The 56,508-nt window shown below is 61.3% G+C and carries 53 protein-coding genes (1 of these 53 cut by a window edge); 15 read left to right on the top strand and 38 right to left on the bottom strand.

Translation table 11 applies throughout. The features are described from left to right. Nucleotides 1-63: 63 nt before the first annotated feature. Together ASD50_RS21680 and ASD50_RS21675 are read right to left on the bottom strand one after the other, a co-directional pair. Nucleotides 64-636: a UbiX family flavin prenyltransferase gene (locus ASD50_RS21680; RefSeq protein WP_056246296.1), complete on the bottom strand. Its 573-nt coding sequence runs from the start codon at nt 634-636 to the stop codon at nt 64-66. After that, nucleotides 621-2,138, bottom strand: coding sequence for a UbiD family decarboxylase (locus ASD50_RS21675; protein ID WP_056246293.1), 1,518 nt, complete (start codon nt 2,136-2,138; stop codon nt 621-623). The genes ASD50_RS21680 and ASD50_RS21675 overlap by 16 nt, the downstream gene beginning before the upstream one ends. A 207-nt stretch (nt 2,139-2,345) precedes the next feature. Between ASD50_RS21675 and ubiT the strand changes: the two genes are divergently transcribed. Genes ubiT through ubiV form a run of 3 tightly spaced genes read left to right on the top strand, consistent with a single transcriptional unit; the run spans nt 2,346 to nt 4,792 of the window. Continuing rightward, entirely contained in the window at nt 2,346-2,894 is a 549-nt protein-coding gene (ubiT, locus tag ASD50_RS21670) for a ubiquinone anaerobic biosynthesis accessory factor UbiT (protein WP_056246290.1), read from the top strand. Between the two features lie 7 nt (nt 2,895-2,901). Further along, nucleotides 2,902-3,885, top strand: coding sequence for a ubiquinone anaerobic biosynthesis protein UbiU (gene ubiU / locus ASD50_RS21665; protein WP_156465219.1), 984 nt, complete (start codon nt 2,902-2,904; stop codon nt 3,883-3,885). A 4-nt stretch (nt 3,886-3,889) separates the two neighbouring features. After that, a complete protein-coding gene (gene ubiV / locus ASD50_RS21660) occupies nt 3,890-4,792 on the top strand; it encodes a ubiquinone anaerobic biosynthesis protein UbiV (protein WP_056246284.1) in 903 nt (300 codons plus the stop codon). 21 nt (nt 4,793-4,813) lie between these two features. Here ubiV and ASD50_RS21655 read toward each other — a convergent pair whose 3' ends face one another. The 10 genes from ASD50_RS21655 to ASD50_RS23580 form a co-directional block, all read right to left on the bottom strand. After that, the gene (locus ASD50_RS21655) at nt 4,814-5,248 is read right to left on the bottom strand and encodes a hypothetical protein (protein WP_056246281.1); all 435 of its coding nucleotides are present in this window, start codon (nt 5,246-5,248) and stop codon (nt 4,814-4,816) included. Nucleotides 5,249-5,391: 143 nt separating this feature from the next. Then, nucleotides 5,392-6,555 (bottom strand): cytochrome P450, encoded by a 1,164-nt coding sequence (locus ASD50_RS21650; protein ID WP_056246278.1) that lies wholly within the window; start codon nt 6,553-6,555, stop codon nt 5,392-5,394. 127 nt (nt 6,556-6,682) lie between these two features. Then, entirely contained in the window at nt 6,683-7,087 is a 405-nt protein-coding gene (locus ASD50_RS21645; RefSeq protein WP_056246274.1) for a bacteriohemerythrin, read from the bottom strand. Nucleotides 7,088-7,109: 22 nt separating this feature from the next. Continuing rightward, nucleotides 7,110-7,610 carry a hypothetical protein gene (locus tag ASD50_RS21640; RefSeq protein WP_056246272.1) on the bottom strand — a complete coding sequence of 167 codons (501 nt, stop codon included), beginning with the start codon at nt 7,608-7,610 and terminating at the stop codon, nt 7,110-7,112. Continuing rightward, nucleotides 7,607-9,211, bottom strand: a complete 1,605-nt coding sequence (locus ASD50_RS21635; protein ID WP_244484612.1) for a cytochrome b N-terminal domain-containing protein — start codon at nt 9,209-9,211, stop codon at nt 7,607-7,609. Before ASD50_RS21635 ends, ASD50_RS21640 begins: the two co-directional genes overlap by 4 nt. A 2-nt stretch (nt 9,212-9,213) precedes the next feature. Beyond that, nucleotides 9,214-10,026 (bottom strand): SCO family protein, encoded by an 813-nt coding sequence (locus ASD50_RS21630; protein ID WP_162252047.1) that lies wholly within the window; start codon nt 10,024-10,026, stop codon nt 9,214-9,216. 5 nt (nt 10,027-10,031) lie between these two features. Further along, a complete protein-coding gene (cyoE, locus tag ASD50_RS21625; protein ID WP_056246262.1) occupies nt 10,032-10,895 on the bottom strand; it encodes a heme o synthase in 864 nt (287 codons plus the stop codon). Between the two features lie 23 nt (nt 10,896-10,918). Beyond that, nucleotides 10,919-12,646 (bottom strand): cbb3-type cytochrome c oxidase subunit I, encoded by a 1,728-nt coding sequence (locus tag ASD50_RS21620; RefSeq protein WP_056246259.1) that lies wholly within the window; start codon nt 12,644-12,646, stop codon nt 10,919-10,921. A gap of 17 nt (nt 12,647-12,663) precedes the next feature. After that, nucleotides 12,664-13,197 (bottom strand): cytochrome c oxidase subunit II, encoded by a 534-nt coding sequence (locus ASD50_RS21615; protein WP_056246256.1) that lies wholly within the window; start codon nt 13,195-13,197, stop codon nt 12,664-12,666. Between the two features lie 21 nt (nt 13,198-13,218). After that, nucleotides 13,219-13,383, bottom strand: a complete 165-nt coding sequence (locus ASD50_RS23580; protein ID WP_164480455.1) for a hypothetical protein — start codon at nt 13,381-13,383, stop codon at nt 13,219-13,221. A 170-nt stretch (nt 13,384-13,553) separates the two neighbouring features. Here ASD50_RS23580 and ASD50_RS21610 point away from each other — a divergent pair, with 170 nt between their 5' ends. After that, nucleotides 13,554-14,300, top strand: coding sequence for a Crp/Fnr family transcriptional regulator (locus ASD50_RS21610; protein ID WP_056246253.1), 747 nt, complete (start codon nt 13,554-13,556; stop codon nt 14,298-14,300). Nucleotides 14,301-14,375: 75 nt separating this feature from the next. Here ASD50_RS21610 and ASD50_RS21605 read toward each other — a convergent pair whose 3' ends face one another. Both ASD50_RS21605 and ASD50_RS21600 read right to left on the bottom strand, forming a co-directional pair. Next, entirely contained in the window at nt 14,376-15,233 is an 858-nt protein-coding gene (locus tag ASD50_RS21605) for a MurR/RpiR family transcriptional regulator (RefSeq protein ID WP_056246250.1), read from the bottom strand. A gap of 4 nt (nt 15,234-15,237) precedes the next feature. Continuing rightward, nucleotides 15,238-16,299 carry a spermidine/putrescine ABC transporter substrate-binding protein gene (locus tag ASD50_RS21600; RefSeq protein ID WP_056246249.1) on the bottom strand — a complete coding sequence of 354 codons (1,062 nt, stop codon included), beginning with the start codon at nt 16,297-16,299 and terminating at the stop codon, nt 15,238-15,240. Between the two features lie 155 nt (nt 16,300-16,454). On the opposite strand from ASD50_RS21600, the gene ASD50_RS21595 reads away from it, so the two are divergent. Genes ASD50_RS21595 through ASD50_RS21580 form a run of 4 tightly spaced genes read left to right on the top strand, consistent with a single transcriptional unit; the run spans nt 16,455 to nt 20,417 of the window. Continuing rightward, nucleotides 16,455-17,549, top strand: coding sequence for an ABC transporter ATP-binding protein (locus ASD50_RS21595; protein WP_056246247.1), 1,095 nt, complete (start codon nt 16,455-16,457; stop codon nt 17,547-17,549). Beyond that, complete coding sequence (locus tag ASD50_RS21590; protein ID WP_056246245.1) at nt 17,546-18,466, top strand: ABC transporter permease; 921 nt, start codon at nt 17,546-17,548, stop codon at nt 18,464-18,466. Before ASD50_RS21595 ends, ASD50_RS21590 begins: the two co-directional genes overlap by 4 nt. Continuing rightward, a complete protein-coding gene (locus ASD50_RS21585; RefSeq protein ID WP_056246242.1) occupies nt 18,463-19,290 on the top strand; it encodes an ABC transporter permease in 828 nt (275 codons plus the stop codon). The genes ASD50_RS21590 and ASD50_RS21585 overlap by 4 nt, the downstream gene beginning before the upstream one ends. 2 nt (nt 19,291-19,292) lie before the next feature. Beyond that, a complete protein-coding gene (locus ASD50_RS21580) occupies nt 19,293-20,417 on the top strand; it encodes a P1 family peptidase (RefSeq protein WP_056246430.1) in 1,125 nt (374 codons plus the stop codon). An 84-nt stretch (nt 20,418-20,501) separates the two neighbouring features. On the opposite strand, the gene ccmE is transcribed toward ASD50_RS21580, so the two are convergent. The 13 genes from ccmE to ASD50_RS21515 all read right to left on the bottom strand — a co-directional run bounded on the left by ccmE (nt 20,502) and on the right by ASD50_RS21515 (nt 34,631). After that, the gene (gene ccmE, locus ASD50_RS21575) at nt 20,502-20,999 is read right to left on the bottom strand and encodes a cytochrome c maturation protein CcmE (protein ID WP_056246239.1); all 498 of its coding nucleotides are present in this window, start codon (nt 20,997-20,999) and stop codon (nt 20,502-20,504) included. After that, nucleotides 20,953-22,242 (bottom strand): 5-aminolevulinate synthase, encoded by a 1,290-nt coding sequence (gene hemA / locus ASD50_RS21570; protein WP_274533343.1) that lies wholly within the window; start codon nt 22,240-22,242, stop codon nt 20,953-20,955. Before hemA ends, ccmE begins: the two co-directional genes overlap by 47 nt. A 10-nt stretch (nt 22,243-22,252) precedes the next feature. Continuing rightward, nucleotides 22,253-23,215 carry a hypothetical protein gene (locus tag ASD50_RS21565; RefSeq protein WP_056246234.1) on the bottom strand — a complete coding sequence of 321 codons (963 nt, stop codon included), beginning with the start codon at nt 23,213-23,215 and terminating at the stop codon, nt 22,253-22,255. Next, on the bottom strand, nt 23,212-23,670 hold the full coding sequence (locus ASD50_RS21560) for a cytochrome c-type biogenesis protein CcmH (RefSeq protein WP_082549785.1): 459 nt from the start codon (nt 23,668-23,670) through the stop codon (nt 23,212-23,214). Before ASD50_RS21560 ends, ASD50_RS21565 begins: the two co-directional genes overlap by 4 nt. Continuing rightward, nucleotides 23,667-24,227: a DsbE family thiol:disulfide interchange protein gene (locus ASD50_RS21555; protein ID WP_082549784.1), complete on the bottom strand. Its 561-nt coding sequence runs from the start codon at nt 24,225-24,227 to the stop codon at nt 23,667-23,669. The genes ASD50_RS21560 and ASD50_RS21555 overlap by 4 nt, the downstream gene beginning before the upstream one ends. Beyond that, the gene (locus ASD50_RS21550) at nt 24,224-26,233 is read right to left on the bottom strand and encodes a heme lyase CcmF/NrfE family subunit (RefSeq protein WP_056246228.1); all 2,010 of its coding nucleotides are present in this window, start codon (nt 26,231-26,233) and stop codon (nt 24,224-24,226) included. The genes ASD50_RS21555 and ASD50_RS21550 overlap by 4 nt, the downstream gene beginning before the upstream one ends. Then, on the bottom strand, nt 26,226-27,728 hold the full coding sequence (locus ASD50_RS21545; protein ID WP_056246224.1) for a PLP-dependent aminotransferase family protein: 1,503 nt from the start codon (nt 27,726-27,728) through the stop codon (nt 26,226-26,228). Before ASD50_RS21545 ends, ASD50_RS21550 begins: the two co-directional genes overlap by 8 nt. 112 nt (nt 27,729-27,840) lie before the next feature. After that, nucleotides 27,841-28,851, bottom strand: a complete 1,011-nt coding sequence (gene haoB / locus ASD50_RS21540; protein ID WP_082549783.1) for a hydroxylamine oxidation protein HaoB — start codon at nt 28,849-28,851, stop codon at nt 27,841-27,843. A gap of 21 nt (nt 28,852-28,872) precedes the next feature. Then, on the bottom strand, nt 28,873-30,576 hold the full coding sequence (locus tag ASD50_RS21535; RefSeq protein WP_056246422.1) for a multiheme c-type cytochrome: 1,704 nt from the start codon (nt 30,574-30,576) through the stop codon (nt 28,873-28,875). Nucleotides 30,577-30,833: 257 nt separating this feature from the next. Further along, the gene (locus tag ASD50_RS21530) at nt 30,834-32,036 is read right to left on the bottom strand and encodes an NnrS family protein (RefSeq protein WP_244484614.1); all 1,203 of its coding nucleotides are present in this window, start codon (nt 32,034-32,036) and stop codon (nt 30,834-30,836) included. Between the two features lie 5 nt (nt 32,037-32,041). After that, nucleotides 32,042-32,791, bottom strand: a complete 750-nt coding sequence (locus tag ASD50_RS21525) for an ABC transporter ATP-binding protein (protein ID WP_056246419.1) — start codon at nt 32,789-32,791, stop codon at nt 32,042-32,044. Beyond that, complete coding sequence (locus ASD50_RS21520) at nt 32,788-33,597, bottom strand: ABC transporter permease (RefSeq protein ID WP_056246215.1); 810 nt, start codon at nt 33,595-33,597, stop codon at nt 32,788-32,790. Before ASD50_RS21520 ends, ASD50_RS21525 begins: the two co-directional genes overlap by 4 nt. Before the next feature lie 11 nt (nt 33,598-33,608). Continuing rightward, nucleotides 33,609-34,631 carry an ABC transporter substrate-binding protein gene (locus tag ASD50_RS21515; protein WP_056246210.1) on the bottom strand — a complete coding sequence of 341 codons (1,023 nt, stop codon included), beginning with the start codon at nt 34,629-34,631 and terminating at the stop codon, nt 33,609-33,611. Nucleotides 34,632-34,887: 256 nt separating this feature from the next. On the opposite strand from ASD50_RS21515, the gene ASD50_RS21510 reads away from it, so the two are divergent. From ASD50_RS21510 to ASD50_RS21500, 3 genes are all read left to right on the top strand, one after another. Further along, nucleotides 34,888-37,152, top strand: coding sequence for a TonB-dependent receptor family protein (locus ASD50_RS21510; RefSeq protein WP_156465215.1), 2,265 nt, complete (start codon nt 34,888-34,890; stop codon nt 37,150-37,152). A 575-nt stretch (nt 37,153-37,727) separates the two neighbouring features. Next, entirely contained in the window at nt 37,728-38,501 is a 774-nt protein-coding gene (locus ASD50_RS21505; protein ID WP_056246207.1) for an NAD kinase, read from the top strand. 184 nt (nt 38,502-38,685) lie between these two features. After that, the gene (locus ASD50_RS21500) at nt 38,686-40,233 is read left to right on the top strand and encodes a DEAD/DEAH box helicase (RefSeq protein WP_056246205.1); all 1,548 of its coding nucleotides are present in this window, start codon (nt 38,686-38,688) and stop codon (nt 40,231-40,233) included. Between the two features lie 83 nt (nt 40,234-40,316). On the opposite strand, the gene ASD50_RS21495 is transcribed toward ASD50_RS21500, so the two are convergent. The 4 genes from ASD50_RS21495 to ASD50_RS21480 all read right to left on the bottom strand — a co-directional run bounded on the left by ASD50_RS21495 (nt 40,317) and on the right by ASD50_RS21480 (nt 44,409). Then, entirely contained in the window at nt 40,317-40,913 is a 597-nt protein-coding gene (locus ASD50_RS21495) for an ABC-type transport auxiliary lipoprotein family protein (protein WP_056246200.1), read from the bottom strand. 100 nt (nt 40,914-41,013) lie between these two features. After that, on the bottom strand, nt 41,014-42,387 hold the full coding sequence (locus ASD50_RS21490) for an MCE family protein (protein WP_056246197.1): 1,374 nt from the start codon (nt 42,385-42,387) through the stop codon (nt 41,014-41,016). A gap of 8 nt (nt 42,388-42,395) precedes the next feature. Further along, nucleotides 42,396-43,220 carry an ABC transporter ATP-binding protein gene (locus tag ASD50_RS21485; RefSeq protein WP_156465214.1) on the bottom strand — a complete coding sequence of 275 codons (825 nt, stop codon included), beginning with the start codon at nt 43,218-43,220 and terminating at the stop codon, nt 42,396-42,398. Nucleotide 43,221: 1 nt separating this feature from the next. Continuing rightward, a complete protein-coding gene (locus ASD50_RS21480; protein WP_056246192.1) occupies nt 43,222-44,409 on the bottom strand; it encodes an MlaE family ABC transporter permease in 1,188 nt (395 codons plus the stop codon). A gap of 77 nt (nt 44,410-44,486) precedes the next feature. On the opposite strand from ASD50_RS21480, the gene dgcA reads away from it, so the two are divergent. Then, nucleotides 44,487-45,467, top strand: coding sequence for an N-acetyl-D-Glu racemase DgcA (gene dgcA, locus ASD50_RS21475; protein WP_056246409.1), 981 nt, complete (start codon nt 44,487-44,489; stop codon nt 45,465-45,467). Here the strand turns inward: dgcA and ASD50_RS21470 are convergent. Further along, a complete protein-coding gene (locus ASD50_RS21470; protein WP_056246189.1) occupies nt 45,447-46,652 on the bottom strand; it encodes an MFS transporter in 1,206 nt (401 codons plus the stop codon). The genes dgcA and ASD50_RS21470 overlap by 21 nt on opposite strands. A gap of 111 nt (nt 46,653-46,763) precedes the next feature. Beyond that, complete coding sequence (locus ASD50_RS21465) at nt 46,764-47,585, bottom strand: UDP-2,3-diacylglucosamine diphosphatase (RefSeq protein ID WP_156465213.1); 822 nt, start codon at nt 47,583-47,585, stop codon at nt 46,764-46,766. 127 nt (nt 47,586-47,712) lie between these two features. Between ASD50_RS21465 and ASD50_RS21460 the strand changes: the two genes are divergently transcribed. The 3 genes from ASD50_RS21460 to ASD50_RS21450 all read left to right on the top strand — a co-directional run bounded on the left by ASD50_RS21460 (nt 47,713) and on the right by ASD50_RS21450 (nt 52,116). Continuing rightward, nucleotides 47,713-48,492 carry an SDR family oxidoreductase gene (locus ASD50_RS21460; RefSeq protein WP_056246186.1) on the top strand — a complete coding sequence of 260 codons (780 nt, stop codon included), beginning with the start codon at nt 47,713-47,715 and terminating at the stop codon, nt 48,490-48,492. Between the two features lie 146 nt (nt 48,493-48,638). Continuing rightward, the gene (locus tag ASD50_RS21455; protein WP_056246184.1) at nt 48,639-50,999 is read left to right on the top strand and encodes an NADP-dependent malic enzyme; all 2,361 of its coding nucleotides are present in this window, start codon (nt 48,639-48,641) and stop codon (nt 50,997-50,999) included. A 52-nt stretch (nt 51,000-51,051) separates the two neighbouring features. Continuing rightward, nucleotides 51,052-52,116: a DUF2865 domain-containing protein gene (locus tag ASD50_RS21450; protein ID WP_056246178.1), complete on the top strand. Its 1,065-nt coding sequence runs from the start codon at nt 51,052-51,054 to the stop codon at nt 52,114-52,116. Here the strand turns inward: ASD50_RS21450 and gltX are convergent. The 5 genes from gltX to ASD50_RS21425 form a co-directional block, all read right to left on the bottom strand. Beyond that, complete coding sequence (gene gltX, locus ASD50_RS21445; RefSeq protein WP_056246175.1) at nt 52,034-53,407, bottom strand: glutamate--tRNA ligase; 1,374 nt, start codon at nt 53,405-53,407, stop codon at nt 52,034-52,036. The genes ASD50_RS21450 and gltX overlap by 83 nt on opposite strands. A 51-nt stretch (nt 53,408-53,458) precedes the next feature. After that, on the bottom strand, nt 53,459-55,141 hold the full coding sequence (locus tag ASD50_RS21440) for an NAD+ synthase (protein ID WP_056246167.1): 1,683 nt from the start codon (nt 55,139-55,141) through the stop codon (nt 53,459-53,461). A gap of 45 nt (nt 55,142-55,186) precedes the next feature. Continuing rightward, nucleotides 55,187-55,900: a DNA-3-methyladenine glycosylase I gene (locus ASD50_RS21435; RefSeq protein WP_056246165.1), complete on the bottom strand. Its 714-nt coding sequence runs from the start codon at nt 55,898-55,900 to the stop codon at nt 55,187-55,189. Between the two features lie 69 nt (nt 55,901-55,969). Further along, complete coding sequence (locus ASD50_RS21430) at nt 55,970-56,329, bottom strand: diacylglycerol kinase (RefSeq protein WP_056246162.1); 360 nt, start codon at nt 56,327-56,329, stop codon at nt 55,970-55,972. 84 nt (nt 56,330-56,413) lie between these two features. Further along, nucleotides 56,414-56,508 carry the final stretch of a GFA family protein gene (locus ASD50_RS21425; RefSeq protein WP_056246402.1) on the bottom strand. It continues 325 nt past the right edge of the window, so the window shows 95 of its 420 coding nt (coding positions 326-420); its start codon lies off the right edge, out of view; the stop codon is at nt 56,414-56,416.

Here is a 56,508-nt window from a genome sequence, read left to right as displayed (position 1 = left end):
TCTCCAGGAGGGATATGGCTGCGGTTCCAAGTTGCAGAAGCCGACAGTCCCCCGCCGCCCTTGTCAGGACAAGCCTTCCCACCGCGTCATCTGCCCGCCGGGGTCGATGCCCGCCCAATTTATCAGCCGAGCTACAATTTCGCGCAACAGATCCTCGATGGAAGCTGGCCGCGTGTAGAAGGGCGGTACGGGCGGGGCGATAGTCGCACCCATTCTGGAAAGCTTCAGCATGGCCTCAAGATGGCCTTCATGCAAAGGCGCCTCGCGCGGCGCGACGACCAGCCGCCGCCGCTCCTTCAACACCACATCGGCTGCCCTTGTCAGGAGGCTGTCGCCCACGCCATAGGCCATCGTGGCGAGGCTCCGCATCGAGCAAGGCACCACGATCATGCCTTCCGTGCGGAACGAGCCGCTGGCAATCGGGGCCGCCAGGTTGCGACACGAATGCACGTGATCCGCTGCCGCCCTCATGCGGCCAACACCATCGCTTCCAAGCTCATGGTCTATGGTCAATTGCGCACTCTGCGAAATGACCAGATGCGTTTCCACTTTGGCGGCCGCAAGCTGCAAAAGCGTTTCCAACGCCAGGGCCGATCCCGAGGCCCCGGTTACGCCGACGATCAGGCGCTTGCGCATACCGCCTCCACCGAGCCGGCCGGAAAGAACTCCGCCCAGCGCTGCTCGACCTGCCGGGCGATAGCTGCATCCATATCCAGTTTCACGCCCCACTCGCGGCTGGTTTCGGCACCGATCTTGCCTGTTGCGTCGAAGCCGATCTTTCCACCAAGACCTTCAAGCGGCGAGGCAAAGTCGAGCTGGTCGATGGGCGTGCGATCAGCGAGAAGAACGTCGCGCGAAGGATCCATACGCGTGGCAAGCGCCCACATCACATCCTGCCACGAGCGGATGTCGATGTCGTCGTCCACCACGACGATCATCTTGGTCATGGAGAATTGCGGCAGCAGCGACCAGAAACCCATCATGACGCGCCGCGCCTGTCCCGCATATTTCTTGCTGATCGAGATCACGGCCATTCTGTAGGAACATGCTTCGGGCGGAAGCCAGAGATCGACGATTTCAGGTATCTGCTGGCGCACCAGCGGCTTGAATACGTCGAGAAGCGCGGCTCCCATGACAGACGGCTCGTCGGGCGCACGGCCCGTGAAGGTGGTCAGATAATTCGCGCTGTCACGCATGCGCACGCGCAAGAGCTTGAATACGGGGTATTGCTCAGGCGCGTTATAGTACCCGGTATGGTCGCCGAACGGCCCTTCGAGCGCAGTCTCGGTAGGGGAAACCAAGCCTTCAAGGACGATTTCCGCGCTAGTCGGCACGTTGAGCTCGATGCTGGCACAGGGAGCAAGTGCTACACGACGGTTGCCGATAATGCCCGAGAGAGCAAGCTCCGACACACCTTCGGGTGCCGGCATGACCGAGGCGAGCAAGGTCGCCGGATCCGCTCCGATGACTATTGCCAAGGGCATTTCCCTGCCGGCTGCCTTCCACATGCGATGATGGGCTGCGCCGCCGCGCATCGGCAGCCAGCGCACGATGGCGCGGTCGCGGCCTATAACCTGCATGCGGTAGACACCCAGATTGTAGGCGCTGGTGTCGTCCTCGCCCGGCGGACGGCTCACCACTATCGGCCAGGTGATGAGAGGGCCTGCATCTCCGGGCCAGCATGTCTGGATCGGCAGCAGCGAGAAGTCCGGATCGACAGCTCTCCACTCCTTCGGCGCGCCGACAATCTTGGGCCTCGCCTGAAGCGCGTTGAGCGCAGCGGGCAAAAGCAGGCGAGCCTGGCTGAAATTCCGTGGCGGCTGCGGCGAACGCATCCATGAAAGCAGCGCACCCAGATCTTCAAGCCCATCCGGCTCGGTGCCGAGCCCCCAGGCCACGCGCTCCTTGGTGCCAAACAGGTTCGCCACCACAGGCAGCGTTGAGAGGCGTGCATTGGAGTCAAGCGGTCGTGTTAGGCGAAGCGCCGGCCCATTGGCGGAAATCACCCTTCGATGCAGTTCGGTGAGTTCAAGCCGCGTCGAGACGGGCGCTGCAACCATACTCAACGCATGCCTGCCCTCCAGATAGGACAGGAATGAGCCGAGAGTGGGAAAATGGGGAAGTCTGCGCTGATACATGAACAATCCGGCGGCAGTTGATCCGCCGACGACGCCACCTTGTCACGACAGCGGCGAACCGACGTTGAGGGCGCGCAAAGAAACCAGCGCTCCACCACAGATTTCTTAGTCGGTTAATTAAAATACTGGTTTCTTTTTGCTGCGGCGCAAACTCAATTCCGCCCGCCCAATTTAACGTGCCTGCATCAGTGGCAGGAGGCATAGAGAGTGACGAAAGACGACGCGAGTTTGCCAGGGTTCATCCGGCGCTTCTTGCCGTCTTTTTCCGGCCAGCCCCTCGGCCCTTTGCTGACCATATCGCTGCGATCGCTGGCACGGCGAAGGCCGCAAGCATTCGAGCGGCTGGGCGAACATCGCAAAGCCCGTTTTCTCATCGACCCGACCGATCTGCCTTTCGCCTTCTCTGTCGTCCCGGATGGACCGGCTTCCATCGTACGAGCGACCGGCAAAACCGTAAGTGAACCCAACGACGTCATCATCCGCGGCCCGATACTGATGCTGCTTGGCATCCTGGACGGGACGCTGGACGGAGACGCGTTGTTTTTCCATCGCTCGATCTCCGTCAGTGGGCGCACCGAAGCCGTCGTTGCACTCCGAAATGCCATAGAAGATGCGGAGCTGCGCCCATCGGATATGCTCGGAATTGGTGGCCAGCTTGCGCACATTGCCGACACCGGCATCCTCGGCGGATTGGCCTTTGCCAGGCGAATTGCCGTCGGCGCGAGCGTTGAGCAGGGACACACTCATGACCGGTAACAAGCGCATGGAACTGGTCTGCCCCGCCGGTACTCCCGCAACCTTGCGCGCTGCAGTGCAGGCTGGCGCAGATGCAGTTTATTGCGGGTTTCGAGACGAGACGAACGCCCGCAACTTCCCGGGTCTCAACTTCTCGGCGGAAGAACTGGCAGCGGGGATACGCTTTGCCCACCACCACGGCAAAAAGGTACTGGTCGCCATCAACACCTTTGCGCGCGCTGGCAATACGGACGCCTGGCGAAGAGCGGCCGATACCGCTGTCCGATGCCGCGCCGACGCGGTGATTGCGGCCGATATCGCCGTGCTGGATCATATGGCCCAGAACCATCCAAAAACCCGCCTTCATTTGTCCGTGCAAGCTGCGGCGGCAACGCCGGAATCGATCCAGTTCTACGCGCAGGCATTTGGCGTTCGGCGCGTGGTGCTGCCGCGCGTACTTTCCGTGCAGGAGATCGGTGCGCTTAACAGGGCAATAAACGTCGAAACCGAAGCTTTCGTCTTTGGAGGCCTGTGCGTGATGATCGAGGGGCGGTGTTACCTGTCGTCTTATGGCGCAGGCAAATCTCCAAATCTCAATGGAGTGTGCTCGCCGCCCGAAATGGTGAGCTATGTCGAGGATAAGAATGGCACAGCCGCCAAGCTCGCCGACTTCACCATAGACCGCTACGAACCCGATGAACCGGCAGGTTACCCGACCTTGTGCAAGGGCAGGTTCAATGCCGGCGGCAAGACCGGTTACCTGTTCGAGGATCCAGTCAGCCTCAATGCCGGCAGCATGCTTGTATCGCTCAAGGCGGCGGGCGTCACAGCCCTCAAGATCGAGGGGCGCCAGCGCGGCAAAGGCTACGTGACGGAAGTGGTACGCGCTTTCAGGAAAGCGGTCGATGTCGCCGAGAGCGGCGGCGACGCGGTCGAGATCGACAGTATCCTCGCAAGCATGTCCGAAGGCGGTCGCCAGACAACCGGCGCCTATCGCAAGGCCTGGAGATAAATTCATGCAGCCAGTCGCTTTGACCTTGGGGCCTCTCTTTTTCCATTGGCCGGCCGAGAAGCTGAAAAGCTTCTACTTCCGCATCGCAGATGAAGCACCGGTGCAGCGCGTCCATGTCGGTGAGGTCGTCTGCGGCAAGCGAATGCCGTTCTCTGATCCGGCTTGGCCCGATATCATCGAAAGGCTGGAACGCGGCGGCAAGGAGGTCGTACTGTCCACTTTGGCAGCTCCCGCCACGACACGTGAACGACGTGCGGTTCAGGAACTTTGCACCGACGAGCGGCTGGTCGAGGTCAACGACATCACCGCAATTCCTGCCCGTTCCGGCAGAGCATTCGTGACCGGTCCGTTTCTCAACGTCTACAACGAGGCGACGGCGCGCTTTCTAATCCGGCATGGGGCGACCACGATCTGCCCTCCCGTCGAGCTATCGCTGGCGACCGTCAGCACGATCGCGGCGGCATGCCCCGAAGCCGATTTCGAGATGTTTGCTTTCGGGCGATTGCCGCTCGCACTTTCCGGCCGCTGTTATCATGCGCGCCTCCATGGGCTGCATAAGGATTCGTGCCAGTTCACCTGCGAGAAGGACCCCGATGGGCTGGTGGTCGATACGCTCGACGACCAGGCATTCCTGGCCATCAACGGTGTCCAGACATTGTCGGCTCAGGTGCATGCGGTGGTGGACAATGCGGATAGGCTCACCGGCCACGGCGTGCGCCGCCTGCGCCTTTCGCCCCACGACTGCGACATGGTGGAGGTAGCGAAAATCTACCAGCCCGTGGCCGAGGGAAAGTCGACCCCTGACGAAGCGCGCTTCCTCCTGAGCTGCATGAACCTGCCGGGCATTCTCGTGGACGGCTATTACCGAGGCGAAGCAGGTGCTAGCCGCGCGACTGCAGCGGAGTGACAAAGCCGGGACTGAACAGCCTTACGCCGCCAAGGAAGCGCCTTGGGGCGTTTTTCGGCTGTCGGTCAATATCTCCGCGAAATTGGCATGGTTTGCGCAGAAATTCCGGTAGTTGCTAGCGAAACCCGATGTCATGAGTTCATGCTGGCACCGGCTGCGGTGGGGGCATGTCACGCAGCTCCTTTGCATGTCCTGATACCACGCCGCGTGGCGGGAACTGAGCTGGCCCTGTTCGAGGTTGAGCGCGCGCATTGCTCCAGAGAGTAGATCCTGCGATGCGAATGCCTGCTGCATTGCGCTCCCGAATTCGAACGGCGTCAGGTTCCAGTCCCGCAAGGTGCGAGCCCTGTCTTCCGGGGCAATCTGTTCGAACTCACGAAGTGACGCAGCCCTTGCCATCCAGTCCTTGACGTAGACGACCGTAAATTTCGTTGCTGTCTGGATTGCGTTGATCATTGCCAACCTCCCTTTGAGCGGGTCTCGGGCGCTTCGCTGTCGCAAGCACACGAAGATGCTGTTTGGTCATGGATAGAACAAACGCTACCTAGGTTCGTTGAGCCGGAACAAAAAAGATGGGGCCGGGTTTCGAAGCAGAAACGTCAAGATATGCGTGCAATCAGCGACGAAAATCCACTCGCAGGATAGACCGCAATTTCCGGGGTTCGGCCCGGTGCAAGTGCGATTTGCCGGGTAGCCTTCAGCAACTCCTCCATGACTACACGCAGTTCCAGCCGCGCAAGCTGCGCACCGGGACAGACATGGATGCCTCGGCCATAGAGAAGGTTTTGTGAAGGATCGCGATCAAGGCGGAATTCATCGGGGTCGCCGAAAACCGCTTCATCGCGGTTCGCCGATGCCCACATGAGCGTTATGCGCTCCCCTGCCCCGATCTTGCGCCCGCCAATGTCCACCTCCGTGGTCGTGACGCGACGATTGGAGATCAATGGCGCGTGAATCCGCAGTATTTCATCTATGGCGGCAGGTAGGAGATACGGGCTCTCTCTGAGTTGCTGCTGAAGGTCGGACTTCTCTGCAAGATAATGGACCAGAATTCCCACGCACGCGGTTATGGTGCCCAATTCGCCAACGGTCCAGTTGCGCAGGATGCTGACGATCTCCTCATGATTGAGCAACCTGCCCTCGATCTTTTGCCGCAACAGCTCCGTCGTGATGTCGTCCGGCGCGTCTGGTCCAGCGTCGAGCCGCTCTTCCAGCAACTCGCTGATGTAGCCATCGAACTCAAGCGCTATCGCCGCCATAGCCTTGGTGTCCCTTGCCAAGGTGGCCCGATGGTTCTTGCGGACCCACAAAAGCAATGGCCCATGCAATCTCGCCGGCCAGCCGAGAAAAGCGCACTGGATCTGGATTGCAAAAAGCTGAGCAAGCTGCGTCACCAAATCGATCTCCGCTTCCCTTTTCAGGTTGGCCACGAGGTCGGCACTGATGGTCCTGCAGAGCGGCTCAAACGCCTCGACACGCGAAGGATCGAAATGCTGTTCGATCAATTGCCGGTACGCGGTATGCGCGGGTGGATCCATGCCACTGGGCACGGAAAGATGTGTAGAGACAACGCTCGAGAAGGTATGATGATCTTCCAGGGCGCGCACTACATCCTCGTGCCGAAACAGCGACCAGCCTAGATAGTCGCTGTATGCAACCGGGCAGCGGCGGCGCACCCTGTCATATGCCTCGATCTGGTCGGAAAGCACCTCGCCCGACCGAGGGTCCCATTCCGGGGGTGGCTTGTCCGACGTCCGGCGCATGGCGGTCCTTTTCTGAGATTCACGCGCCAGCCAGAGCCGTGACGCACTTGAACCTTCCCTATCCTGCAGCTGTGGAAAGGTCGTTGTGCAGGCTCAAACACATCCAAGCGCACGCCCCTTGGAAACTCTAGTGGTCGTGCGTGCCAAGACGATGATGAAGCCGCGCGTCATGTGTCCTGAAATGCCGGGTGAACCAGTCATCGAGGCGCTGTGAAAGCTGACGCGAGCCCGATTCGGGATCGGCTTCGTAGCCGTCCATGATGTCGCGAATGTCCTCCAGAAGCTGCTCATGCGCCTGCTTGTGCTCATCAAGCTGGTCATAACGGTGCTCGCGCATGAACTTCTCCTCAAGCGCGAAATGGGCGGAGATGCCGCGGAAAATCTCGCCGAGAAACGCCGCCACATCGGGCTTTTCCGCGTCGGCGACCAGTTGCTCGTGCAATTCGTTGATGAGGTCGATCAACTCGCGATGCTCGTGGTCAACCGCCTCGACGCCGACGCTGTAGTGGCTTTTCCATTCGATCAGGCCCATCGCATGCTCCTTGTTTCTAGTGTCAGTGGAACACGAAGCCACCGGCAGTGGCGCGGAAATCGATGACGCGGTTCGCGCCCGGATCGATCTGGATCGTCCGTTCGCCGGTCCACGCAAAATCACCTTCCGAGCGCTCGCTCATGCGGATCGCAACGTCATAACTCCCGGCAGGCAGAACGAAACGTTGGTGGACCCGCGACGGCCCGTCGCCTGCAATCCCGGAAGGCGGCACGTCTGCCTCGTACATGCGCTTGCCGTCGATATCGAATTTTACCCGGATCGATGGCCGGTCGCGCGGACAGATTTCCGGGCGACGCATGTTGGGCGGCATGTTGGCGAGTTCCTCGGGCGTTGCCTTGCGACAGGATGCGCGCCTGTCGGCACCGTGGCTGAAAGAGAGGGTAAGCACCCCAGTCCCTTCGGGCAGGCTATGATAGGCGGGCCAATTCGAGAGGGCCGCTACGCCCACGAAAACGAACGCCAGCACAGCCAGTCGGGCAAGCATTTTGACTGCGTTTATCATCCTTCCGCCTCCAGGCGAGGCTTGTCCTCTTCTGCCTGCATCAAGGTGGGCGCGGTTCTTTCCAGCGTTGCAAGGCGAGCGGTGAAGGCCTCCTTCTCGGTCTCATAGCGCCCGCTCTCGAAGGGAGATGCCCATATCGTGGCGAGCCGGTCACGCGGGACGCGCTTGCGCAAATAGGGGTCTCGCGCACCTGCAAAGCGCTGCTTTGTCCACTCGACGCCGAGACGGTTGTAGCAGGCGCTCTCGCTGCATCCGGCAACGACTATGCCGTCGGCTAGATTCTTGCTCAGCGCGAAGTCGATCAGCGACGGCGGCACCATGGCCACGCATGGGAAAGTGACGACGCCGCCAATATCCGCTCCACCGGCACCGTGTTCGCAGGCAAGCACCATCACGCGATGCTCGCCCTTCAACTCGGCGGCAGCGGCAATCACGCTCTCGCGCACCTCGCTGAGTGGTTGGCCGGGCAAGTCGATGCCGGTCTTGAGATCCTGCACGCGACGGAACGGCGTCGATGAAGGACAGGAGCCCATGCAGATACCGCAGGAGACGCAGAGGTCTGCACTGACCTCGGCTTGGTGCGGAAACGGCTCGCCGTCGGTGCGCGGCACCAGCCGGATCGCCTCGTAAGGGCAGTCCTCCACGCAACGGTTGCAGCCGTTGCAATTGGGCAGGTCTACTTCGGCTGCTGGTGCCCGCCGGAACGGCGGCAACCACGGCATGGCCGCAAGCATGACGGAAACGCCGACGAGCAATCCCCACAGGCCCCATTCGCCCCACGTCTCGGCCAGCGGATAGAGAGGCAGGAACAGCCAGTCCAGCCCGAGCTCGACCGGCACGCGCGTCAGATCGGCCGGCCCTTGGCTCAGCGCCGGCTTCCACAGCGAAACTGCCAGGAGCGCCGCAAGGATGAGCACCGCAAGCAGCCGTGGCGGATTCACCTTCGGCCGCGAGATACGCTGGATATGAATCCACATGCCGAGCAGGAGGATAAGCGGCACAGCGATATGCAGGAACACCAGCAGGGAGAAGAAGCGGCTGCTCAGATGCTCAGGGGTCAGGAAATTGCGGGCCAGCGGCTCGCCGAAAACCGGGAATATGTCGAGCAGCTTCGCCGACACCTGCGCCACATATTGCGCCAGCATGTCCCACACCAGCCAGTAGCCGGTGATGCCGGAAATGTAGAGGAACCAGATCAGCGGGATGCCGGTGAACCAGGAGAACCAGCGCGTGCCGCGATAGCGGTCGAGCGAAAATTCTCGCAGCAAATGCACCGCTACGCTCACAACCATCAGGTCGGAGGCGTAGCGGTGGAAGCTGCGCATCACGCCGGCATGATACCATTGCGGACCGCTGATCCATTCGACCGAGGAATAGGCATCGACAATGCCGGTATCGAAGAAGATGAAAAGATAGATGCCACTGACCGCGACGATCCAGAACAGGAAAAAGGAGATCGCGCCAATCTGCGCCAGCGGGTTGAGCGCCGGTGAAAATAGCCGCTCCGCCCCCCGCTCCAGAACATCGAAACCCCGGCGCAAGCCAATCTTGAGCAGGCGTAGCGGTAGCCAGTCGTTGGCGTTCTTCCGGCTCGCTGCCACGGTCAGGCCCTCGCCCGCTCTGCCCGACGGTTGCCACGCCACATGCGTATGATGATCCACGCCATCAAAACGAGCGACAGAGCGCCGGCAGTCATGCCCATGTAGATGCCGTAGTCGGTGCGGTAGCGGCCCGACTTGGGATCGTAGACAGTGCAGAGAAAGCGCAGCCGGTCGACCAGCGCCGTCGGCGTAAAAGAAGCGGCAGTGGTGCCGAAGACCAGCTCCTTCAACGGCTCGACCAGAACGGGAAGCGGAAAATCGTCACCGTAAACCTGGCGATAGACGCGGCCGTCGGCATCGAGAATCGTCGTCTGCGTAACATGGTCGAAGCCGCCGGCGGCCCCGGCGTAGCTGAAGCCAACCTGGTCGAGCAGAGCGGTGAGTACAGTCGGCGAAGCACTTGCCACCTGCCAGAGCGGATCGCCGTCGATGCTGTGATCCACGGCGAAGGCGTGCATGCGCTGGGGAGTATCGTTGCGCGCATCGAAACCAAGCGTCAGTACGGCGAAGGAGCCGTTGCCCAACGCCTTGCGCGCCTTTGCCACCGAGATCTTCAGCGTCTCTGTGCCGGTCGGGCAGACGGTGCTGCAACTCGTGTAGATCAGGCTCAGCACCAGCGGCTTTCCCCTGAGTTCCGACAGCATCAACTGGCGTCCGTCGGACCGGAGTAACCGGTGGTCACCTGTCACGGTGCCTATAGCTGCCTCGCTTCGTTCAAGCGCCTCAGCCGGATCGATGCGGGTGGCCGCTGAAATCGTACCGGTTGCCAGAAAGCCAAGCAGCAAAGCTGCCACGCCCACCGCACGCAAAGGCATGAAAATCATTCCACCAGTGCCGACAGGAAGATGCCGCTCACCAGCAGCAGAAGCTGCACCAGTGAAGCGAGGAAATTGGCTATTGCAGCCTTGCGCGACGGCGCACGGTGGAGTTGCCAGCTCTTCCACAGGAACCAACCTCCCCCGGCCGCGGCGAACACGCCGTAGATCCAGCCCATGCCGAACCAGAGCGGAACGAGCGACAGGACGGAAAGGGTGGCCGTGTAGCTCAGGATCGCGATTGTCCATTCCCGTTGCGGCGCGACGACCGGCAGCATCGGAACGCCTGCAGCGGCGTAGTCGTCGGCCTTTGCTGCGGCGAGGCTCCAGAAGTGTGGAGGCGTCCACAGGAACAGGACGACGGCGAGAATGCTTGGCACCCATTGCGGGGCGGGATCGATTGCGGCGGCACCGGCCAGGACGGCAAAAGAGCCCGCCAACCCACCGACGACAATGTTCCATGTCGTGCGACGCTTCAGCCAGACGGTATAGAAGAGCCCGTAGGTGATCGCGCCCAGAAAGACATAGAGTGCGGCCACGCCACCTGACGACGCCCAGGCAAGCATGATCGACGCGCCGAGCAACGCGGCGAACGTCACCGGCCAGACCAGCCCAGGCTTGAGTTGCCCGCTTGCGAACGGACGCCCGGCGGTGCGCACCATCATGCGGTCGCTGTCGCGCTCATAGTAGTGGTTGAACGCCCCGGCGGCACCCGCCGCCCCAAGCACCGCCAGCGTAAGCGCCGCGATCTGGGCAAGCGAGGCCGGCTCCCCGGAGGTGGCAGCGAGGCCGGCAAGCGCGCTTGCTGCGATGGCAACGCCTATCCTCAGTTTGAGGAGAGTGACAACAATCCTTGCGGCGGCAAGCATGCCTGATCCCTCCAGTTTTCGCGTCAGCGCAGAAGCCAGATTTCCGACAGGTACTTCCAGTTGACGAAGTAGTAGAGGACGAACGAGAGGAAGAAGATCGAGACCAGAATGATGGTGCCCGGCAACTTCACAGTGGTGTGGCTACCGTATTCGGCCACGGTCGCCGCCTGCTTGTGCAGCGGGAAGTTCAGCGGCGCGTCTCCCTTGTCGAGGCGCTTGCCCCACAGAACCGTGCCGACCGTGATGACGATATAGAGGATGCCGCCGGCGGCCGCGATCACGGCTGAGAGCCCGTTCAATCCCATCATCAGGAAGCCGCCCGAAGGCAGGTCGAACGGATGCATGGCGTCGGTCAGCGTGATATCCCAGTGGCGGCGCGGTATTCCCAGCGTCCCTGCCCCCATCATGAACAGGGAGATGCCGGCAGCCCCGATGCCGAACAGATAGGGCTGCCAGCGCGCAAGCTTCGGCCAGATGACGTCGCGCTGGAAGATCAGCGGCAGCACGTAATAGGTCATCGCCATGAAAGCCAGCGTCGTGCCAGCTACCACCGTCCCGTGGAAATGACCTGGGACGTAAATGGTGTTGTGCATCAAGAGGTTGAGCTGTTCCGTGCCGAGCACCACGCCAGAGATGCCGCCAATGAAGCCGAACATGACGAGTGACAGGAACATGCCGGCAAAGGCGGGGTTGCCCCACGGTGCCTTGCGCAGCCACTCGAAGGCGCCCTTGGTGTAGCCATTGCGGCGCTGGGCGGCCTCGAGCGCACCGGGCACTGTCAGGCCGTGGATCAACGAACCAAGCACGGCGAGATACATGAGGTAGCTGGTGTTGACGATTTTCCAGGTCGCGCTCATGCCCGGATCGGCCAGGAGATGGTGCGCCGAGGCAAGTTGCAGGAACAGGATGTAAAGCAGGAAGGCCGAGCGGCTCACCTTCTCGGACAGTGGCTTGGCGCCGATGGTGAGTGCGCCGATGGCGTACCACACCGACACATGCGCGGCGACATTGATCTGCTGCGAGGAGTGGCCCATTCCCCACCACACGACCTTGTACATCAGCGGGTCGATTTCGGTGATGAGACCAAGCGACCACAGGTAGGTCGGAATGAGGATGATTGCGCCAGAGGCCAGCGTGAACACGGCGATGATTGCCGCCGTCAGCGCGCCGAACGTGACAAGCGGGATAGAGCCCTCATAGGTGTGTTCGCCATGCGCAATCACCAGCGTGCCGAAGAAGATGCCTACGCCGATGAGTGCCCCGACAGCGAATATGATCAGGCCGAGATAAAAATGCGGCGATGCCTGCATGGGCGGATAGGACGTAAACATGACGCTTGAATCGCCCTGGAACACGGCGACATTGGTCATCACCGCGCCAACCAGCATCAGGACGAAAGCCGCCCATGCGATCTTCGGTGTTGCGATTCGAGAGCCGAGCAGCACCGCGGAAGCGAAGTAAAGGATCGCGATTTCGAAGAAGATGATCCAGAACAAAAGCACGTTGGCGCCGTGTCCGGTGAGCACGAGGTAGAACCATTCGGACGGCAACAGGTGAACCGCCGGCCATCGCGTGAGAGCGACCAACAGGCCCATCACGCCGCCGACGGCCAAGAACACTACTGCCGCAACCGCATTGGCCATGATCAACCGCTGAGCGGCGATATCGACCTTGAGGCCCGTGAAGCGACAGGTGCGAAAGATGGCAGCAGCCGCTGCCGATCCTGGATAGGGCGCGTCTATAGCTGCCATGATCCCTCTCCTATGAGCTATTCGACAACGCGGATGCGGCCGGTCATCATGTGGTGGCCGATGCCGCAATATTCGTTGCAGGCAATGCCGAACTCGCCCGCCTGGGTCGGCGTCAGCGTGATGATCTGCTCGTAACCGGGATGAACTGAGATGTTTATGTTGACGGGCTGCAGCGAGAAGCCGTGTTGCCAGTCGAGCGACGAGAGATGGATGCGATAGCTCTGCCCCTTCTTCAGCTCGAGCAGCGGCCACCACTCCCATAACCGGGCGAGCAGATAGACGTCCTCGCCTGCCGGCGGACGAACTACCGGCGTGCCGTCTTCCTCCGCGACCTGGTATTTTTCAGCGAAGGCCACGACCTTTTCTTCATAAGCTGGCGGCTTGATGCGGTAGGTTTCCGTCGAGAGATTTTGACCGCCAATGAAGTGCCAGGCGATCATGAAGAAGAACATGAACAGGCCCCACAGGAAGGCGACAACGATCCACCCGATCTCGACACGCTCGATCGGTTCGTTCCACCAAAGTCGGTTTCGGGGCGGTGAGATTGCCATGCCTGGATCCTCCGACAGCCGTCAGGGTGCAACCGGAATGGACGCGATCTCCATCACGCCCCAAACGATATAGAGAACCGTCGGAATCGTGATTCCGATGAAGAGCAGCAGAAACGGATTATCCAGAAGCTGCTGCATCGCGGGGACCCGCTGAGGTTGCACTTCCGGTTCCGGATGGTCGCTCATCGCATTTCTCCTCAAAGGTGACTTGCAGCGATGTAGCAGAGGCTTCCGCGGAGACCTCTTGACCGAAGTCAAGCGTCCCTTCGACGCCGGCGAACAACCGCCAGCCGATTGCGTTGCAGCAAAGTTCACCGTCCCGGACTGTGTTTATCTGCCGGCGAAGGATGGGGACGATGAGCGGACTGGACATCGATCCGCGTGATCGCGGGATAATCCAAGCAGCGCCGATGTTTTCCGGTCTGCCAGGGGCTGTGCTCGATACCCTTCTGGCGCAATCCGAGCTTCAGGTGCGACCAAAGCGGACAACGCTTTTCGAGCAGGACGAACCTGCCAGTACGTTCTACGTCGTCATGGAGGGATGGGTGAAACTTTTCCGCATGACGACAGGCGGCGACGAGGCCGTGGTCGGCGTCTTCACACGTGGAGATTCCATTGCAGAGGTACCCTGTCTCGCAGGCGGCAATTATCCCGTCAGCGGAGAAACGGTGACCGATGTGCGCCTGCTCGCGGTGCCGACACGCAAGATCATGGAACTCAACCGATCGAGCCCCGAAATCGGACTGGCCATGCTGGCATCCACATCAGCGCATTTGCGGAGGCTGGTCGATCAGATAGAGGAACTCAAGGCGCGTACCGGCCCGCAGCGGCTGGCGGCCTTCCTCGTGGACTTGGCGCCCACAGCGCGGGGTGCCTGCACGATTGCCCTGCCCTATGAGAAACTGTTGATCGCCGGACGGCTCGGCATGAAGCCGGAGAGCCTGTCACGCGCGTTCCAGCGGTTGCGGGCTCTGGGAGTGCGGATCAATCAGAATACAGTCGCCGTGGGAGACATCGCCCGCCTCGCCGAATTTGCCGGCCGCGAGCGGGTGATGGCGTTCAAATGCCCGGCCTTTCGCGCAGGCTGCAGCAGCTTCTTGTGATCTTTTGAAGCAGGAACTGGCTCTCCGGTGCCCCTCGTATCGCTTCCGTAGTTGCTCGCCGTCTACCAAGGCGACCTAATCGTCTTCGAAGTCGCCGAACAAATCCTGCAGGCGTGTCAGCATTTCAACGCGGCGGTGAACCTTTTCGCCAAGCACCACAATGAGGTTGGAAAGCAGAAGGTCGATCACGGCCATGATTGTCGCCGAACCGTCCCAGAGCGGACCGTGCGGGCCAGGTATGATCAAGGCGATGTCCGAGGCTTCCTTGGCCCAAGGGCAGAATTCGTCGGTCAACAGGATCACCTTGACGCCGGATTTGCGTGCTTCGAGCGCCAGTGGCAGCGCTTTTGCAGCAAAGCGGCGGGCCTCGATCAGGAAAAGTACGCGACCCTCGACTGAACCGTCTAGCACTTCCGCGTAGGTGCCGTTGAGACCATCGACATATTGCACGCGTGGTCGCGCATAGGAGAGCTGCGCGGCCATGTATTCGGCTGTACCGCGTATATTCTGGTAAGCCGCCACGTAGACCTCGGTCGCCTCGATCAATGTGTCGACGCATGCCTGCCACTCAGGCGCGGTCGTCACCTCGTAGACCTGGCGCAGATTGTCGATCTGCTGGGTAATCAGCTTGGCAAGCAGTTTTCCTTCGCGGATGTCTGCCTGCAGTCCGTCGACCTCGCCCTTGACCTGCCAGGCGGGGTTCGAGCGGGCATGGCGCAGTTCCTGCTTGAGCGGCTCCAGCCCATCGAAGCCGATCCGGCGCAGGAACCGGCCGACCGTCATCGGACTGACGCCTACCTTGGCGGCGATCGAACGGGCAGTCTCGAACGGAAGCTCGGCCAAGTGCCTTTCCAGATACTGGGCCAGAAGCTTGTCGGATTTCGATCGACGAAGGTCTTCGTCGCCAAGCCGTTCGAGGATCGCTTTCGACATGAACCTATTGCGCGGTTTTGATCTTGGTCCACAGACGATCGTACTGGCGGATATCCTTGCCGAGATCCTGGAATATCTGCAGACGCTTCATGGTTTCGGCTGGTGGGTTGATCTCTTCACTGTTCTTGATGTTGTCCGGCGTCAAGGCGCGCGCCTTCATGTTCGCCGTGCCGTTGGTCTGCTGGGCCATGTTGAGGGCAGGTATCTCAGGCTGCGTGTAGAACTGCATGAACTTTATGGCATTTTCCTTGTTAGGCGCAGTTTTCAGGACGCAGATATCTTCCTGATACATGGTCGCTCCTTCTTCAGGAATGACATAACCCAGGTCCTTCTGGTGCGCAAAGACGTCGATCATCGAGCCAATGAAATAATGTGCCGCAGCAACGTCTCCCGATACGACCATGGGCCTTGAATCATAGGTGAAGGCGGCGACATATGGCTTCATCGCGATGATGGTGTCGGCTGCCTGCTGCAACTCGGCCGAGTCTGCCGAGTTGACGCTATGACCGTTGAGCATCAGGCCAACGCCCATCACTTCGCGCACGTCATCGAGCAAAGTGAATTTCAGGTTCTTGGCCTTCACCGTCTCGATCAGGTCGCGCCAGCCGGTAATGTCTTTGCCGAGCTTGGTTCGATTGTACATGATGCCCACCGTTCCCCAGGCATAGGGAAGGCAGTATTCGCCCTTCGGGTCGCTTTTGGCCCGCAGGAACGCCGGATCGATGTTCTGGAACCCTTCATACTGGTTGATGTCGGTCTTTTCGAGCAGGTCGAGCTTGGCCATGATGTCCTGCATATGGACCGACGGGAACACGATATCGTATCCGGTCGCCCCACCCTGAATCTTGGCCAGCATCTCCTCGTTTGACGAATAGGTGGACAGGTTCACCTTGATGCTGGTGTCTTGTTCGAATTTCTTCAGCACCTCTGGATTGATGTATTCACCCCAGTTGTAGATGTTGAGTTCGCCGGCAGAAAATGCGCTTCCCGCCGATAGCAAAAACGTGACGCTGGCGCATAAGGTTGCGCAAAGGCCTCTGCGTAATCCCGATCCGAACTGACCCATGAAAGTTCTCCTCTTTGCGGCGGAGCCTGTGGCTCGCAACGTATCCCGTGTGTCGCAGCCCGGTTTCTTTAGCCCGTTGACTTCGATCAAAAAAAGATATCCAAATCCCAAAGTGACGCAAGCGTTACTTTAATAACATAAATGCAGAGAGCAAAATGCAGGATGCCATCGTCGAGCTTGCCGGTGCCAGAAAGGTGTTCGCCTCACCCGAGGGCGGCGAGGTCAAAGCGCTCGACAACATTTATCTCGATGTGCGCCGCAATGAGTTTCTCACGCTGCTCGGTCCCTCCGGATGCGGCAAGACCACGCTCCTGCAATCGATTGGCGGCTTCGTCCGGCTGGACGCCGGAACCATTTCCATTGATGGCGCAGACATGACGCGGGTTCCGCCGCATCTGCGACCGGTCAATACGGTTTTCCAGAACTACGCTCTGTTTCCGCATATGTCGGTCGAACAGAATGTCGGCTACGCCCTGGAAGTGAGGGGTATTCCGGCACGAGAGCGGCGCGAGAAGGTAGGCGCCGCGCTGGTCATGGTAGGGCTCGGCGGCATGGAGAAGCGGCGCCCGAACCAGCTTTCCGGTGGCCAGCAACAAAGGGTTGCCCTTGCCAGGGCAATCGTGGCCCGCCCCAAGCTGTTGCTGCTGGATGAACCGCTATCCGCCCTTGATCGTGGCCTGCGGCATTCCATGCAGATCGAATTGAAAAACCTCCAGAACGAGCTTGGCATCTCGTTCGTGTTCGTCACCCACGACAAGGAGGAAGCTTTGACTATGTCGGACCGCATTGCCGTCCTGAAGCATGGGCGTATCCAGCAAATCGCCGCGCCGCGCGAAATCTACGATCGGCCCGCGAACCCGTTCGTGGCCAGCTTCATCGGTGTCAGCAACATGTTTGAGGGCAGCATCGATAGCGGAAGCCTGGTCATGGATCGGGGCGAAACCCTGCAACTGGGTAGAACGCTGCAAGACTGCAAGGGACGCGCCACCGCCGTCATAAGGCCGGAGCAATTCTCGCTTTCCTTCGAGCAGGATACCCGCGCCGGCATCGACGTCACCATCGACCAGGTCATTTTCGTCGGCGCCGGTTTCGAACTCTATGCAAGGACCCGAGGCGGCCGGGAGCTTGTGGTATCGGCACCTGCTTCCGCGCGCGACGATGTTGCAAGAGCGGAGTCGGACAGGCGCGCGCGGCTGATCTACGTTCCGGCAAACATACATCTCATGCCCGGCGAAGGAGGCAGCCAATGATCGCTTCCACACGCGACCGTATGCAGTTGGGCCTGCTGCTTGGGCCTGCCACGGTCTTCCTCGCGGTATTCTTCCTCATTCCGCTCGCAATCATGGTCGTCACCAGCTTCCTTGCGCCCGGCCTGTATGGCGGGGTCGAATGGGAATTCTATCCGCATAATTTCGGCCGCATATTCGGTTTCGCCGACCCGGCTTTCGAAGAGTTCGATCCCGTTTATCTTGAGATTTTTCTGCGCTCGGTTCGGATCGCTGTCCTGACCGTCATCGCAACGCTGCTTGTCTGCTATCCAGCTGCGTTCTGCATCAGCATGATGCCCGGCAAATGGAAAAGCTTCTGCCTTTTCCTCATAGCGCTGCCCTTCTTCACGAGCTTGATCGTTCGCCTTTTCGTCTGGGTGCTGATCTTGCGGCAGAGCGGACCCGTCAACGGCGTCTTGTTGGCACTGGGGCTGATCGACCAGCCGCTGGATCTCATCTACACCGAAGGCGCGATCATCCTCGGCATGGTCTATATCTTCATCCCTTTCATGTTCATGCCCATCTACGCCAGCGTCGAAAAGCTGGACTGGTCGCTGATCCGGGCGTCGCAGGATCTTGGAGCCGGCCCCATACGCACCTTTGTGCGCGTAATCCTGCCGTTGACGGCCCCGGGCATCATTGGCGGCTCGCTCATCGTGTTCATCCCGGCACTGGGCAACTTTATCGTGCCCGCCATTCTGGGCGGCGCGAAGGTAATGATGCTCGGCAATCTCATCGAGCAGCAATTCCTTTCAGCACGCAACTGGCCGTTCGGATCGGCTCTGGCGATGATGGTGATGAGCGTCATGCTTGTCACGATGATGGGCTTTGTCTTTGTCTCGGGGCGCCGCAGAAGTTCCATGGCTTCCCTGAGCGGCGGGCAGAGGGGGGCGCAATGAGCTTGAACTGGCTTTTCCGGGGCGGCCTCGTTGCCTACACCGCTCTGTTTTTTGCCTTCATCTATCTGCCGCTGGCGTTGATTGCCGTTTACTCGTTCAACTCCAACCCGGTGAACATGATGACCTGGGAAGGGTTCACGACGGACTGGTATTGGCAGGTACTCGGCTTCAAGACGACCGTCTCGGAAGCCGCAATGTATATCGAATCCACCGGCCAGCTCTTGGCGGCGCTGCGCAACAGCATCGTGATCGCTTTCAGCACCACGCTGATCTCAACGGTGCTGGGGACGGCACTGGCACTGGCGCTTTACCGATATGATTTCCTTGGTGCTCGCACCTATAGGGTGCTGATGTTCATGCCGATGCTCGTGCCGGACATCGTGCTCGGCATCGCCCTGCTGATTTTCTTTGTGAATGCAGGCGTTCATCTGGGTATCGGCACGATCATCATCGGCCAATGCACCTTCCTTATTTCCTATGTGTTCATAGTTGTTTCCAGCCGGCTGGCCGGCATGGATCGCAGCCTTGAACACGCCTCCGCAGATCTCGGCGCGAACGAATGGGTGACTTTCCGCAAGGTAGTCCTGCCACAGCTCATGCCTGGCGTCATGGGAGGCGCGCTGCTTGCCTTCATCATCTCGATGGATGACCTGGTCATCACGTATTTTATCGCCGGCACTGATGTCACGACCCTGCCGATCTTCATCTTCGCCATGCTGAGGCGCGGCATAAAACCGGAAATCAATGCCATTGCAGTGATGATGCTGACATTCTCCTTTCTCGTCGCATCGCTCGGCCTTTACCTGCGCTCTCGCCAGAAATGACCATGAACACACAGCAAAGCCCCGACAGAAAGCTTCGAGCGCGCGAACTGGGCTTGCCCTTCACCGGCACGACCGGCCCCCACAATGCCATCACCGACGTACCGAACGTGGCAGTGGGGCTGCACAGCCTGTGTGAAGCTGCGCCTCGCCCCGGACGCATGCTGCCGGTGCGCACGGGCATCACCTCGATCGTGCCTCATCCAGATGCGGATACACCCATCCCTGTCTTTGCCGGAGTGCATCGCTTCAACGGCAACGGCGAGATGACGGGAACGCATTGGATCGAGGATGGCGGCTACTTTCTCGGACCCATCACCATCACCAACACCCATAGCGTTGGAATGGCTCACCATGCCACGGTCAAGTGGATGCTCGAACGTTACCGTACAACCTATTACGGCGAGCGTCCGCGCTGGATCATGCCTGTGGTCGCGGAAACCTTCGACGGCATCCTCAACGATATCAATACCCTGGCGCTATCCGAAGCCGATGTGCTGGCCGCTCTCGACACCGCCTCCGATGGACCGGTAGCTGAAGGCAATACCGGTGGTGGCACCGCCATGATCACCTATGGCTTCAAGGGTGGAACAGGTACGTCCTCAAGACGCGTGGAAATCGGTGGGCGCCCCTATACGGTCGGCGTGCTGGTACAGGCCAATCACGGCCAGCGGGATTGGCTTACGATTTGCGGCGTACCGGTTGGCCGGCATATGCACGATGCCGGTGCAGGCATGGCCGAACGCGGCTCGATCATCGTCGTGGTTGCCACCGATATCCCTATGGCCCCACACCAGCTCAAGCGTTTGGCGCGCCGCTGCACCATAGGCATCGGTCGCAACGGCACACCGGGCGGCAACAATTCCGGCGATATTTTCATCGCGTTTTCGACGGCCAATGCAGCACCGCTGACTGACGTCGCACCGCCTCTGCGTAGCATTGATATGCTGGACGACGACGCCTTCGACCCAATCTACATGGCAGTGGTCGATGCCGTGGAAGAATCCGTCGTCAATGCCATGCTGGCGGCCGAGGATATGGTTGGAACACGTATCAACCGTAGCAAAATCGAAGCTATCCCAATCGTTCCGCTTCTCGAAATCATCAAGCGGTACGACCGTCTCGAATAATGGGGATTTCACCGTCCCGTGAGCAGCCTCAACAGAAAGGCCAGCCTCATTCTTGACGCCGGCGCGGTTTCTCAAGGTCCGTCACTATGGTTTCATCGGGGAGGCCTGATAGCCACCTCGCTCCAGTGCCGCCTGCACTTCACGCGGCATGTAGTTCTCGTCATGCTTGGCAAGTATCGTAACAGCCTTGAAGGTGCCGTCGTGCATCTGCCCTTCGGCCACTACGCCTTGCCCCTCGCGGAACAGGTCCGGCAAGATGCCATGATAGGAAACGGGCAATGATTCCGTTCCGTCCGTGACGCGGAAAGCGACCTGCAAGCCGTCCGCCGAACGGCTGATCGAACCTTCCTCGACCATGCCACCAAGCCTGATTTGCGCGCCCGCCGCCACCGCGCCGCTCACTATCTCGGTGGGGGAACGGAAGAAGACAATGTCGTCGCGAAGAGCGCTCAGCACCAGCGTCGCCGAAACGGCAAGCACCAGACCCGCCGCGCCAAGGATCAATAGGCGTTTAGATTTCCTGCCCTGGGCCAAATCAAACCGTCCCTCTCGCGAACGGCAGTTGCAAATCCCGCCAGACATCCGCGAGCGCAGTCGCCAAATCATCGATCATCCGGTCGGTGTGAACCGGTGACGCCGTGATGCGCAGGCGCTCACTGCCATAAGGCACAGTCGGGTAGTTGATCGGCTGGACATAGATCGAGTGCCGCTCGAACAAAAGATCGCAAACTGCCTTGCACCGGGCGGCATCGCCCACCATCACCGGCACGATGTGGCTTGCCGCATCAAGGAACGGAATGCGCTCCTCGCGCAGGCGAGTACGTAGCTTGCGCACATTAGCGTGCATCTTCTCGCGCTCGGCATCGCTCGCACGCAAATGCCGGATACTTGCCAGAGCGCCTGCTGCTACGGCAGGGGGCAGCGCGGAGGTGAAGATGAAACCGTTCGCATGGCTGCGGATGGCGTCGATCATCACCGCCGAACCAGCAACATAACCGCCGACGACACCGAAGGCCTTGGCAAGAGTGCCCTGAACAAGATGGATGCGGTCGGCCAGCCCGTCGCGCTCAGCCACGCCGCCCCCGGTCGGGCCATACATGCCGACAGCATGGACCTCATCCAGATAGGTCATGGCCCCATACCGTTCGCACAGGTCCACGATTTCACGGATCGGCGCAATGTCGCCATCCATCGAATAGACGGACTCGAATGCAACCACCTTGCAGCGATGTTTGGGAATGGAGCGCAGGATTTCTTCCAGATGCAGAACATCGTTATGCTGGAACACGCGTTTCTCAGCGCGGCTGGCGCTGATACCCTGGATCATGGAAGCATGGTTGAGTTGGTCCGAGATAAGGATGCAATTGGGTAAGAGCCGGCCCAATGCCGCCAGCGTCGAGAGATTGGCGAGATAGCCGCAACCGAACACCAGCGCGGCCTCCTTGCCGTGCAACGCCGCAAGCTCGCTCTCCAGCGCAATTATGGGCGAATGATTGCCGGAAATATTGCGGGTTCCACCGGCCCCTGCCCCGTAGCCATCCACGGCATCGTGCATGGCGGCGCGCACAGCCGGGTGCTGGCCCATGCCGAGATAATCGTTCGAGCACCAGACGGTAACGACACGCTCGCCCTCGGCAGTCACGGCAACCGATAGAGGAAACTCGCCGACGATGCGCCGGTGCTCCTGGAAGACCCGGTAGCGGCCCTCCTGTTTCAATTCCAGCAGCGACATATGGAGCATGTCATCGTAGTCTGGACCAACGCCCCGCGAAGCGTATGCGGACCGGTCATCTCGTACGGGCGTCTCGCCAAGGCGACGTTCCATATCCTTGCTCCTAGTTCTGCGGCTGGCTCTGGTCGTGCTGGGGAATATCGATGCGTGCAAGAAGCGTACGAACCGCTTCCGCCGCCTGCGGGTTGTCGGCAACCATGGGTTCCAATGCGCGCAACTCCTTTCGGGCGACGTCGAGTTGGCCTTTTCGGATCAAAAACAGGCTGTGATACCAGCGCGCCTCGGCGAGGTTCGGTTGCGCGGCCAGAAGACCGGAGAGCATCTGTTCGGCACGGTCGAGGTGACCCTGGTCGGAACCAGCCAGAGCGGCATCGATGAATGCGAGCCTGACTTGCGCATCGTCGGGGAATTTGGCCACTGCCTTGTCGAGCAGCGCTTCGCTTTCGGCCTCGCGACCCAGAACGCGGTAGCTGCGCAACAGCATGGCGACATCGTCAGGCGAATAGTCACCGCTCCCGATGCGCCCTTCCAGCCGGGCCACCATTGCACCTATGTCAGGCGCCCCATCCGCACCCGTCGGCATTCCGGCAGGCACGCCGTTGGCATCGCCCGCGTCGGCCACCGGCGGCGTGTCGCCGTGCGGCGAACGCGTCATGTCGATATCGCCCATCGAGGCAAAGCTATGGACGCCGTAGGCGGCCGCGACGACGAACCCGGCGATCAGTGCAACCGTCCACCAGCGCTCGCTGCGCGGCGTCGACGGATAGGTCGGCGTCAATGCACCGCGGATCTCGCGCAAACGCGAAAGCGCATGTTCCGCCTCGCCTGCAAGCCGGGTTGCAATCGAAGAATGTTGCGCGGCATCGACGCGTCCTTCGGCGAGCGCCAGGTCGTTGTCGCGCAGCTGGCCCGTCAGCCGGTCCTTTTCCTCCTGCCAGCGTCGGACGGGACTGGCATCTTCCAGTCCTGTGCCAAGGGGCAGGCTGGCGCGTTTACGCAACAACGGACTGACGATGATGACCACGGCAGCAGCGCAAAGCAGGAATGCGATCAGCGATGTGGTCATAATTCCAGCCTCCGCAGGCGTTGCTCGTTCAGGGGCTCAAGGGTGTTGGCTTCCTCGTTCGTGCGCGAAGCCTTGTCGGCGCTTCGGCGCACGAGAAGCAGGCAGGCTCCGCCGGCCAGCAAAAGCAGCACGGCCGGCACGGTCCAGATGATGCCACCGAAACCGGCCACAGGCGGCGACAGCAGCACATAGTCTCCGTAGCGGCTGCGGAAATACTCGACGATCTCGGCTTCCGTTCGGCCCTGCGCAAGCTGCTCGCGCAGCATGACGATCATCTCGCGTGCAGTACCGGATTGGGAATCGAGAATGTTCTCGCTTTGGCAGACTGGACAGCGCAGCTTGGCGCCGATCTCGCGGACCTGCGTCTCCACCGGAGATTCTGTCTGGAACGGCGCGGTCGCCGCAGGCGTCGCCATGGCGAGGCTGAAAGCGAGAGCTGCTGCAAACCGCTTCATCGCACAGCTCCGATCAGCTTCAGGTTCTGCTCGATCGCCTGCGGCGTCAGCGGCCCGACCTGACGCGCCTGCACGACACCTTCTGCATCGACGAAAAAGGTCTCGGGCATGCCGTAGACACCGAAATCGATACCCAGCCGCCCGCGCTTGTCCTGCCCCGACGGATAAGGAAAATGGCCCTGGCGATCGAGGAATTGAGCTGCCGCGACCGGGCTGTCGCGATAGTTGATGCCAATGATATCGAACTCGTCGAACAGTTCCGCGCGATCGCCAAGCTGGACCAGCAGCGGATGCTCGTCACGGCAAGACACGCACCACGACGCCCAGAAATTGATGACAAGCGGCTTGCCGAGCAGCTTTTCCGACGCGACCTGTTCAGTGCCCGCCAACGGTTCCAGCGAAAAGGACGGCAGCGAGCGCCCGACAATCATCGACGGGATGAAGGACGGGTCCTTGGTGAGCCCGATGCCGAGCAGCAGCGGGATTGCAACCACGGCAGCGCCAAGCAGCCACTTCCAACGCGGTATCGGGCGCTTTTGTGCAGCAAGCATGGTCATTCGGCGGGCACTCCCCTTGCCGGCGGAGCAGCCACCGCCGCCGCGCGTTCGACCCTGCGCCTGCTCGTTCCGGACAGCGACAGTAGCGCACCACAGGCAACGACTACCCAGCCGGCCCAGATCCAGCTCACCAGCGGATTCCAGTAACCGCGTATGGTGACCCCGCCCTGTTGCGTCTCTTCGCCGATGATCATGTAGAGATCGCCGCTGAAAGAGGATCGGATCGCGATCTCGGTCGTGGCCATGGAACGCACGGTGTAGAAGCGCTTTTCCGGCTGCATCTCGTAGAGCGGCTTGCCGTCGCGCGAGACGCTTAGGATAGCCGCGCGGCCTTGGTAGTTGGAGCCGCTGGCGTCCGAAACCTCGCGCAGGGTGATGACGTTGCCGGCCAGTTCAAAGCTATCGCCCGGCTTGAGTGATACCGTCACCGCAGTCTGGAACAGGCCTGACGCGATCATGCCAGCCCCGATCAGTGCGATGCCGAGATGGACGATGAGCCCACCGAAACGCTGGCGTCCCAGCGAAAGCACATTGCGCGCAGCCCGTAGCCAGGATTCACCCGTGACGCGTCGGCGCGCGTAAATGCCGGTGCCGATATCGGCCAGCGTCGCCGAGAAGGCAAAGGCCACCGCCGCTATGGCGCTGAGCGTGAGCAGGTCGCGTACGCCGGCAATCAGCGCAACGCCAACCGCCAGCACGCCGCCGACGAGCGGCTTACGCAACATCGTGGACAGGCGCCGGGCCTCGACCTTGCGCCAAGGGATCGACGGGCCGATGCCGAGCAGGAAGACCACGGCCAGCATCAGCGGCACCACCACCTTGTTGAAGTAGGGCGCGCCGACGCTCAGCCGCTCGCCAGACACCGCCTCGACGAACAGCGGATAGAGCGTACCTAGAAAAACCGTCGCTGCCGCGACCAGCAGCAGTACGTTGTTGGCGAGGATCGCGCTTTCACGCGAATACGGGCTCTCGACCAGCGCATCCGACAGCAGCCGGTCGGAGCGGAACAGGATGAGCCCGTAGCCGAACACCATCGTTACCGTGAGGAAGCCCAGCATGTAGGCCCCTCGCCCCGGGTCGACCGCAAAGGCATGGACGGAAGTCAGCACGCCGGAACGGACGAGGAAAGTGCCGATCAGGGTGAGCAGGAATGTCGTCACCACCAGGAACACGTTCCAAGTGCGGAACAGGCCGCGCTTGTTCTGCGCCATCATCGAATGCAGCAGCGCCGTGCCCGTCAGCCACGGCATCAGCGAGGCATTCTCCACCGGGTCCCAAGCCCAGTACCCACCCCAGCCCAGTTCGTAATAGGCCCAGAAGCCGCCCATCAGGATGCCGCTGGTCAGCATCGTCCAGGCAAACAGCGTCCAGCGCCGCACGGCGCGCACCCATTCGGCACCCGAATGGGTCCGGATCAGCGAAGCAATCGCAAAGGCGAATGGAACGGCGAAGCCGACATAGCCGAGATAAAGCACCGGCGGATGGAAAACGAGGCCGGGATCCTGCAGCAACGGGTTGAGATCCTGCCCGTCGGGAAGCGCCGGTGTCATGGTCAGGAACGGATTGGACAGGAACACGATGAAAGCGAGGAAGCCGAACTGGATCGCTGCCAGCGTAGCGATGATCCACGGCATCGACAGCGGATGGTCCTTCCAGTGCACCTTCACCGCAATCGCCGACAGCAGCACCAGGTAGAACAGCCACAGCATGAGCGAGCCTTCATGCGCGCCCCACATGGCTGTCAGCCGGTAGATCATCGGCAGTTGCGAGTTGCTGTTTTGCGCCACATAAGCGACCGAGAAGTCGAGCGTGGCGAACGACCAGACAAGCGTCGCACACCCGAAGGCGACGAGCGCCAGATTGGCGAACAGCGCATTGCGCGCCGTGCGCAGCCAGGCCGGGGAGGAACGCAAGGACGCGAGTGTCGCCCCTGCTACCGCCACCACGCTGAGCACGAGCGCAAGCGATGTTGCAAGCTGGCCAAGCTTGATCAGGGACTCAACCATCCGCCGCTCCCCTGCTGCTACCTGTCACGACATCCGCGATGCGGGCAGTCGCGATCCTGATGCTTTTTTCCGAAAGGGCTGCGTAGCCGAACAGCAGCGTATCCTTCGCACGCGGATTGTCCGGGGTGATGAACGCACCGCCGGAACCCGGCACATAGATGCCAACGCCGCGCTCTGCGGCACGCCGTTCTATGTCGCGCGCGTCCCCGAAACGCGACGGCAAGCGAAGCGACAGGTGCATGCCGCCGCGCATGCCTTTGAATTCCGCGTCCGTGAACGTCGGCTTCAGCGTTTGGACCAGTACGTCGCGGCGCGCCTTGTAGATCGCGCGGATGCGCCTCAGATGGCGCATGAAGCCGCCGCTGTTCATGAACTCGGCCATCGCCGATTGCTCGAGCCAGGGATTGCCGTTGCTGGTCAGCGATTTCCATTCACGCAGTGCGCGCGCCAGCGCCGGTGGCGCAACGATGAAGCCCAGCCTTAAGCCTGCCGCCAGCGACTTCGAGAACGTGCCGAGGTAGAGCACCCGCCCACGACAATCGAGCCCGCGCAAGGCCGTCAGCGGCGCGCCCTCGTAGCGGAAGTCGCCGTCGTAGTCGTCTTCGATCACATAGCTATCGGTGCGCGCCGCCCATTCGAGCAAGGCCAAACGCCTTTCCAGCGATAGCGTCACGCCAAGCGGATACTGGTGCGACGGGGTCACATAGAGCAGGTTGCGCCTGGTTTCAGGCAATCGCGAAACGTCGATGCCATCCTGGTCGACAGGAACGGGAACCGGTTTGAAGCCACAGCTTTCGAACAGGAAGCGCGAGCCTTGGTAGCAAGGGTCCTCGTGGACAAAGTATTTCGCGTAGCCGCTCAACGTGCGGGCGATGAGATCCAACCCATCCTGCGAACCGTTGACCACGACGATATCATCGGGCTTGGCCGAAACGCCGCGCGCCGGGCCGATGTGATCGGCGATGCCTTGCCTAAGCTCGGGCAGGCCCTGCGGGTCCTGGTACTCGGCGAACCGCGCCCCGCCATAGCGCACCTTGGCGTCGAGTATCCTGCGCCATTCGTTGACGGGAAAGGTCGAGGCGTCGACGCGCCCGATCCAGAAGTCGTGCTCAAACCTGCCACGATTCGGACTGATGACCGTCTGAGCCCTCACCCGGCTCGACAACGGGTGGATATCGCCATTGTTGTCGTTGGCCTGGAAATCTTCGCCGCCGGTGGCACGCAGAGTGATCGACATGCCATTTTCGGGCAGGCTCGAACTGACGAAGGTACCGACATTGGGACGGCTTTCGATGTAGCCTTCGCTCAGCAATTGCTCATAGGCGAGCATGACAGTGTTGCGCGACACGCCGAGCTGTTCGCTCAACGCGCGTGACGCCGGTACAGGATCCCCGCTTCGCAGCTTGTTTTCAAGGATCAGTCCCCTGATCTGATCAAACAATTGACGCTGCAACGTGCGGGAATCACTCGGATTGATCGTCAACACGACCTGCATCGCGAGCCCTCCCTGGCCCCATAGACTAGCTGAAATGCCAGCAATGCATGGTACCACAGGAGCAAAAAACGCTGATGCCGGCTAGGTCCGGTTGGTCTTGCTGACCAGGGCGTCAGCCAGCGCGGACCGCGGAAATCCGATAAACCCAATAGCCGCCGTTCTGGTAGACGAGCGTGGCGTCCGGCACTTGCCCTATCTGGGCCGAGTTGAACGGCAGCAACTGGCCGAGCAGCGAGGACTTGCCGGCGCTATCTGCAAGGTAGTAGGCGCGCACGGCGTTTTCGTCGCGCGGGATCACTGCATAGGCGGCAAAGCCCTCATCCTTCACCCAGGTCTTCACCAGCTTGGTGACGTCGTGGACGTCGCTGGCGCCGGGAAAATCGCGCAGGCCGACGGAAAACCGATCCGGCGCGGCCACGCCGATGTCGAAGGCATCGCGCACATGCAAGACAATGTAGCTTTCCTGTGTATCGGCCATGACCTGCAAGCGGGCGATACCGTATTTGTCTTCGGCCCCAAGTGCGTCGAGGAACGCCGCGAAACGTTCGTCGACCTTCGCGTCGACCGAAGGCCGCCACTGCTTCTCCGTCTCGGCAATCGCTTCCTTGGAACCCAGCCAGACGTCGGGCGCGCGTAGCGTGGCGCTGTCGTCGGCTCCGGCTAGTGGGAAACGGGCCGGAACCAGTGCCGCCAGCCTTTGGGACAGGCTGGGCATGGCAAAAACGAGGCTGTCCGCCGGCAAGTGCGCCTGCAAAGCTTGCGCGAGTTTCCGGTCTTCCTCGACAGAAATATCCGAACGAAGAACCGGTTCGCCTATTTCGCTCTTCCAGCCAATGATGAGGCCCGGTTTTCCCTCTCGCTCGAGAACCTCTCCACTTACAAGCAACTTGCCGGTATCAGCCGTCCTGAGGCTGACGGATTTCAGCTTCGCGTCGGGCAACATCTGCGCCAGGGCAAGGCTGGCCTCGCCCGGTTTTTCGACATCCTTCAATTCGTAGACATAAGGTGTCGGGCGCTTTTCGACCTGAAACGCATAGGCGGTCAGCAGGCCGCCTGCCACCAGCATCACAGCACCAATCCCGGCAACGAGGCCGGGAGTGGTTCCTATCTTGGAGAGGTTCATGATCGTCTCCCCTTTTCGTGACTAGTCGCGACGGCGGCGGCGGAAGGCCGGCAGGAGCATGAGGCCAAGCCCCAGCCCGGCGAGCGTGACGCCTGCGCCCCCTGCTGCCGCACGCTTCATCGGTGTATCGAGGTCCAGCCAGCCCTGCTTGCCACCCGCAGCCTCAAGAGCTTCCACCCGCTGCATCAGCGCAGCCTTCTCACGCAGTTGCGTGTCAGTGTCCTTGATGCGGGCCAGGCTGCGGATCAGGCGCGACCAGCCTTCCGAGTAGGTGAAGCCACCGGGATGCACGTGGGCGAGACCCTTGAAGTGCTTCATTATGTGCTGCTCCCACATTTCCGCGAATTCGTAGTCGATCGCGGTCGGGAAGTTGCCGGCGGAGAAGAACAGCCCGGCGAAGGCGCCCGCGCTGTCGGCGTCAGGTTTGGGAGGAGCCGGACGGTTGGTTGTCTGGCCAACGAGGAGCTTGTCTTCGTACAGCTTGTTCATGACGCCGCGCGCTTCCTTGACCAGTTCGATGCCCTGCTTGGTGCCGTTGTCCATCATATCAAGATAGGAGCGGGCAAAGGCCGGCGAGTGGCAGTTCGAACAGGTCTGTATCCAGGATTCCTTGCGGTCGGAGAACCATTCATGGTCAAGATTGTCGGCAATCTCAGGTTTTGGCTCGAAGCCCCAGCGCACCTTGCGCACGAGGTTGTGACCATACTCTCCGTTGAATTCCATGTGGCAGGTCTGACATGTCGGGCCGGTCTGGCCACCTTCGCCAAGCGCTGCGGCCAGTGGCTTTTCCCAATCCCACGAAGCGCCTTGGGTCTTGTAGATGACGCCATGCTTGGACAGGCTGAACGCCTCGAACTCGTTGTGATCGACGCCGTTGTGGCAGGTCGAGCAGGCCTCGGGCTTGCGCGCCTCGGCAGCGGAAAACTCGTGGCGGGTATGGCAGGAATTGCAGGTATTCTGCATGGTGTGGCAGAGCGAGCAGCCGTCGGCCACTTCGCGTTGCGCCATTCCGGCCCAGATCGCGGTTTCCACGTTGGCTTGCCATGACAGGGCGTGCGACGGCCGGCCAGCCGGCCACTGATCCTGCGGCCAGGTGATGGTGTCGCGCTCGGATTCGCGTTCGGCAAACTGCTGCACATGGCACTGGCCGCAATTGGCCGCATCGGGCATGTGGAGGTCGGCTTTGTGATTTCCGGCCTGCTTGCCGACGCCCATATGGCAATCGATACAGCCGACATCGCCAAGCTTCTGGCCTTCGGGCAGCACGCCCATCGAATGAAGGTTCGCCTCGACCTGGTCGATCAGCTCCTTCTTGTAGGCGCGGGAATCTTCAGCCGGCAGGTTGCGGATTTCGTCGAGGTCGCCATGAACGCTCTTCTGCCATGAATGGACCCAGCCCGGCGTCACACTGGTGTGGCATTCAACGCATTCTTCCCGCTTGGCCTCGAAATCCATGTCAGGCGCGACGTAGAGCGTCTTCGGATCGAGATAGCGCGTGAACGGGGTCGGCTCCCAAAGTTCGCCGAACGCGCCCTTGCCATGCCCCTGCTTGGGATCGTGGTAGCGCTTGACCAGCGCATCATAGAGTTCCTTGGGGGAAGCTTCCTTGGTCAGGCCGAGCGCCGTGTAGGTCTCGTCCGGAATGTCTGCCCGCACGGGCAGGGAAACAAGGAGCAGGACCGAGCAAATCAACCCGAACAACAGGTGAAACAGATGGCGTGGCATGTCGATCCCCCGATCCGGCTTTCCGATCACACCCCAAATTTGCACAACCTCCAAACAAGCGTAGGTCCATCACAGGCAAAAGCCATGGGACCGCAGCAGCATTGCCGTTGCGGTTCTTGTGCAGCGAAAGCGCCCTTGAGGCAGATCGGGCTGATGCCAGACAGATGCCGGCAATGGCAAAGATCGACGGGTAATGTTAGCGGGTGTGCGCGCGCGTCGGCGGCCCCTCGTTCTGGACAGACCGCTCCAATGGACGATCACTCGCAGGATTTGAACGAATTGCGCAGACGGGGCCAGTAGTCTTTCAACCACAACAGGAACGCTGCGGCCCAGAAGCATGCCGTCAACGCATAAGGTGGCCCCGGTGGTTGCGGCATCAGATCGAGGTCCGGCAAGACCCTGAGCCCAACCGCCACGACCAGGCAAACCATTGCCAGCTTGGCGCTTCGGCTGAAGCTCAGTGAATGGCCGGTGTGTAGCAGGCCGGCGATGCAGAATACGGCCAGTACGCCAAGACCAAGGCCACCCATAAGAGCGACATGCAATCCTGCTATACCGGAAATTGGCGCGCCAAGCTGCGCAGCACCCAGGAGCAACAGGCCAATTCCGGCGAAGGCGCTGGAGCCGGCAAGGGACGCGACTTCGGCGCGCAAAGCCGAACGCCCGATGAAGAGCTCGCCGACGCGATCCATGAAAGCGGCGCCTGCCGCTATCAGCGTATAACCGCATACGGCATCCGAAAACGCTGCCAGATCCACGGCCACCGCGACGGCGACCAGTCCCGGCGCGAGGTTGAGGCGACCGGGATGTGGGCGAAATGGAGATGTCTTCTCCGTCGGATCGAGAACCAGATTCGTTACCGGCACAGTGATCCGCGCCAGCGCCACACCAAGCAATCCAACAAACACCAATCCTGAAATCCGCAGCAGGCGACTGGCCAATTCGATCGCTTCGAAGCTAAAGCAGAGCCGCACGGCGGTCTCGCATATGGCCAAAGCAGCGATCCAGCCGATGAAGGCAAGCAGCTTGTCCGTGCGCTTGAGAATTGAAACATGCGCCATGTAAGCGACGAGAAGGGCCAGCCAAGCCAGATCGCACATGGCGCCGAGCGTGCCAGCGAAATCAGCGCCCGCAAAGCCGACGAGCCGGCCACCTCCCCATAATGCAGCCAGCATGAAAAGCCGCCTGCCTTTGAGACGAGGCGTATCCGTCCACTCGGGAACTGCGGTGGTGATGAACCCGATCAGCGCCGCGCCGAACGCTCCGAAAATCATTTCGTGCACGTGCCACAGTGCTGGCGGCGTTGTCCGGGCAAACGGCAGGTCTAACGAAAAGACCAGCACCCACTGGAATGGCCAGAGCGCGCAATAAAGCGCGGAAAGAGGAAAAAACAACCGCAGGCCTTCGTCGCCAACCGCGCGAAGCAGCGGCAATGCGTTGGGCAATCGTTGTTCTGCCACGGCGGTCAAGGCAGCCTCCGCTCATCGACATCGTCGATATGACGGAAGATCGGATCGTCGCGCAGAAACGATTGCACGGTCTTGAAGATCATCTCATCCGATCGGTGACCCGGTGCGTTCAGCAAGCGGCGCTCACCGGCAATGCCGTTTCCCGTGCTGTCCAGCACGACGATGCGATGCGCAACTCTCGCCGCCTCCATCAGGTCATGGGTGACGAAAACGGCGGCAAAGCGGGCCTGCCGCGACGTCTCGATAACGATGTCCTGCATGCGGCGCTTCAACGCCACGTCGAGCGCGGTAAACGGCTCGTCGCAAAACAGGAAGTCCGGCTCGATGACCAGCGCCCGGGCGATCGCGATGCGCTGGCGCATGCCGCCCGAAAGTTCGGACGGGTATTTGTCGAGATCGTCCGGATCGAAGGCCACTGTCAGCGCAGCCTGCATCGCGCGCTCCTTGCGCTCGGATCGCGGAACTCCCGCAATCCGCAGCGGATAGGAAATATTGTGCCTTGCCGTAGCCCAAGGCAGAAGGCGCGGCTCCTGGAAGATCATGCCGTGGCGGCGATAACCGCGTTCGACGCGCCCGCGCAGTGGTTCCACGATGCCGGCAGCGATGTGGACGAGCGTGCTCTTGCCGCAACCCGATGGGCCTACCAGCGCCACGACCTCGGCGGAATCCACCTGAAAGTCGATATGATCCAGCACGGTGCGGCCGAAATAAGCGTGGCCTATGCGCGTGAGCTGAAGCGCACTCATCGCTTCACGCCCCATGGCTGGGCAGCGACGCGCCAGCGTTCAAATTCGGCTCGAACTGGATGGATTAGGCCGTACTCGACCACGATCAGGGCAGCAACTGCGATCAACACCCAGGCCAAGGCCCCGGCAATATCGAGATTGGCGCGCGTACGGGCAAGTTCACCGCCGATACCGCCGACATTGGCCAGCAATTCGGCCATGACAGCCACCTTGAATGCCGATCCAAGCGAAACGACCAAAGCCGGAAACAGGTGTGCCGCGACATGGCGCAGGCTCAAGGTCGTCAATCGCTTGAACGCTTTGGCCCCGAACGCGCGGGCCATATCGTCCAGCTTGCGGTCGCGGCTCATGACCCCCTCGGCGACGGAGACGAACACCAATGGCGAGGCAGCCACAAGGATGGTGACGGCCACGGTGCCATCCGTCGATCCAAACCAGATCATAGCGAGCACGATCCAGGCGATGGGAGGCACGCCGAGCAGCACGGTCACCAAAGGACGCGCTACCCGCAGTACGGCAGGGAAGTACCCCGCGGCGAGGCCGAGGGCCGCCCCGGCGATACTTGCGGCGAGAAACCCCTTCAACGCGCGACGGCTCGTCAGCAGCGCAATTTCCCATGCAGCAGGGTCGGCAAGCATGGCAAGCGCTGCCTCGATCGTCGCCAGCGGCGACGGCAGGATGAAATCGCCATAGGCCTCGTGGCCGACCTGCCACAAGGCTGCGAGCAACGCCAGGGCAGCGAGGCCGGACCACGCCGACCACGCGAAGCGGCCGCTGCGGCCCAGACGCTCAAGCCATTCAGTCACCGCCGCCCCGGCTACAGATAGAACGCGTCGTCTGGCAGCCGGCCACCGATGATACCAGCATCGCTAGCGGCAAGCGTCTCAAGCATGGCTTCGATGCTGGCCCGTGCCTCGCTGGCGCGGATTGCTACCAGCTTCGAGGTGGCGATGGACGCAGCAATAACCGGTTCGGGAAAATCGAGCGACGAAGCAGCCGCCTGCGCAGCAGCCTGCGGATCGGCGTTGACGCGGGCCGCGACATCCGCCAATGTGCCCTGCAATGCGTCTGCAAGATCGCGATTCTCCAGTGTGAGGCTGTCGGTGAGTGCAAGCCCCGCCTGGGGCAGGATTGGCGCCTTACCTGTCACCTCACCCCACACTTCCTGCACGTCGATGACGCGCCGGATGTCCTTGCCGGCCATTTTTCCCAGCATGATCGCGGCAGACACAGCGGGCTCGGGCGCCAGCACGGCGTCTACCTTGCCGGCGACCAGCATCTGCATCGCCTCGATCGGCGAGCCTGTGCTTTCAAGCGTGATGTCCTTCTCCGGTGTCATCTCGTAGGCGGAAAGCAGCCGCTTGATGACCAGGTCAGGCATGTCGTTACGGAACGGAACGGCCAACCTCTTGCCCTTCAAGGTCCTGATATCGGTAAGACCAGGATCGGTCGAGACAATGTAAATCAGCCCCTTGGTCATGATGTTGAGCAGCTTCAGCTTCATGCCGCGGTTGTAGAGATTGGCAGCCACTTGAACCGGCAGCACGACTGCCGACATCGTTCCCGATGTCAGGCCGGCGCGCATCTCATCGGGGCTGCGCCAGATCTTCAAGGAAACCTTGTCGGCGACGCCCGCAAGCGCATTTGATGCGACGGCCTGGGCAAGAATAATCGAAGGGCCGGCCGGAGGCCCGAACAGGACAAGCTCCTGCAACGATGCCGCCTTTGCCGGCCGCACAATTGCAGGCAGGCTCGCCAGCGCGAGACCCGCACCCAAGCCGGTTAGCGCCATCCGCCGATCGACAGGCTGGGTGAGGATTGCCTGCACCGTTTTCGACATCAAATTCTCCTGAGGGTTAGATCTTCGGCCGAGCGACAAGGCCGCACATCGCTAAACCGGATAAAACGGATCAACTTTGCGCCAGCGCAAAGAAGAGAATTTTCATCAAGATTACTGGCGTTGATGAGGATCTGGTCGAGGGGCCAGACCGTCCGCCGTCGCGCGTGCGGCCGAGCGGATACCTTCGGGGCACCCAAATTGTCGGATCAGGGGATAGCAGGCCGCGCATGGGTGCCTGCTAGAGACGGGGGCGTTCATGCAGTACAGCACCGGGGCAAGCATCAAGCTCGGAAACATCAATGCGACATGTCGGGGCCTGTTCCGGCTATCGGCCGCGTCGGGCTTTCTGCTCGCGAGCGCCAGCACCTATGCACTGGCGCAATCGGCCACGCCGGGTTCATCTGTCATGCTGGAGCGCATCGTCATCAATGCAACGGCCTCCGAGCCAATAGCGGAACGCTTTGGCGTCATGCCTGGCGGTGTCACGCTGGTCGACAAGACAGAGAAACCGGTTACCGCAAACCAGACCGTTTCGAGCGCGCTGCGCTCGGTGCCGGGCGTCGTCGTGCAGGACTTTTTCGGCGGCAACGATCAACCGCGCATCCAGATTCGCGGCTCGGGCCTGCAACAGAACCCGGTCGAGCGCGGCATCCTCGTGCTCCAGGACGGCCTGCCGCTCAATCGTGCCGACGGCTCCTATGCCGTGGGATTCGCAAATCCCGCCCGTGCCGATTCAATCGAAGTCTACAAGGGCTATATGGCCAACCGTCTCGGCGCCACGGTTCTTGGCGGTGCGCTGAATTTCGTCTCGCCGACCGGCTCGCAGGACCAGGGCTTATCCGTGCAGGCGAGCGGCGGCTCGTTCGGCCAGGCCGGGATTTCGGGCAGCGCCGGCTTCCAGACCGATGCACTCGACGGAATGCTGCAACTCGATCTCACAACGCGCGACGGATTTCGCGACTACAATTCGTCCGAACGGGCAAGCATAAGCGGCAACATCGGCTTCGAGATTTCCGACAATATCAAGACGAGGGTCTTTGCCGGCTATACCGACCTCGGCTTCGACGTCGCCGGCCCATTGACGAAGAGCCAACTGGAAGCCAATCCCCGGCAAGTCCATATCGGTCCGACCGTCACCCCCGGCGGCGCCATCAATCCCGGACCGAACGTCATTCGCGACCAACCACGTCGCGAGGCGAGCCAGTATCTCATCGGCTCTCGCACCACCGCCGAATTCGACCGGCATCTGTTTGACGTTGTCCTGGGCTACACCTTTACCGACGACATGTTCCGCTTCCCGATCTCAGCAGGCATACGCGACACCAAGGGCGGTGATTTCACCGGCGTGGTGCGCTATGCCTATAGCGGCGACGAAGGTGCGTTGCTGCCGCTTTTCGAGACAACCGCCCAGTACTCAATCGGATCGGCCGAACGCGATTACTATCTCAACGATGCCGGTAACCAGGGCGCATTGTTCGGCAAAAACGATCTCGACGCCGCGACCCTGTCCTTGCATTCCGGCTTCAACGTCCCGTTGGGGGATGCATTCACGGTTTCGCCCGCGATCTCCTATGCTCATGCCACGAGAGACAACGCGGACCGCTATGGCCTGGCTACCCGTCCAACGATCGCGTTCAATCCAGCCAACCCGACACAGCGCCTGCCGAACGGAGCAGTGCCTGCGCAGGACACCAGCTATGCGCGCACCTATGACGGGTGGAGCCCAAGTCTCGGGCTGACCTACCGGCCTGACGAGACCAATACATTCTTTGGCGCGGTCAGCCGCAGCTTCGAACCTCCCACCCATGACGACCTGCTTGCCACAATCAACGGCACGCCCAACAGCAGTGCCGGGCGCCCCAATCCGGGTGCTCCCGGCGCGCCGGCCGATGCCTTCAGGACCCCCGACCTGGAAGCGCAGACGGCAACCACAATCGAAGCTGGTTGGCGTGGCAGTGCCGGAGATTTCGCCTGGGACGCGGTCACCTACTATTCATGGGTAGACAACGAGTTGCTGAGCCTGCGCGACGCAACGGGCGCCTCGCTCGGAGCGATCAACGCGGACGACACCCGCCACTTCGGCATCGAACTCGGATTAACGGCCCAAATCGCGGCCGACTGGACTGCGAGGCTCGCCTACACCTATCAGGACTTCAGGTTCCATGACGATCCGCTTCGCGGCAACAACCGCCTTGCCGGCGCGCCAAGGCACGTCATCAACGCTGCGCTGAATTACGATGTAAGCGAGACATGGTCGGTCCAGGCGGGTGTGCGCTGGAATCCGGAAAAAACGCCCGTCGACAATATGAATACCCTCTACGCGGACCCTTACGCCGTGGTCGACTTGCGCACGCAATTCAAGGTCGGCGACCATCTTACGGTCTTTGGCGAAATCACCAACGTCTTCGATGAGACATATGCAGGTTCGACCTTGATCGTCGACCAAGCCCGGCCGGATCAGGCTGCCTTCTTGCCGGGTGACGGCCGCGGCTTCTTCGTCGGCCTCAAAGCGGACTACTGAGCCGGGTCACCGCAGGTGCATAGATGAACGCCAGATGAACATCGCGTTCAGGGTCGGCCAAGCAAACTCTCGGTAGCATCGGTGCGCCGTGGTGGGGGCATCCCGGCAAGCCCTGCCTCTGAGTTGTCAAATCGCTCTCTGGCGGGGCTTTTTTACGGCAAACACCTCCCTGAAACTGGCAAGCTACATAGCCCGCCTGGTCGGGCATGGAGCACCCGCGGCTTCGCCGCAATTCGATGCCGTTGATTGGGGCCTTGTGCTCAGTGCATCGGATTGGCGGGTCAGTCCTGCAAATGCGAGCGCGAAAACTCCCATAAGGAGAGCAACGATTGTCATGCGCATGAACGGCAAGGCTATTTCCTGTCGGCTAGGCCCCCGCCTGGCTTCCAGTTCTGCCTAGCATGAGAAACGGGCCTTTATAAGAAATTAAGAGGAATCTTAACCTCGGTGACCATTTGTAGCAGGCCACGATCAAACCTGTGCTCCGACCCGATAGAAATCCGTGTCACTTTGCATGCGCTAACGGCCATGCTACGCCGCGAAAACATCGAAACTGGATTTCCCTTCGAAAAGCCATGACCAAAGCGCCAGCCCGGTTCGCGTTCATCTCGTCGGACACGCCCGACGCCAAAGCCGCGCTCCATGAGCTTTCGGCGCAGTACGGCAATGTCGGCGTGGACAAAGCGGAGATCGTCATTGCGCTCGGCGGCGACGGGTTCCTGCTACAGACGCTGCGCGACACGATGGGCACCGGCAAGAAGGTGTTCGGGATGAACCGTGGCACCATCGGTTTCCTGATGAACGAATATCACATGGACGCGCTGCCCGAGCGCCTTCGGGCCGCGGTCTCCGAAACCATACGGCCGCTCGAAATGCAGGCGGTCACAACGGCCGGCGAAACGGTAACCGCCCTCGCCATCAATGAAGTCGCGCTATGGCGCCAATCCTACCAGACTGCCAAGATCCGCATTACCGTCGACGATCAGTTGCGAATGGCCGAATTGAGTTGCGATGGCGTCATGGTGGCGACGCCGGCAGGCTCCACGGCCTATAACCTGTCCGCCCACGGGCCTATCCTTCCACTGGATGCGCAACTGCTTGCCCTGACCCCGGTAAGTCCGTTCCGACCGCGTAGCTGGCGCGGTGCGCTCTTGCCCAATAGGGCAGTCGTTCAATTCGACATACTTGAGGCGGACAAACGGCCCGTCAACGCCGCAGCCGACCATACCGAAGTCAAGGGCGTGGCAAGCGTGGTCATTCGGCAGTCGCTGACCGCTACGGCGACATTGCTTTTCGATCCCAGCCATTCCTGGAACGAGCGCATCCTGACTGAACAATTCAGATATTGATGGTTCTCCGCTAGAAAATCGGCGGAACGAATTAAGAATAACGCTCTGCTATCCTAGCATTTCCGCCCGTTTGTGTTGACAAATCGCGGACTTGCGCATATCGGCATCCAATTATCGCGTATGCGAGGCGCAGGCCGCAACGTAGCCGCCGCGCTCTCAGAACAAGCTAAAGACAGCAATCGATTTGTCCTCAGACACCCAGACCGCCCAAGAGGCGTTGACCTTCACGGACCTTGGCCTGTCGCCGAAGGTGCTTTCCGCAGTTGCCGACGCCGGCTACACGCAGCCGACGCCAATCCAGGCTGGCGCCATCCCGCACGCACTGCTTGGCAAGGATGTCCTCGGCATCGCCCAGACCGGCACCGGAAAGACCGCTGCTTTCGTGCTGCCGATGATTACGCGCCTCGAGAAAGGCCGCGCCCGCGCCCGCATGCCGCGCACGCTGATCCTCGAGCCTACACGCGAGCTGGCCGCACAGGTCGAAGAAAACTTCGTCAAATATGGCAAGAACCACAAGCTCAACATCGCCCTGCTGATCGGTGGCGTTTCCTTCGACGAGCAGGACAAGAAACTGGAGCGCGGCGCGGACGTTTTGATCGCAACGCCGGGACGCCTGCTCGACCACCGCGAGCGCGGCAAGCTTTTGCTGAACGGCGTCGAAATCCTCGTCATCGACGAAGCCGATCGCATGCTCGACATGGGCTTCATCCCCGACATCGAGCGGATCTGCGAGATGATCCCGTTCACGCGACAGACGCTGTTCTTCTCGGCGACCATGCCTCCCGAGATCACCAAGCTCACCGAAAAATTCCTGCAAGCTCCGGTACGCGTGGAAGTCGCCAAGGCGGCAAGTACTGCAACGACCGTCACGCAGCGGCTGGTCAAGTCCGGGGCGAAACCCTGGAACAAGCGCGAAGTCCTGCGCACGCTGATCCGGCAGGAAGAAGACGGCTTGAAGAACGCCATCATCTTCTGCAATCGCAAGGTCGAGGTTTCGGAACTTTTCCGCTCGCTGACGAAGCATGACTTCAATGCCGGCGCACTGCATGGCGACATGGACCAGCGGGCGCGCATGACCATGCTGAGCAATTTCCGCGACGGCAAGCTGAAGCTGCTCGTCGCCTCCGACGTCGCCGCGCGCGGTCTCGACATTCCTGACGTCAGCCACGTCTTCAACTACGATGTGCCGATCCACGCGGAAGACTATGTTCACCGCATCGGCCGCACAGGACGAGCAGGCCGGTCCGGCAAATCCTTCACCATCGCCACCCGCCTCGACACGAAGTACGTCGATGCAATCGAACGCCTGATCGGCCAAAGCATCGAATGGCATGACGGCGATCTTTCGACCGTCGTGGTCAGCGAAGACGAGCACGACGCTCCCCGTCGCGGCCGTGGCGCGCCCCGCAGAGCCGGGCGCAAGGAAGATGGCGGCAGGGACCGCAAGCCACGCGGCGAGCATAAATCGCCGAAGGAAGATGCCGCCAAGCCGGAACCGATCGCATCGGCTGTTGAGGAAACCGCACAGCCGGAAAGCACGGACCGCCGCGAGCGCAAGCATGCGATCCGCGCCGACAACAACGACCGCAGGGATTCGTCTGAACGGAACCGCAACGACACGAGGCCGCAGCGCAGCGGTCGCCCCGACCGGCATCGCGACGATGACAACGACGCGACCGTCGGCTTCGGCGAAGACGTGCCGGCCTTCATGCGCATCGTGGCCAAGGTCTGATCCTTACGGCTCGTAAGCCCAATGCCGGCACGGCAAGGCAGCGGCCCGGTCCGCTGCCTGTTCAGGATACTGAATTCATCAAGCTATAGGGTGGCGTCCGTCCAGCGCACGATCTGCGTTGCGGCATCGCCGAACGCCCGGTCGAGCGCGGCCACGTAGGCCTGGTTGCCGGCTCCCGACACAGGCGCCGACGCAGTAAAATTCCTTGCCGCGCGCACCTCGCCGTTGCGGTCATTGAGCAGGCGCACATAGAGTTCGACCACGGCGCGGTCGCCGCCAGCGACCCTCACGTCGAAGGCGCGGATTTCGGCGATCACCTGGTAGTCGATCGCCAGCCCCTCGCCCGGCTTGCCGACACCGGCAAAGCTTCCCGAACGCTGGAACGTTTCCGCCAGACGCGCCTGCACGATCAGCGGCAAGCGGTCGGCCCACTGCGCGCCCTTCAAGTACTGGATCGAACCGTCCTTCGGCTTGATGACGATGTTCTGGCCGTCGAATGCTTTCAGCGCGGCCGGCTCCGCGATGAGGATCTGGCGGCGGCTATGGCCTTTCGCCTCAACGGCTGGTGCCGAAAGCTCGAACGTATCCAGGGGTGCGGGGCCGCCGCCGGGCAACACCGCGCAGGCGGAAAGCCCGACAGCAAACACCACGGCCACGAATGTAGCTCTGACAGCCTTCACGAAGTTTCCCCGGTCTGCTGCGGTCGCACCTGCCGCAATCCCGCGATCGGTGCGGCATGGCCCTCAACCGGCGGTTTTGTGCGGTGATTGGACGGCAAAGTCAACGCCGCACCCTTCCATCGTACTGGCGCACCTCGCCGTCTCCGCCGGACAATATGCGTTGCGGGTTGCGCTGAAGATCGCTCACCGCCTGCTCGATGCGATTGATCGAGCGACGGCTGTCCTGCACCAGCGCCTCGACGTTCTGCAGCCCCTGGCCCGAGAAACGGGCGAGATTGTCGGTGATCGTGCCGAGCCGCGCATTCAGCGTATCTGCCACCTGCTTGAACGACTTCAGCGTCTCGCGCGCATCGGCCATCACGCCGTTGGCCTCGCCGGAGCCAAGCAGGCTGTCCACCTTGGCCAGGATGCCGTCGACGCGCACGGAGGCGTTGTTGAGGCGTTCGGCCAGTTGTTTCGCATCGCTGATGGTCTGGTCGATATCGTCGGCGCGGTCGCCGAATTTCTTTGTAACTGAAGCAATGTCGCTCGCGGCCTTGTTGGCGTTCTCGCTCGCGCTCTTGATGTTCGACAGGGCTTCGCGCACATCGTTCGGATTGACCCCGTCCAGCACGCCGTCAACCTTGGCCAGCGTGCCTTGCGTCTTCTGGGCAAAATCGTTGATCGACGCGACTGCCGTGTTCACGCCCTTGATCACGCCGTCGAACTGGTCGCCAGACTGCTTGAGGTTCCTGGTGAAGGTGTCGATGTTGGCGACAATCTCCTTCACCCGATCCTTGTCGACCGAGTTCAGCAGGCCCTCCGCTGCCTTGAGCGTGCCGTCAAGCTTGCCCGACACACCCTGCAATTCCACCGACAGCGCGCTGACGCTGGTCAGGAATTTGTCGATGCCATCGGCGTTCTTTGCCAAGGCATCGGAAAACTTCTGCGCGTTTTCGACGGTTTTGGTCAGGGGACCGCGCACGTCGCTGGTGAAGCCTTCCAGTTGCGACAGAACCTTGTCGGCGCGCGTGAAGATGTCCTGCGCCGTCTGCAACAGGTTGGTCACCGCAGAAGGATTTGCGGTTATCTCCGCGATCTTGTTTTGCGCTTCCGCGTCATCAAGCAGCTTGGTTTCGCGCGGGTCGGCGCCCTTCAGTTCGATGTTCGCCTGCCCGGTCAATCCGGCAAGGCCAATGTCGGCCTGAGTGGACTTGGTGATTGGCGTCAGCCGGTCGACTTCCGTGTCCGCAATCGCAACCGTGGGGTTGTCGACGTCGATATAGACGCGGCGGACATCACCAACCTTGACGCCGTTGAACAGCACAAAGCTGCCGCGCGCGAGGCCCGAAGCGGAACCCGGAATGCGCACCCGAAGCAGTGCCGTCTCGCCACGGTCGCCGATAGCCGCCGTCCAGTAGACGAAGCCGAACGCTGCCAAAATTGCGGCCAGCGTAAAGATCCCGACAATGACATAGTTGGCTCTGGTTTCCATTGGGCTGACTATCTTTGCTGTCGGACGGCAAGATCAAGCTGACGGGCGCGTTTTCCGCGAAAATAGGACTTTACCCACGGCTCTTCGCTTTTCAGCATGTCCTCGATGGTGCCTTCCACCAGAACCTTCTTGTTGCCGAGCACGGCAACGCGGTCGCACGCGGTGAAAAGCGAATCGAGATCGTGCGTGACCATGTAGACGGTGAGCCCCATCGTATCGCGCAGCTTGACCACAAGTTCGTCGAACTCTGCCGCGCCGATGGGATCGAGGCCGGACGTGGGCTCATCCAGAAAAACGATGTCGGGATCGAGTGCCAGCGCGCGCGCAAGCGCCGCGCGCTTGATCATGCCGCCGGAAAGCTCGGATGGAAACTTGCGCGCCGCGTCTGCCGGCAGGCCGACAAGCTCGATCTTGAGCATCGCCAGTTCATCCATGAGCTTCTTCGGCAGGTCGAGATATTCGCGCATCGGCACCTGGACGTTTTCCTGAACCGTCAGCGCCGAAAAGAGCGCCCCGTGCTGGAACAACACGCCAAGGCGCATATCGATCCGCAGGCGTTCAACGTCGCTTGCCTTGTCGACATCGACGCCAAACAGCGTGATCGAGCCCGACTGCTTTTTGGTCAAGCCCAGTATTGTGCGCAGCAACACCGATTTTCCCGCGCCGGATGCGCCCACGAAGCCGAGGATTTCGCCGCGCCGGACCTCTAGCGAAAGCTTGTCCAATATCACCTTCGTGCCGAAGGCGACGGTGACATCGCGCGCGGAGAGGACGACTTCCGTCCCCTCGCCTCCGGGAATTGCGCTCGTCATGGTTTCGCCAGCCATTGCCATGTCAGAAATTGATCGCCGCGTAGAATATTGCGAACAGGCCATCGAGCACGATGACGACGAAGATCGATTTCACCACGGATGCGGTTACGTGCTGGCCGAGCGATTCGGCGCTGCCGCCAACTTTCATCCCCTCTACCGATGCAATGGTACCGATAATCATGGCCATGAACGGCGCCTTTATCAGCCCAGCGAAAATGGTGCTGAGATCGATGGCCACGCGAAGCCGGTCGATGAATGCGGCGGGCGGAATATCGGAATATAGCCAGGCTGCCAGCATGCCGCCGCCGAGCGAGGCAAAGTTCGCCATGATCGTAAGGCACGGCAGCGCAATGACCAGGGCCACAAGACGCGGGAAGACCAGCACGCCGATCGGGTTGAGGCCGATCACCTTGAGCGCGTCCACTTCCTCGCGCATCTTCATGGAGCCGATTTCGGCAGTAATGGCGCTGCCGGAACGGCCGGCGATCATGATGGCGGTCAACAACACGCCCATCTCGCGCAGCACCAGCACGCCGACCAGATCGACGACGAAAATATCGGCGCCGAAATAGCTCAACTGGTATGCGCCCTGCTGCGCAACGATAGCGCCAACGATGGCCGACATCAGAAGCACGACCGGGATTGCGCCCACGCCCATGCGGTCGATCTGGTTGAAGATCGCGGCCGGATTGACCGCATGGCCGCGGCCCAGCTTCATTTGCGCGCCGCGAATGGTCGCGCCAAGAATGTTCATGGCCGCAAGAAAGTCGTCGCGCATGTCATAGACGCTGCGGCCAACCGCCTCCAGCCCGCGAATGACTATGTTGGGCGCGCGCTCGGGCTTGGCTTCATCGGAACGGGCCGCAGCATCGCCGACCGCGCCGAGCAGGATGGCCGCGATTTCGCTTTCGCCCTGCATCGTTACGTTTACGCCCCGCGCCTTGTTGGCCGTCAGCAGCCTATCGATCAGCCAGGCGCCTGCCGTATCCAGCTTTTCGATTCGCGAGAGGTCGAGCGCCAGCGTTGCAAACCCGCTGCGCTTTTCGATCTTGCGCATCTCGGCATCGACATGCGCGACCGTGCGCGTGGTCCAGATGCCGGAAAACGCGCAGCCCAGCGTGTCGCCGTCCTCGCTCAGCGTGATGCGCGGCATGTGATCTGCCTGCCTTGCAGCCGCCCTTCTTGCGTCGCGTTTGCCAATGGTCAACATGGCGCCCTGTTTAACCCGTTGGCGTTTGGCTGTCGATTTGCAGAGGCCATCGCATGCTCGTGATGGAGAAGAAAGATATGGCGCGTGTCATTTCGGTCGAGGCCGAGCGTTTTCCCATCGCCGGGACCTTCACCATCTCGCGTGGCTCCAAGACCGAGGCGGAGGTCATTACCTGCACGATCACGGATGGTGTTCACTCGGGACGCGGCGAATGTGTTCCCTACAAGCGCTACGGTGAGACGATGGAAAGCGTTCACGCGGCGATTGAAAACGCGAAGGAGCGATTGTCCGCTGGCATGGACCGGCAAGCCTTACTCAAGGCCATGCCGGCAGGTGCCGCCCGCAACGCAATCGATTGCGCGCTTTGGGATCTGGAAGCAAAGGCCGGCGATACCTCCGTGGCCGAGCGACTAGGCATCGCTCCCGTTTCGCTGGAGACGGCCTACACCTTGTCATTGGGTACACCGGAAACAATGGCGGCGCAGGCGCGTGCAAACGCCGAACGCCCGCTGCTCAAGGTCAAGATCGGTGGCGACAACGACATTGCCTGCATCCGGGCAGTCAGGGAGGCGGCACCTCGCGCCCGCATCATACTCGATGCCAATGAGGGCTGGAACGACGACAACATTGCCGAAAATCTGGCAGCGGCGGCAGGACTGGGAGTAGCGCTTGTCGAACAACCGCTGCCGGCAGGGCGCGACGGCATCCTGCAGAAGATCGCGCATCCGATACCGATCTGCGCCGACGAAAGCGTTCACGAAGCACGCGATCTGGAAGCGCTTGTCGACCTCTACGATGCCGTCAACATCAAGCTCGACAAAGCTGGCGGGCTGACGGAAGCCCTTTTGCTGCGGGACCGCGCCGTCGAACTCGGCTTCGGCATCATGGTGGGTTGCATGGTCGGCACCTCGCTCGCCATGGCGCCGGCGGTCCTGCTGGCGCAAGGAGCCGATTTCGTCGACCTGGATGGACCGCTGCTGCTCGCACGGGACCGTGAGCCCGGCCTCACCTACGAGGGATCGCTCGTCTCGCCGCCGTCACGAGCGCTTTGGGGCTGAACGCGCGGCAAGACCGATACACGCGAGGCCCACCAAGGCTACGGCGATCATCGCAAAGAAGCCGTCTACGCCGAACCGGTCGTAGATCGGTCCCGAAACCAGTGTCACCGCGGCCGTGCAAAAGCCGTTGGTGAAATAGGCAATGCCTTGAGCGGCCCCGGTCTGCTCTTCCGCAACGGTCTCGGCAATCATCTTCTGCAAGCCGATCAGGATCAGGGCCGTAGAAAGGGCATGAAGCGTTTGCACGGCGAAAAAGCCGCCGATGCCAAGGCCCAGGGGCCAGATCAACGGGAAAATCAGCCAGCGCACGACCGCGCCAACCCCCGCCAGCACCATCACCTTCACGACGGTCGATGAGGCAAAGAGCCTGTTGAAGAACAGGAACATGCCGATTTCGGCTGCCACGCCCCAGGCCCACAACAGGCCTATTGTTGAATCGCCGATGCCGATGGACTTCCAATAAATCGAAACGAACCCGTACAGGAAGCCGTGGCTGCCTATGAGGATGCCGGTGCCGGCGGCGAAATAGAGAAAATATGCATTGAGCAGCTTCGGCCCGGATGCCTGCATATCGGTCGCAGACAAGGGTGAGGCGCGGCGCGGCGGACCGAGGCGCGGTGCAAACAGGCCCGCGATCAGTGCCGCGCAGAACGACAGGAATACGATCAAGGGTACCGATTGGGCACCGGTATGCGCCAGGATGAAGCCACCGGCGAGATTTGCACAAAGGAACGATATCGATCCCCAAATGCGCATCCCGGTATAGTTCGCGCCATAGCGCCTGACGCCCGATAGCGCGATCGAATCGCCGATGGGCGAATGCGGCGTCCACACCACGGCCAGCGCGAGCGACACCGCCAGCACCAGCACATAAGTAGGCTTCAGGAAATAGCCAGCCGAGACCAAGACCGAGGCCGCGACAAGCGCGACATAGACGTTGGCCCGGTCGCGCGCCCGATCGGCCATCGCGGTCAGGAAAGGCGTCGTCACCACGCGCAGGAACATCGGCGCGGACAGAATCACCGCGACCTCTTCGGGACCAAAGCCGTTTTCGGTCAACCAAAGCGGAAAATACGGGATGTAGATGCCGTTCGGTATCAGCAGCGTGAAGAAGATTGCGGCCATGCGCAATTCGAAATGGCGCGGCCTGATCTGCTGTTCTGGCGAAAGCGGCGGCAGGGACATGAATTGAAACGATCCGACAAGCTGCCTCCGAATCCGGAAGGCCAGGCTTCGATCGATCTACCACAGCGCAAGATGGGGCGGAACGGTCATACCGACGGTTGTATCCGCGCGCTAGGCGGCCTCGGGCACGCGAACGTCCAGGCGGATCGGGACAAGGACGTTGCTCGGTGGCGGCGCGTCGGACTTCACCTGCGCCCAGCGCAGGATTTCCATGCGCCCGTCGAAGTGCTCCACCACCGCCGTGCAGCTTTCCACCCAATCGCCGGTGTTGATGTATTCGACATCGCCAAACGTCTCTATGGCCGCATGGTGGATGTGGCCGCAGATAACGCCATCCGCCTCTGAACGGCGCGCCTCCTGAACAAGCACGGTCTGGAAGGAACCGATGAAGCTGACGGCCTTCTTCACGCGCAGTTTCGCCCACGAGGAAAACGACCAGTATTCGAGGCCGAGCAGGCTGCGCATGCGGCTGATGACGCGATTGGTGAACATCGCCGCGTCGTAGGCATAGTCGCCGAGATAGGCCAGCCAGCGCACATTGTGCACGACCGTGTCGAACTGGTCGCCGTGGATGACGAGGAAGCGTCTGCCGTCGGCGGTCTCATGGATCACGCTGTCGGCAACAACGATGCCGCCGAAATGCACGCCCTGGAACTGGCGGGCGAACTCGTCGTGATTCCCGGCGATGTAGGTGATCTTGCTGCCCTTGCGCGCCTTGCGCAGCAGTTTCTGCACGACATCGTTGTGGCTCTGCGGCCAATGCCACGTCCTGCGCAAGCGCCATCCATCGACGATATCGCCGACAAGGTAGATCGTATCGGCATCGTGATGGCGCAGGAAGTCGATGAGGAATTCCGTCTTGGCAGCTTTCGATCCCAGATGCACATCGGAGATGAAAATGCTGCGGAAAGTGCGGGGTTCTTGGCCGGGCATCGCAATCTCACCTTTTGGTGATGCCTATGCCGCGATTCATGCAACAAGCGTATGACAGTTGCGATTGATCCAGCCCGCAGGGTAGCGTCAGGCAAGTGACCGGATCAGGAACTGGAAGGAACATCTCATGGATCTTGGTATTCGCGGCCGCAAAGCCATCGTCTGCGCGTCGAGCAAGGGGCTCGGGCGCGGCTGCGCCATGGCGCTGGCCGAAGCCGGCTGCGATATAGTCGTCAACGGGCGCAATGCCGAGGCGCTGGCCCGAACCGCCGCTGAAATCCGCGAGCGCTTTGGCGTCACCGTCACCGAAATCGCCGGCGATGTTTCACAGCCAGCGGTCCAGAAAACCCTGCTGGCGGCCTGCCCCGATCCGGACATTCTCGTCAACAACAACGCCGGCCCGCCGTTCCGCGATTTTCGCGAACTCGACCGCGAAAAGATCCTCGCCGGCGTCACTCAGAACATGGTCACGCCGATCGAACTGGTCAAAGCCGTCGTCGATGGCATGGCCGCGCGCGGCTTCGGCCGCATCGTCAACATCACGTCGCTGTCGGTCTACATGCCGATCCCCGGACTCGATCTCTCGTCTGGCGCCCGTGCCGGCCTGACCTCCTTCCTCGCCGGCATTACCCGCACGGTGGCCGACCGCAACGTCACCATCAACAACCTGTTGCCCGGCAAGCTGGATACCGACCGTCTGCGCGGACCGCACGAACCGGGTTCCGTCGAGGACCCTGCCGCGGCAACCGCGCGCAAGGCGCGCATCAGCGCGGATATTCCGGCAAAGCGGCTGGGCACCCCGGAAGAATTCGGGCAAATCTGCGCCTTCCTCTGTTCCGTCCACGCTGGCTACCTGACAGGGCAGAACATCCCGGTGGATGGCGGCCTCTACGTGAGTGCCTTTTGACGAAAGCGTGCTAGTACGAACATGTAACGCAGAGCGTAACGCCGGTTTGTTTCCGGAAATGATTGCGCCAAAACAAACGGTTAGAGCCGGACAATAATAAAAAGCATCGGCTTCTGGGTCCCATGGTGAGCGAGGGGAGCAGCGATATGAACGGCGGCAATACGAAAACGACGCGGTCCGATCTCGAAGAGGCCGCGCTGTTCTTCCACAAGCATCCCATCCCCGGCAAACTGGAAATCCAGGCCACCAAGCCGCTTGGCAACCAGCGCGACCTTGCGCTCGCCTATTCCCCCGGCGTGGCAGCCCCTTGCCTCGAAATCCGCGACGACCCAGCCACCGCCGCCGACTACACGGCAAGGGCGAACCTCGTCGGCGTCGTCTCCAACGGCACCGCCGTTCTCGGGCTCGGCAATATCGGCCCCCTCGCCTCGAAGCCGGTGATGGAAGGCAAGGCCGTCCTGTTCAAGAAATTCGCCGGCATCGACGTCTTCGACATCGAAATCGATGCGCCGGACATCGAGCGCATGGTCAACACGATCTCGGCGCTCGAGCCCACCTTCGGCGGCATCAACCTCGAGGACATCAAGGCGCCCGAATGCTTCGAGGTGGAGGAGCAGCTCAAGGCGCGCATGAACATCCCGGTGTTCCACGACGACCAGCACGGAACCGCCATCATCGTTGCGGCGGCGATCCTCAACGGACTGGAGTTTGCCGGCAAGTCGATCGAAAACATCAAGGTCGTCACGTCAGGTGCGGGCGCGGCGGCGCTGGCCTGCCTCAATCTTCTCGTCTCGCTCGGCGTCAGAATTGAGAACATCTGGGTCACCGACCGTTTCGGCGTCGCCTACAAGGGCCGCGTCGATGAAATGGACCGCTGGAAGGACCCTTACGTCAAGGACACCGAAGCGCGAACGCTTGCCGATGTCCTTCCGGGCGCGGACGTATTCCTCGGCCTGTCGGCGGCGGGCGTGCTGAAGCCGGAACTGCTCAAGCTGATGGCGGACAAGCCGCTCGTCCTCGCGCTTGCCAACCCGACGCCGGAGATCATGCCGGAGACGGCGCGCGAAGCGCGCCCGGACGCCATGATCTGCACTGGCCGTTCCGATTTTCCTAATCAAGTCAACAACGTGCTGTGTTTTCCTTACATCTTCCGCGGTGCGCTCGACTGCGGCGCCAAGGCGATCAACGAGGAAATGAAGATGGCCGCGGTGCGCGCCATTGCAGCGCTTGCCCGCGAGGAACCCTCCGATGTCGCCGCGCGCGCCTATTCCGGCGAAACACCGATTTTCGGCCCGGAGTTCCTCATCCCCTCGCCGTTCGATCCGCGCCTCATCCTGAGGATCGCGCCGGCGGTGGCCAAGGCGGCCTGCGACACCGGCGTTGCCACACGCCCCATCACCGACTTCCCCGCTTACGTGGACAAGCTCAACCGCTTCGTCTTCCGCTCCGGCCTGGTGATGAAACCGGTGTTCACGACCGCGCGCGCCTCCACGGCCAAGCGCGTGGTCTATGCGGATGGCGAGGACGAGCGGGTGCTGCGCGCAACGCAGGTTGTCGTCGAGGAAGGCATTGCCGAGCCGATTCTGATCGGGCGGCCGCATGTCATCGACGTCCGCCTCAGGCGCTACGGGCTCAAGATCAAGGCCGGCAAGGATTTCCAACTCATCAACCCCGAGGACGATCCCCGCTACCGGCACTATGTCGATCTTCTCATCGAACTGGCGGGACGGCGCGGCATCACGCAGGAAGCTGCGCGTACGATGGTGCGCACCGACAACACCGTGATTGCGGCCCTTGCATTGAAGCGCGGCGACGGCGACGCGATGCTGTGCGGCCTGGAGGGCCGGTTCAGCAAGCATCTGCGCAACGTCTCGCTCATCATCGGGCCGCGACCGGGCATCAAGGACAATGACCTTTCGACGCTCTCCATGCTGATTTCCCAGCGCGGCATCACCTTCTTCACCGACACCTTCGTCTCGGTCGATCCGACCGCAGAGGAGATCGCCGAAATGACGGTGCTCGCGGCAGAGGAAATCCGCCGCTTCGGCATCGAGCCCAAGGCTGCGCTGCTGTCCCATTCCGATTTCGGTTCGCGCGATACGGCAAGCGCTGCCAAGATGCGCCACGCGGCGGAGCTTATCGCCCGGCTCGCGCCCGATCTGGAATGCGATGGCGAGATGAACGCGGATTCGGCGCTGTCACCGCAACTGCGCCAGCGCGTCTATCCCCATTCGCGTCTCAAGGGCGAAGCAAACCTGCTCGTCTTCCCCAATCTCGATTCGGCCAATATCGCGATGTCGACCGTCAAGCAGATGATGGACGCGCTGCATGTCGGGCCAATCCTTTTGGGCGCGGACATGCCGGCCCATATCCTGACCCCATCGGTCACCTCGCGCGGCGTGGTCAACATGACGGCGCTGGCGATCGTGGAGGCCGCACAAAAGGCTCAGGCAACGCTGAATCTCGATCAGCCAGCGTCGCGGTCAAAGAGGACTCTAAAGAAGTAGTTAACTTGCTGCGCGCTAGCCTGCCGGATGCGGTTTTGAAAATGGGGCGAAAGTGCAGGGTCAGAAGCGAAAACTGACAATTGCCTTGGCGCTTGCGGGCGTGATGACGGTCGCCGCTTCGCTTCCGTCTGTCGCTGCTTCGGACATCTGCCGTCAACTCGAGGCGGAACTCGCTGGCGCTCCAGGCACTGCCGGCCAGTTTGACGATGCGATTGCCGAACAGGTCGAGCAGATCGAGATCGCGCGCGACCATGCGCGCCAGCAGCAGTGCGATTTCCAACTCTCCGGCAATGCGATCAAGGACTGCGCCGACATCAACAGCACCATCGATCGCATGAATGCCAATCTCGACACCCTGCAACGCGAGCGAGCGTCGAACGCTGGTCAAACGGGCCACCGCGATCATGCCCGCATCATGGCTTCCCTCGAAGCCAATGGTTGCCGCAAGGGGCAGGTCATCATCCTGCGATCCTCGCCGTGGGATGATGAAGAACGACTAGGTGAGGCTCCACATGTCGAAAGACAGGAGCAGGCGTTGAACAAGGGCGTCATCATCCGAAGGAGCGGCGAAGGTTTCCTGCGTCTTGACGATGAATACCGCACGCTTTGCGTGCGCACCTGCGACGGCTATTTCTTCCCGATGTCGACCGTAGCCTCAGCCGGCGACTTCCAGCGCGACCAGGCCCGATGCGAAGCCGCCTGCCCCGGCACGAATGTCGAGCTGTTCTATGCCGAGCGAGGCGACACCAAGGCCGGCGACATGCTGTCGTCCGTCACGGGAGGCCCTTACAGCCAGTTGCCCAACGCTTTCGTTTTCAAGCGGCTGGACGTAACCCGCGAACTAAGCTGCAGTTGCGGCACCGTCCGGGATTCCTCACTACTTGGAAGCACGCCTGATGCCCGGTTCCCGAAGGTGGTTTCGCAGCCGGGATCGTCGATTGTCGAAGTCGAACCGACCAGGCCTGCTGCCCCTTCAACGGACACGGCAAAGGATATCACGCCGGTAGAGCGAGAGATCGACGAGGACCGCAAGGTCAGGGTCGTCGGGCCAACGTTCCTTCCCGACCGAGAAGAGGCAATAGATCTGCAAGCTCCGGCCCGGAAGACAGCCCGGTAAGCGCCAGACGAAGCGGCGCAAAAAGCGCCTTGCCCTTGCGTCCGCTACTTTCGCGAACGGCTGCGGTCCAAGTTTTCCAGACGGAACCGTCCCACGGCTCCTCCGGCAACAGATCAAAAGCCTGGCGCAGGAAGTCCCGATCCTCGTCCGAGAATTCGGGCTTGTCCTGAACGCCGTCGTTGACGATCCGCCACCACTTGGCCGCATCCGGCAGTTTGTCGAGATTACCGCGCACTGCGTTCCAGAACGGTTCGGCGCGGGAATCCGATACGCCCAACACGATCAGCCGATCGCGCGCCTCGGAAAAAGGCATGTGATGAAGCAGGGTTCGATTGAGTACGAAAAGCTCGTCAGGGTCGAACTTCGCAGCCGATTTCGATGTCGCCGCTGGGTCGAAATGATCGGCCAGCTCGGTCATGGTCGGCATTGCCTGCACGCTTTCGGAAGTGCCGATGAGAACCGCCAGCGACGCAATGGCCATCGGCTCGATGCCGGCTTCCCGCAGGCTCTCGATGGACAGCGCGCCGGTGCGCTTGGAAAGGCCCTCGCCGGTCGTCGTCGTCAGCAGATTGTGATGACCGAAGGTCGGCAACTCAGCGCCAAGCGCCTTGAACAAGGCCATCTGCACGCCGGTGTTGGTGACATGGTCGTCGCCACGGATGACGTGGGTGACGCCCATGTCGATGTCATCGACAACCGAAGGCAGCGTGTAGAGATAGGTGCCGTCCTCGCGCACCAGCACCGGATCAGACAGCGAGGCGAGGTCTACGGTCTCCTCGCCGCGCACCAGGTCGTTCCAGCGGATATCAGTGCGCTCGGGATGCAACGGATCGGACGCGAAATTGGGAAGCAAAAAGCGCCAGTGCGGCTTGCGGCCGTCCTGCTGGTATTCGGCAATCTGCTCGGCCGTCAGCGTCAAGGCTTCGCGGCCATAGACCGGCGGCAACCCGCGCGTGCGGCGAATCTTGCGCCGCAGGTCAAGTTCTTCCGGCGTTTCATAGCAGGCGTAGAGAACACCCGCCGCCTTCAGTTTCTCAACCGCGGCATCGTAGATATCGAAGCGCTTGGACTGATAGTCGATCGCATCGGGGAAAATGCCTAGCCAATGCAGGTCGTAAAGGATCGAGTCGGAATACTCCTGCTTTGAACGGACGACATCCGTATCGTCAAAGCGCTGGATGAAACGGCCCTTGGCCTTTTGCGAAAACAGCCAGTTGAACAAGGCTGTACGAGCGTTGCCGATGTGGATTCGGCCCGTGGGCGACGGAGCAAAGCGGACTGTAACGGTCATGAACGGGGCGTAACGGATGCTTTCAAGGTTTACAAGATCGCGCCGTTTCGATCAGTCCCGGTCGCGGAACCGGTTGGTGATCGGATAGCGGCGGTCGCGGCCGAAGTTCTTCTTCGTGATCTTGACGCCGGGGGCTGCCTGCCGGCGCTTGTATTCGGCGATGTAGAGCAGATTTTCCACCCTCGCGACCGTAGCGCGGTCGTGGCCGCGCTTGACGATCTCGTCCACGCCCATCTCGTTTTCGACCAGGCATTCAAGGATGTCGTCGAGCACGGGATATGGCGGCAGCGAATCCTGGTCGGTCTGGTTTTCGCGCAGTTCGGCTGACGGTGCCTTGTCGATGATGTTTTGCGGGATGATTTCGCCCGAAGGCCCAAGCGCTCCGGGCGGCACATGCGTGTTGCGCCAGCGCGAAATGGCATAGACCTGCATCTTGTAGAGGTCCTTGATCGGATTGAAGCCGCCGTTCATGTCGCCGTAAAGCGTGGCGTAGCCAACCGACATCTCGCTCTTGTTGCCCGTCGTCACCACCATCGAACCGAACTTGTTCGAGATCGCCATCAGGATCGTGCCGCGGGCGCGCGATTGCAGGTTTTCCTCGGTGATGCCTTCCTTGGTGCCGTCGAAAAGCTGGGTGAGTGCATGCATGAAGCCTTCGACGGGCTCGAAGATCGGCACGATGTCATAGCGGCAGCCAAGCGCGCGGGCGCAATCCTCGGCGTCCTTCAGCGAGTCCTTCGACGTATAGCGGTATGGCATCATGACTGCCCGCAGCCGCTCCTCGCCCAACGCGTCCACCGCCAGTGCCGCGCAGATCGCCGAATCGATGCCGCCTGAAAGGCCAAGCACGACGTTCTTGAAGCCATTCTTGTTCACATAGTCGCGCAGGCCCAGCATGCAGGCACGATAGTCGGCCTCCTGCTTCTCGGGGATTTTCGACATCGGACCTTCGGTGCAAACCCAGCCGTCGGCCTTCCGCTTCCAGGTCGTGACGTCGACCGCGTCCTCGAACTGGCTCATCTGGAAGGCGAGCGACTTGTCGGCCCCAATGGCGAAGGACGCGCCGTCGAACACCAGCTCGTCCTGACCACCAAGCTGGTTGGCATAAATCAGCGGCAGACCCGTCTCGATGACCTGTTTAATGGCGACCTGATGGCGGATGTCGACCTTGGTGCGATAGTAAGGCGAACCGTTCGGCACCAGCAGGATTTCGGCACCGCTTTCGGCCAGCGTCTCGCAGACGCCAAGCTCACCCCAGATGTCCTCGCAGATCGGGATACCCAGCCGGATGCCGCGGAAATTGACCGGCCCCGGCACCTCAGGCCCCGCCTGGAAGACGCGTTTCTCGTCGAACTCGCCGTAGTTCGGCAGATCGATCTTGTAGCGCTCGGCGATGATCTTGCCGCCATCGGCGACGACGATCGAGTTGTGCGTGCCGCTCTTGCGCTTCAGCGGCGTGCCGATGATGACGCCGGGGCCGCCGTCGGCGGTCTCGCCGGCAAGCTCCTGCGCGGCGCGTTCGCATGCCTTCAGGAAGGCCGGCTTCAGAACAAGGTCCTCCGGCGGATAGCCTGCGATGAACAGTTCGGTGAACAGGACGAGATCAGCGCCTTGGCGAGCCGCATCCGCCCTCGCCTCGCGCGCCTTGGCAAGATTGCCGGCGACGTCACCAACCGTAGGGTTCAGCTGGGCAATTGCGATGCGCAACGTATCGGGAATGGTCTTCTTGGTCATGCCTTGGATTTAACTTGCGGCAACGCAACCGGCAATGGCCGCTTTCTACTCACCCGTATATTCGCGGATCGTCTCGGGCGAATTGTTCTGGCCGATCGACATCGCCAATATGCGCGATATGTGCTTGCGGGGAAGCTTGGTCTCGTCGGCCCATTCGTTGACCTGCGCCTGGACCTTGGCCAGGTCCTTCTTCGATGTCGGGCTTTCGGCAATGTCGAGCCCGGCATCGCGCAACGCGGCTACCATGTCCTGCGAGACGATGAAGGTGTCCCACTCCAGCCAGCGCAGGAAATACTGTCCCGTATTCCCGCCGAGCCGGCTGCCATATTTGCCGAGGTAAGCCATCAGCCCCAGCTGGTCGTTGGCCGGCCACGTGCTCAGGAATTTCCCGAAGCCGCCATGTTCCTTCGAGACGCGATCAACGAAAAAAGCGTTCTCGCGCACAGCCAGTATCTTTTGCGGATTGCGCACGATGCGCTTGTCGGAGGCAAGGTCGTGCCAGAAATCTTCCGGCTGGAAGAGAAGCCGCTTCGGCTCGAAACGCAGGAACGCTTCCTCGAAACCCGGCCATTTCTGCTCGATGACGCGCCAAACGAATCCGGCTGCGAAAATGCGCTCGGCCATAGTCGACAAGATCCGGTCGTCGGCGATCCGCGCGACTGCGGCATTGTCGGGCGCGGAACCGAGAAGCGACATCAGCACGTCGTCGCCGCCCTTGCGGTCGGCTGCCCGTGCGCGAATCTTCTGGAAAGACAACATGACGCCCCTCCCCGATGCGCTCAATCTAGCACTTTGCGCGGGCGTTAGAAGCACCGTTGCGCAGCAAGCTCAGACAGGCGCGCCCACGAGCCTTTCGATGAGGGCAAAGCCCCAGACGCCCGCGGTGAGCACGACGGCGATAAGCACCGCCAGCGAGCCGCAATCCTTGGCAAGCTGGATGTCTATGTTGAACTCGCGGCTGACGGCATCGCAGGTCGCCTCGATGCCGGTGTTGAGCACCTCGACAAGGATCAGCACGAGGATCGAAGCGATGAGCAAGGCATAGCCGCTCCATGACGAGGAGATCAGCCAGCCCACCGGAATCGCGATCAGCAGGAGAATGAGTTCCTGCTGGAATGCGGCTTCGCTGCCGGCCAGCCGGCGAAACGCCCGCACGGAGTTGAAGAACGCATCGATCAGCCGCTTCATGTGATTATTTCCTTGAGAGTCGCCGGGAGCAAAAATTGCAGGATTGTGACCGTTCGATGAAACGGTGCGCTTATCCTCCAACCTTCAATCGTCGGCAACCTTGATCGACGGTGTTGAACGGGCAAATTGCGGCAAACCGTCGTCGATCTCGTAATAATCGCCCTTATCGGCCACGAAGA

Origin of the sequence: Mesorhizobium sp. Root552, from assembly GCF_001427285.1 — a bacterium.
In the GTDB taxonomy this organism is placed as follows: domain Bacteria; phylum Pseudomonadota; class Alphaproteobacteria; order Rhizobiales; family Rhizobiaceae; genus Mesorhizobium.
The sequence above is the reverse complement of the archived record's forward strand: the minus strand, read 5'-3'. Positions and strand labels throughout refer to the sequence as shown.

Bases quoted from the DNA above. Each gene is read 5' to 3' on its own strand.
- ASD50_RS21510 (WP_156465215.1), top strand. From the start codon at position 34,888: ATGCAGTACAGCACCGGGGCAAGCATCAAGCTCGGAAACATCAATGCG.
- ASD50_RS21545 (WP_056246224.1), bottom strand. From the start codon at position 27,728: ATGCAGGTCGTGTTGACGATCAATCCGAGTGATTCCCGCACGTTGCAG.
- ASD50_RS21655 (WP_056246281.1), bottom strand. From the start codon at position 5,248: ATGATCAACGCAATCCAGACAGCAACGAAATTTACGGTCGTCTACGTC.
- haoB (WP_082549783.1), bottom strand. From the start codon at position 28,851: ATGAACCTCTCCAAGATAGGAACCACTCCCGGCCTCGTTGCCGGGATT.
- cyoE (WP_056246262.1), bottom strand. From the start codon at position 10,895: ATGCTTGCCGCCGCAAGGATTGTTGTCACTCTCCTCAAACTGAGGATA.
- ASD50_RS21455 (WP_056246184.1), top strand. From the start codon at position 48,639: ATGAACGGCGGCAATACGAAAACGACGCGGTCCGATCTCGAAGAGGCC.
- ASD50_RS21590 (WP_056246245.1), top strand. From the start codon at position 17,546: ATGATCGCTTCCACACGCGACCGTATGCAGTTGGGCCTGCTGCTTGGG.
- ASD50_RS21525 (WP_056246419.1), bottom strand. From the start codon at position 32,791: ATGAGTGCGCTTCAGCTCACGCGCATAGGCCACGCTTATTTCGGCCGC.
- ASD50_RS21610 (WP_056246253.1), top strand. From the start codon at position 13,554: ATGAGCGGACTGGACATCGATCCGCGTGATCGCGGGATAATCCAAGCA.
- ubiU (WP_156465219.1), top strand. From the start codon at position 2,902: ATGGAACTGGTCTGCCCCGCCGGTACTCCCGCAACCTTGCGCGCTGCA.
- ASD50_RS21600 (WP_056246249.1), bottom strand. From the start codon at position 16,299: ATGGGTCAGTTCGGATCGGGATTACGCAGAGGCCTTTGCGCAACCTTA.
- ASD50_RS21535 (WP_056246422.1), bottom strand. From the start codon at position 30,576: ATGCCACGCCATCTGTTTCACCTGTTGTTCGGGTTGATTTGCTCGGTC.
- ASD50_RS21485 (WP_156465214.1), bottom strand. From the start codon at position 43,220: ATGGCAATGGCTGGCGAAACCATGACGAGCGCAATTCCCGGAGGCGAG.
- ASD50_RS21615 (WP_056246256.1), bottom strand. From the start codon at position 13,197: ATGGCAATCTCACCGCCCCGAAACCGACTTTGGTGGAACGAACCGATC.
- ASD50_RS21565 (WP_056246234.1), bottom strand. From the start codon at position 23,215: ATGACCACATCGCTGATCGCATTCCTGCTTTGCGCTGCTGCCGTGGTC.
- ASD50_RS21680 (WP_056246296.1), bottom strand. From the start codon at position 636: ATGCGCAAGCGCCTGATCGTCGGCGTAACCGGGGCCTCGGGATCGGCC.
- ASD50_RS23580 (WP_164480455.1), bottom strand. From the start codon at position 13,383: ATGAGCGACCATCCGGAACCGGAAGTGCAACCTCAGCGGGTCCCCGCG.
- ASD50_RS21550 (WP_056246228.1), bottom strand. From the start codon at position 26,233: ATGGTTGAGTCCCTGATCAAGCTTGGCCAGCTTGCAACATCGCTTGCG.
- dgcA (WP_056246409.1), top strand. From the start codon at position 44,487: ATGGCGCGTGTCATTTCGGTCGAGGCCGAGCGTTTTCCCATCGCCGGG.
- ASD50_RS21515 (WP_056246210.1), bottom strand. From the start codon at position 34,631: ATGTCGAAAACGGTGCAGGCAATCCTCACCCAGCCTGTCGATCGGCGG.
- ASD50_RS21440 (WP_056246167.1), bottom strand. From the start codon at position 55,141: ATGACCAAGAAGACCATTCCCGATACGTTGCGCATCGCAATTGCCCAG.
- ASD50_RS21645 (WP_056246274.1), bottom strand. From the start codon at position 7,087: ATGGGCCTGATCGAATGGAAAAGCCACTACAGCGTCGGCGTCGAGGCG.
- ASD50_RS21605 (WP_056246250.1), bottom strand. From the start codon at position 15,233: ATGTCGAAAGCGATCCTCGAACGGCTTGGCGACGAAGACCTTCGTCGA.
- ASD50_RS21490 (WP_056246197.1), bottom strand. From the start codon at position 42,387: ATGGAAACCAGAGCCAACTATGTCATTGTCGGGATCTTTACGCTGGCC.
- ASD50_RS21465 (WP_156465213.1), bottom strand. From the start codon at position 47,585: ATGCCCGGCCAAGAACCCCGCACTTTCCGCAGCATTTTCATCTCCGAT.
- ASD50_RS21585 (WP_056246242.1), top strand. From the start codon at position 18,463: ATGAGCTTGAACTGGCTTTTCCGGGGCGGCCTCGTTGCCTACACCGCT.
- ASD50_RS21505 (WP_056246207.1), top strand. From the start codon at position 37,728: ATGACCAAAGCGCCAGCCCGGTTCGCGTTCATCTCGTCGGACACGCCC.
- ASD50_RS21595 (WP_056246247.1), top strand. From the start codon at position 16,455: ATGCAGGATGCCATCGTCGAGCTTGCCGGTGCCAGAAAGGTGTTCGCC.
- ASD50_RS21640 (WP_056246272.1), bottom strand. From the start codon at position 7,610: ATGATAAACGCAGTCAAAATGCTTGCCCGACTGGCTGTGCTGGCGTTC.
- ccmE (WP_056246239.1), bottom strand. From the start codon at position 20,999: ATGTCTGGCGGGATTTGCAACTGCCGTTCGCGAGAGGGACGGTTTGAT.
- ASD50_RS21555 (WP_082549784.1), bottom strand. From the start codon at position 24,227: ATGACCATGCTTGCTGCACAAAAGCGCCCGATACCGCGTTGGAAGTGG.
- ASD50_RS21650 (WP_056246278.1), bottom strand. From the start codon at position 6,555: ATGCGCCGGACGTCGGACAAGCCACCCCCGGAATGGGACCCTCGGTCG.
- hemA (WP_274533343.1), bottom strand. From the start codon at position 22,242: ATGGAACGTCGCCTTGGCGAGACGCCCGTACGAGATGACCGGTCCGCA.
- ASD50_RS21630 (WP_162252047.1), bottom strand. From the start codon at position 10,026: ATGCCTTTGCGTGCGGTGGGCGTGGCAGCTTTGCTGCTTGGCTTTCTG.
- ASD50_RS21620 (WP_056246259.1), bottom strand. From the start codon at position 12,646: ATGGCAGCTATAGACGCGCCCTATCCAGGATCGGCAGCGGCTGCTGCC.
- ubiV (WP_056246284.1), top strand. From the start codon at position 3,890: ATGCAGCCAGTCGCTTTGACCTTGGGGCCTCTCTTTTTCCATTGGCCG.
- ASD50_RS21470 (WP_056246189.1), bottom strand. From the start codon at position 46,652: ATGTCCCTGCCGCCGCTTTCGCCAGAACAGCAGATCAGGCCGCGCCAT.
- ASD50_RS21675 (WP_056246293.1), bottom strand. From the start codon at position 2,138: ATGTATCAGCGCAGACTTCCCCATTTTCCCACTCTCGGCTCATTCCTG.
- ASD50_RS21480 (WP_056246192.1), bottom strand. From the start codon at position 44,409: ATGTTGACCATTGGCAAACGCGACGCAAGAAGGGCGGCTGCAAGGCAG.
- ASD50_RS21560 (WP_082549785.1), bottom strand. From the start codon at position 23,670: ATGAAGCGGTTTGCAGCAGCTCTCGCTTTCAGCCTCGCCATGGCGACG.
- ASD50_RS21435 (WP_056246165.1), bottom strand. From the start codon at position 55,900: ATGTTGTCTTTCCAGAAGATTCGCGCACGGGCAGCCGACCGCAAGGGC.
- ASD50_RS21430 (WP_056246162.1), bottom strand. From the start codon at position 56,329: ATGAAGCGGCTGATCGATGCGTTCTTCAACTCCGTGCGGGCGTTTCGC.
- ASD50_RS21580 (WP_056246430.1), top strand. From the start codon at position 19,293: ATGAACACACAGCAAAGCCCCGACAGAAAGCTTCGAGCGCGCGAACTG.
- ASD50_RS21460 (WP_056246186.1), top strand. From the start codon at position 47,713: ATGGATCTTGGTATTCGCGGCCGCAAAGCCATCGTCTGCGCGTCGAGC.
- gltX (WP_056246175.1), bottom strand. From the start codon at position 53,407: ATGACCGTTACAGTCCGCTTTGCTCCGTCGCCCACGGGCCGAATCCAC.